Origin of the sequence: Candidatus Accumulibacter phosphatis (genome assembly GCF_012939955.1) — a bacterium.
Classification (GTDB): domain Bacteria; phylum Pseudomonadota; class Gammaproteobacteria; order Burkholderiales; family Rhodocyclaceae; genus Accumulibacter; species Accumulibacter delftensis.
Map to the genome: position 1 here is coordinate 1 of NZ_SPMY01000068.1, position 47,659 is coordinate 47,659.

Genomic DNA, 47,659 nt, shown 5'->3' on the forward strand with positions numbered 1-47,659 from the left:
CGTTGGTCCTCAGTCTGCTCGAACGCTCGGTCATTCTTCTCACCCCGGCCACGCACCATCGGTGCCACTTTTCCGCGCGTTGAAGGCGACGTCGTCGATGTTGGCGACTGTTTCGGGGAATGCGACGTGCAGGGTTCGGCTGTGGACCGCGGAGATCAGCGCCGAGCGCAGCGCGGCGTCTCCGCAGTGGCTGCGGGCGAGGAAGTTGCTGCCCGGCCAGGCCCGAAAGTGGGCGTCGTGCTCGCCGCTGCGAAGGTAGCGTTCGGTCGCCTGTTCAGGGGTTTCGGGCATCGGTCTTCATCCTTTTGGAAGGCCTATTGTCTTCGCAAATCGATATTCCAGCACGGGTATTGTCCGGGTCGCGTTGGGCGCGCCGGGACGAACGTCGACGACGTCAAGTACTCTCGGCCCGTCAACGAAAGATCCGCCTGTCGCTGGCCATGAATGGGCGCACGCTTGCCACGGTTCCTTCTGTTCGCCGTCGGTGAGCAAATTCTGCAGCGGCAAGCGAAGCGCGAAGATAAGTCTGCGGACGAGCAGGTCGGTGTGGGTGGATTTGCGAGGTGACCGGAAAGTCGAAGCGGGGTTGCGGTTCGAAGAAAGGGCGCTTTTTGCGTGGCAACGCTCGCGTGGCCGAACGCGTTTCGGACGTGCACCCGTTGCGAGCGGCGCGGCTCACAGGGGCTCGGCATCATCATTAACCGGCTACTCGCCAACGCCACTCTGCTCTCTCTGGTCCGACACAAGTAGGTGGCCGAGTGCGCGCCTGCATTTTATGGCGCAGGTTGGGTCGGGCTCCTTAGCTGACCGCGCGGCCTAGCGATGGGTAGATGAGCACTGTCTGGAGAGGCCTGAGGGAGGCCTCATTTGGTGGCTTTCAGCGATGAGCAGACGGTCGCGGTTTTTTCTAAAGTCGACGACGTTAGCCTGGAGCGCTCAGCCGTAAGCGGTCATTCGGCTGCGCCTGTGACTTTCCTCGCCTGACCGGCCGCTATGCGCCGGTAAGCAGCCGGTGGGCGCAGAATGGCGTCCGTCGGCAGTCGGCCATCAACGGACATAGCGACTTTCCAGTGCCACGGCAGCAATAGACTGATTGCAGCCACACAGCTTTCTTGAGCGCCGATCAGATGCATGCCCAATGCATCATGCGCCAGCGCTGAAGCATGACGACGCCGGCCCAGTAGTGGCAAGGCGTTGCGGTGGGCAGGCAAAAAAAAACCTTCGCACAAGAGGGCTAGACAGCCGGGCGGACTTCTGGCAGGATAGGTGGAGCGTAATCAATCTGCGCTTCAGTCGGAGGTTTTGCGATGCTTGCAACGAGTGCGGGGGAATGGGTGCACTGTGGTCGCGTGTTCAGCGCGACGGAGATTGCCGAGCTCTGCGCGACGGTCGCGTGGCTGCCGGGATTGGCACGCAAGGAGTTGGCGGCGACGGTCTGCGAGCACCTGGGGTGGACCACCCTGACGGGGACGGCGAAGATCAGCGCCTGCCTGGAGCTCCTGGAACGTTTGCAGGCGGCCGGATTGCTGGTCCTACCTGCGTTGAGGCCCTCGCCGCCGCGCCGTTGCGCGCCGCCCTCGGCATCCGCCACCCCCGTTGCCGAGCCGGCGGTGCACTGCGCCCTCTCGGCGCTCGCGCCGGTGTCCCTGGCAGTGGTTCGCGACGCGACCCGGGTGGCGCAGTGGGATGCGCTGGTGGCGCGTTGGCACCCGCTGGGTTTCCAGGGGGCCTTCGGTTACCGGCTGCGCTACTTCATAACGGCGGGCGAGCGGCGGCTGGGTTGCGTCCTGCTGTCCGGTGCTGCCCGCGCGGTGGCCGTGCGCGATCAGTGGATCGGCTGGACGCCCCAGGCCCGCCGCGAGAACCTGGCGCGGGTGGTGAACAACAGCCGCTTCCTGATCTTTCCGCACGTCCGGGTGCCGCATCTGGCCAGTCATGTGCTCGGACAACTCGCGCGCCGCGCACGCGCGGACTGGCTCGAACACTGGGGCTTCGAGCCCCTGCTGCTGGAGACCTTCGTCGATCCGCGTCACTATGCCGGCACCTGCTACCGTGCCGCCGGTTGGCAGTTGCTTGGGGCAAGCAGCGGGCGCGGGCTGGCCCGCCCTGGCCAGTCCTATCACAGCACGCCCCGCCAGGTGTGGGTCAAAGCGCTGACCTCGGATGCTTGCGCCTCGCTGTGCGCCGCGCCGGGGAGCCCGCGGTCATGAGCAAACCTTGCCGTCGCCCGACACGCGTGGCCATCAAGAAACTGCGCTCGGAAAAGAAACGGCAGGAGAAGGTACTGAACGCGAAGCTGCGCGCAACGGGACAAGTCCCCCACTCAGCCGCTCCATTGCCCAACAGAAGCTCGGCCTTCGCGACCGTCGACGAGGAACACCGCGAGGACGCCGTGAGCAAACAGATGCGTCTCCTGCGCAAAGAGCTGCCCGCCTTGCTCGCTCAACTGGAACAAATTCCCGACCCGAGAGACCCCAAAAAGCGCCGGCACAAGCTGACCGTGCTTCTGCTCTACGGCTTGCTGATGTTCGTCTTTCAGTTCTCCTCCCGGCGCGAGACCAACCGCGAAATATCCCGTCCCCAGTTCATGGCCAACCTCCACCTGCTGTTCCCGGAGATCGATACCCTGCCACACGCCGACACCCTGTTTCGGCTGTTGCGCGACATTGACCTTGAACAGCTCGAACAGGCCCACGTCGATCTGGTGAGGCGGCTGATTCGCGGCAAGAACTTTCGCCGCTATCTGATCGACCACTGCTATCCGATCGCCATCGACGGCTCACAGAAGCTCGCTGGCGACACCCTCTGGACGGAGGAACTCCTGCAACGTACCGTCGGCAAGGACGAAACCCGTCACACCCAGTACTTCGTCTACGTCCTCGAGGCCAGCTTTGCCTTCCACAACGGCCTGGTCATCCCACTGCTCAGCGAGTTCCTCGAACACGCGCTGGGCGATACCGAAGCGCAAAAGCAGGACTGCGAGCTGCGCGGCTTTGTGCGCTTGAGCGACCGGCTCAAGACGCTGTTCCCCCGCCTGCCGATCCTGCTCCTGCTCGACGGCCTCTACGCCAACGGGCCGGTGATGCGGCGCTGCTTGCGCGCCCACTGGCAGTTCATGATCGTGCTCAAGGACAAGGATTTGTCCACGGTCTGGCAGGAGTTCCGCGCGCTCCACGCCCTGAAGCCACAAGTTGTGCAGCGCGGTTGGGGAAGACGCCGACAACACTTCAGCTGGGTCAACGACATCGACTACGCCTTCGCTGCCAACGGGCGTCAGCGTCTCAAGCAGAATCTGGTGGTCTGTGAGGAAAGCTGGGAGAAGATCGATGAACAGGCCAGGACCGTCACCGAAACATCGCGCCACGCCTGGCTCTCCAGCCAACCGCTCAGCCAAGACAATGTCCATGAGCGCTGCAACCTCGGGGCCCGCCACCGCTGGGGCATCGAAGCGGGCTTCCTCGTCGAAAAACATCAGGGCTACCACTACGAGCATGCCTTTGCCCTCGACTGGAATGCCATGAAAGGCTATCACCTCCTCATGCGCCTGGCGCATGTGTTCAATACCCTGGCACGCTTCACCCGACAGCTACGCGATCTCTATCAGCAACTCGGCGTGCGCGGTGCCATCGCCTTCATCCGAAGCTCCTGCGCCGCCCCCTGGCTCGACCCAGCACGAATCCGCGCGCTCCTCGCCGCTCCATTCCTGCTTCAACTTGAGTGACCTCACACAGGCGTACCCGAAACATCCTCTCGAGCGCGGCGTACGCCGCGTTCGGAAAGGCTCGCCTGGCGATCGTACCGCCGTCCAAAAAACCTTTCGACACACTCCTGACTGACTCCATCCCCCCCCGTCCTTTGCCGCCAGCCAACCACAATCTGACCGCCTCGGCCGCAAAAGCGGGCGTTACCGGCAAACGGGCCCGATTCGGCTGGGTCATGCTTCAGGGCTGCTCGTGTCTCAAAATCATTGACACGTTCCGCCCGGCGATGCTACAATCCCCGCGTGCAGCCATCCGTGCGGTTGGACTTCTTAATCCCCGGCTCGGACGTTGGCGGGCGGCGTGATGTCTTTGTGGTAGCTACAGAGGTAAGTCATGCGGTTTGAAGACAAGATCCTGCTACAGCTCGGCGATCCGGCAGTCTGCAAGACTCTGTTCGACGGCACGCTGGCCGAGCGTCTGCTTGCGGCCAGCTTCGGCTCGCTCGACCTGCTCGCCGCCCCCTATACCGCCGACCCCGTTACCGTGATGCTCGGCCCCACGGCCCCACCGCAATATCGAGGCCGCACGCGACTCCCCGATGGCGGCCTGGCGGAGTTCGAAGTCGATCTGATCGGCCAGACGCACGGACCCTCGGCCCTCCCGGCGATCATCGAGGGCACGGTCTCGGCGATGCTCTCGCCGGTGACGGGCCGGATCGCCACGGTGGAGTCGAGCACGGCGACCATGCCCACCCTCGCGGCGCTCGACAGCGCGGCGAGCGCGGCGGAACTAGCCGACCCGGTCCTGCTGGAGCGCCGCCGCCGCATCGGCCTGGGCAAAGCCATTGCCGGCGCGGGCCTGAGCGATGGCGATGCCGCCCTGCTTGCCGGGGAGTGGCTGAGTGCCGCCGCGGAGGAGGATGTCGCCGCCCTGCTTGAGGCCGAGGCCGGGCCGGCGGGCTATGCGCGGCTCGCCATGCGCTTCGCGATGCGGGAGCCGGCCGCACCGAGCCAGCGCACCACCCGCTTCACTGCCGGCGCCATCGCCAGCACGCTTGCCGATGGATCGGCCTCCGTGCTCGATGTGCTGACCCAGGCCCGTGCGATCCAGCGCGTCATCCGCGCCTCGGGCCGTGGCACGGCGTCCCTGGGCGGCATGGAGCCGCTTGTGCCCGCGCCGGTCATCTGGTTCGTGCCGGCGGCCAGCTTCGACGATGACGACTGGCCGGTTGCGGTCAATGTCGCGGCAAACGACCGTCCTGCGGCGCGCCAAACCCGCGCGGCGGCCTGGTTCGCGACACAAGGCATTGCGCTGATCGGCGTTCCCTAAAGCGGATCGGACGCGCCGCCTCGGCGGCAGGACAAAGGCAAGGCAGGACAGGTCTAGCAGACAGAGCAAGTCACTCAGACGGAGAACAAGGCAATGGCGATCGCTTATCCATTCGTTCAAGTAAAAGTCGACACCAGCGGCCTCACGCCGATCGCGACCCGGGCGCCCGGCGTCGTCGCGATCGTCGGCGTCAGCCTGACCGGCGCGGTCGGGCTCGGCGTGCCGACGCCGGTCGACGATGTCGCGGCTGCCAAGACCGCCTTTGGCGACGGCACCGCACTCACCCGATCGCTGACTGCGGCGCTCTCGCAGAACCCCGCCCCATCCAAGATCTATGGCATCAAGGTGCCGACCGACGACACGGCGGGCTGGACGGCGGCGCTCGAGATCCTCTCGGGCGTGCAGGACGTCACCTTTGTGGTGCTCGCCGAGTCGCCGATCAAGACGCTCGCCGCGGGCGCCGTCGACAAGGTCGCGCTGCTCAAGACGCATTGCGAGGAGAATTCGGACAACGGCCAGCCACGCATCGGCGTTGCCGCGATCGATCCCACCATCGCCCGCTCAGCCAGCTATGGCGCCGATGTCGTCACGCTCATCAACGCCTATACCAGCGACAAGGGCCGCATGGTCGTCGTCGCGGCGCGCGGCGCTCAATATGATGGCGGGGCGCCGGCCGATGTTGCCGCCGCCGCCGCCGGGGCGATCGCCGCGCGCGCGCCTGAGACCTCGATCGTGCTCAAGCTTGTCAGCGGTTTCAAGATTCCGCTGCAAGCTAAATATACGCCCGGTGAGGTCAAGGCACTGTCCAACGCGCTGATCATCCCAATCATCGACCCGATTCTGATCTCGGGCGAGTCGCTCCACTTCGCCGAGGGCACCAGCCTCTCGACCAATGCGGCGCTCAAATATGTCGATATCGTCCGCCTACTCGACGACATGGACTTCACGCTCAAAGCCAGTCTCGTCGGCCTGGTCGGCGATGCCCGCATTACCCGATCGGGGCTTAACACCGTCCGCCGCCAGATCGAGGCAGTGCTGGACGGCTATGTCGGCCGGCAGGCGATCACCAGCTACCAGATCCTGATCGATATCCTGCCGATCCTTGACAAGGCGGAATCGAGCTGGACCCCGGCCGAGCAGCTCCAGGTCAAGAATGCGCGCGCCGAACGGCTGGTCAACGCCACCGTCGTGGTCGTGATCGGCCCGGCCATGCACTGCCTCGTCATCAACCTGCTGCCCACCTTCGCGGCGGCCGCCTGAGCTTCGGAGACCTACCATGGACCTTGTGAACTGGCAATCGCGTCTCGCGGTCAAGTACAAACCCAAGGGCGGCAAGGAAGAGCTGATCACGCCCATCGACAGCTTCCAGCCCTCGTTCGGTCTCTCGGCCGAGGCGCTGCACTCAGTGGAGAAGACGCATATCGGCGTCGTCTATTCGCCCCAGCAGATCACCTTCTCGATGACCGTCAAGGCGATCGGCACGGCGGCGGCGCAGCTCATGAAGATGGCGCTCGACGGCACGCCCTTCGATGTCGTGCTGGTCGAGGGCGAGGATGCAAACGGGCCGCAATGGTCGTTCAAGGAAGTGCTTTTGCAGGACTGCATCATCACCAGCGCGACCCCGACCTCGGCCGCGACATCGGGGGCGCCGTCGGCGACCTTCTCCGGCTTCTCACTCTCGGGCGGGGTCACGGTCGGATCCAAGCGGACCGCTGTCCCGGCCTAAGCGCAGGCAGGGCGCGCCCCGTCTGGGCCGCACCCTGCTCTCATTCTTGGATGTTCATGCGCATGTCCCGCACGTGGAGATGCGCCAGAAGGGGCTGCCAGATGGCAAGAAGTGACGACGCGACCGAGGCAGGCGAACAAAGCCCCAAGCGAGTCCTGGAAGCGGGCTTGGCCGTCGTCCATGAGGGCGAGCTTGTCTTTCCCGCCGCCGGATCGGCCGCGCAGGCCGAGCTGATGCTGGACGACCGCTCGTCCGAGATCGCCATCTATTTCCCGGTCGAGATCGAAATACGCACGGTCGAGCTGGACAGTGCGCGGATGCGCCATATCGCCGAAGATGTGCTGCACGACATGGCGCGTACCCTAGCGGCGAAGATCTGAGCCATGGGCGTCAACGTCGTCCTCCCCATTCGCGTGCGCATCGATCCGGACGCCTTCCGGACCGATCCCGCCGCGCTGGTGGACGCCGTGGAGGTCGCCACGGCGCGGGGCCTGGCCAAGGCGCAGACGGAGGTGTTCGCGACGCGCGGCGGCTATGCGCGGGCGCGGCTCACCCAGCCGGAGATCAGCCTGACCGGGCCGGGCATGGGGCTGTTCGACGCGGGCGAGCGCGACGCGCTGATCGCGTCTGTCGCCGAGGGTATCGGCCGGGCCGGCGCCGGACTGCTCGACGCGCTGGGCCGCACGCGCACCGACCCGCCCGAGCCGCTGCGCGAGGGCGAGAGCACCGCCTATGATCCGGCGCGCGACCTGCTAGGCGGGCTTGGCTATCTTGTCGACAGTTATGGTTCGGGCAGCCGCGAGCCGGGGGCGCAGGTCGCGGCCAAGAAAGGCGCAAAGACGACGCCAAAGCAGAGCCCGCCGCACCAACGCGTGCTTTCGGTTTGCGAGCCGACCGTCGCGGCGCTGCTGGCGGCGGGCAATCGCTATCTGGAGGATGCGCTCAAGGCCGCTTTCGCAGGCGACTATAGCGCCCCGGCCTATCTCGGCGTCTTCTTCCGCAACAAATGGGCCGGCGGCGCTTCCTGGATGGGGATCATCCGGGTGCAGCTCGCCAACGGCCGGCTCGTCGACGCCGGGGGCGACGCGCACTGGCAGAGCGGGATCTTCACCCATGCGACGGTCGAAAAGATGGCCAGCAGCCAACGCGGCTCGGCGGCCAGCGCCGGCCTGCTCCAGCGCTGGGTGCAGGTCGGCCCCAAGCTGCTCGCTCATGCCAAGGCGGTCGCCGAAGCGCTGGGCAGGGTGCAGGAAGAGCAGGGTCATTATGACCAACAGATCGAGGCGCTGCGTCTCAACCCCAAGCGATCAAAGGCCCAGAATGCCGCGATCGCGCGGTTCGAGAAGCTTGGCCGCAAGGATTGGTATCAGTGGGCGGCGGCGCAGCGGGTCAACCCCGCCGATCTGGGTGCGGCACCCTTTCGCCTGTTCCAGATCAACCAGGACAATTATTTCTTCGTGTTCGACGCGGGCCTGAAGCTCGTCTTCGACAGGCTCAATGTCGTGCCACTGATCGAGGATCAGCTCGCCGCCCGCCCGAAAAAGGCGAAGGGCGAGGGCGGCGCGGGTGACAGCAAGACGTCTGGCGACGAGGGCAGCCAAGGTGCGGGGCAGGACGGGCTGAAGGACGGACGCGACGGCAAGGGCGGCGGCGGGGGGCGCGAAGGCGGCAAGGACGATCATCCCGCGATCAGGAAGGGCGGCCTCTCGGTCGGCGACAAGAGCGGCGGCGAATGCCAGGCCTATTGCTTCGAGCGGCCGGAGACGGCGGACCTGAGCTTCGACGGCGCACAACCCTGCGAGATGATCCTCGGCCCGTTCGAGTGCGAGCCGGAGGTCGGCGTCTTCGGCGATCTGGGCAAGCGGATGGCCGAGCTGATCCGCGAGATCGCCATCCAGCTCAAGATGAACGATCACGCCTGGCCCTATGCCGGGGCGTTCGTCATCAACGCCACGCGCGTGGTCCACGCCCGCGCGCTGCTCGCCGCGATCCGCGATCCGGGCGAACTGGGCGACGCCCGTCCGGCGGTCTATGGCGTGGGCAATCTCGGCGCGCTCCATGCCACGATCTCGCGCAGCGCCGGCATCACCCTGCTGCGCGACCTCGGCAAAACGGTCCACCTGATCGAGCAGCTGAGCGAACTGGTGCAGGGCGCGCTCGGCCCCTCCTCCACCTTCCTGTCGGATTGCGGCCAGGCCCAGTTCGGCTCGAAATGGGATCTCCATTATCTCAAGGAGTATTCCTCCGCCGCCGACAGGGCGGGCTACCAGATCTTCGTCCAGGCCTGCCGGGTCTCGATGCTCCAGCTGCTGCGCGCCTCGCGCGGCGGCATCGACTGGATGAGCACCAATTTCGAGACCAATTATCCCACCATCGAGGGGCTGATTCTGGGGCCGACCAAGCGGCTGGTCGAGCTGCGGCGGATGCGCGAGCATATTCTCCAGGCCGAGGCGGGCAATTTCCTCTTCGGCCCCGATGGCGAGGTCACGGTGACGCCCGGCGCCGATCCCAAGGCACAGAAGCGCGGCCTGTGGGACGAGACCAAGGCGGGCGCGAGCGCGACGCTGCGGGTCGGCTATCAGGGCTGGCGCGATGCGCGCGAATGGTGGGCGGACGAGGGCAACAAGCTCGACACCATCGGCCGCGCGCGCCGCGAGATCGCCGCTCGTACGGCGATCGAGGGCACCATCGAACGGCAGGCCGACGGCACATTCGCGGTGCGCGAAACGCGCGACGGCAAGACCAATGTCTGGACGCAGGCTCAGCTCGAAGCCGCCATCGCGCTGACCCAGCAGGCGGCCGAGAGCGTCAATCCGATCGTTAAGCATATGAACAATCTCGAAGGCTCGGCGGCGGCTTTCGAGAGCGGACCGGAGGCGGCAAAGGCCTTCGTGCGCAAGGTCATCGGGCGGATGCGCGCCGCCAATGACGAAGCGACCGACAAGGCGCGCGGCGAGGCGCTGTTTGCCTTCCGCACCGCCAAGCTCACCGAGACCTGGACCGAGCCGACAGTGCCGGGGACCAACGCCAAGCTCACCAACATCCATGCCATGGCGCAGCAGGCGATCGGCGACGCCTTCACCGGCAGCCGCATCTATCGCGAGGGCCTGAAATTCCTGTTCAGCTCCGAGCTGGGCCGCGAGACCGGCCTGCCGCTGCTGGAGCTGGCGATCACCATCGGCGCCTTCGTGCTGTTTGCGCCGGCCGGCTTCCTGCTTTCGGCGGGTTTTGCCGCCGACCGCTATGGCGACGCGACCGGCCACCTGGCGCTCACCGAAGGGCTGATCGATCCCGACCAGGTGTTCAGCCGGGTCGAGGCCGAGCTTGAGCTTTTCATGTCGCATTTCGAGATATTGCTGCTGGTCGTGCCGGAGGGCGGCACGGTCGCCAAGAAGGGCATTCAGGGCCTGCGCACCCTGCGCGAACAGGGGCTCAAGGCCGGCGTCAGGACGATCACGCGACAGGCGACCGCCCATATCCTGCAGGAATTCGCCAATGCGCTGAAGGGCGAGCTGATCCCCGCCTTCATCCACCAGTTGGCGAGCGCCAAGCTGATCGAGCCGCTGCTCCAGCCCATCCTCGGCCCGGTGTTCGAAACGCTGATGCAGGAGGCCGCGATCGGCGGGCCGGGCGGTGTCGGGGGAGCCGGCGAAGCGGAAGGCGATGAGGAAGAGGATGCGACCCCGGACACGCCCGAGGAGCTTTCCGCCCGGCTGCAATTCCTCGCCGACTATGGCGAGATCGACATCGATCCCGACTTCAAGCCGAACCGGGACGACATCCCATGACCCGGCGGTTCTCCATGAAGGGGCTGTTCGGCGCGGCCGAAGCGACGATCGAAGTCGAAAGCAGCAGCCTGCTCGTGAAGATGCGCAACCGGTTGCAGAAGCCGCCGCGCAGCCTCAGCGAAGCCGAAGCGACGCGGATCGTCGAGGATGTCGCCATTGTCGGCCTCACCCGCCTCGGCCGCGCCTTTGAATCGCTCAAGGGCAAGCATATCGACAATGTGCTCAACCTGCGCAACGAGATCGACGGGCTGTTCCACGAGGTGTTCGTCGCCAAGGGATCGGGCACGGACGACGCGGTGCGCAAGGCGCTCGATGCGCGCCTGCCCCGGATCAAGCAGCTCTATGCCGAGCTCGACACCGCCATTCAGGATGCGACCCAGCCGCTCGCCAAGCTGAAGCTGGTGGAGGAAGATGCTGCGCTGCGCGCCAAGGTGGAGGACATCCCCGCCGGCAAGACCTCGGCCAAGGAACGCAAGATCGAGGCGGATCAGGCCCGCGAAATGGGCCGCCGCACCGACCGGCTGCGGCGCAAGGGCTTCCGCAAATATAACGACGGTTTCAAGGTCAAGTTCGCTGACGGCGCCGAGACGGTGCTCAAGGTCAAGAATGGCCGCTATGTCGCGGAAATCTGGGATCAGGGCGTGGGCAAGGGGTCGCCGCGCCGGTTCGAGGAGTTCACGGTCAGCATCGACCCCTACAAGACCGACTTTCGCACCACCTCGGTCCTCCAGCGCAACCATGTCGTGCAGGACAGCCTGATGAAGAAGCTGTTCGGGCCGTTCGGCTATGACAGCGATGCCGTGCCCACCATCTGGATGCGCGACAGCCGCACGGATTCGCCGCACTATAAGGTCACCGGCCAGCAGCGCGCCTACAAGACCGGCAGCGGCAGCGTGATCGACGATGCCGCCAAGCGCGCCTCCCAGCTCAAGAGCAAGAAGGTGAGCGCGATCCCGCCCAACAAGCTGACGCTTGCCGAGATGCAGCGCATGGGCGTGGAGCAGATGAAGTCGGTGGGCTGCCCGCCCGAGGCCATCGTCGCCTATCTCAAGCATTTCGACCGGGTGTTCGAGGCCGGAGTCTACCAGCGCCTGAAAGCCACGTTGTCGGAGTCCGACGTCGCTTCCCTGCTGGGCGACTGGAAGCCGGGCGGGATCGGGATCGGGACGCCATGAGCCCCGTTGACAGCCTCGACACGCTGCTCGATCGCGCCGTGAGCGAAGGCGCGAGCGTGGGCGAGGCCGTGCCTTCCGAGCTGGAGCTCGCCCGGGCGCGCCGGGACGTCCCCATGCCGCGCGAACTGGCGGCCATCTATACCCGCGCCGACGGCCTCGCCTTCCCGCACGTCGAGCTGTTCGATCTTGATGACTTTGCCGATGTGAACGGCGACGAGACGCTGTTCGCGCAGCTGCCCGGTGTCGTCTTCGTCGGCAGCGACGGCGCCGACGGCTTCTTCCTAATGGACCCGGAAGAGACATTGGGCTGCGGCCATGGCACCGTCTTCTGGGCGGATCGCGGTATCCTGGAGCCCGATGCCTGCCGGCTCGCCGCCCCCAGCCTCGCCGACTTTCTGGCCGGCGCGATGGATGACGACGCGATGAACGCGGGGCGTGAGGTCGGCGAAATCTCGCTGGATCAACTGGCGCAGGCCATCTCCGCCCGACCGGACGCCGTCGTCGCCTATCCCGGTTTCGGCGAGGTCGGCGCGATGCTGGCGGCGCGCAAGCTCGACCTGCCCATCTCCTTCGGCCTTTCCGATTTCTACGCCCGCTTCGACGGCCTCTATCTGCATGACATGGGCCTGCGCATCTTCGGCCTCAATGAGTTGGGCGCGATCGTCGGCGACGGCGAGACGGTCGCGCTGTGGTTCGGCAAGGACAAGACCGGGCGGCGCTATGGCCTCACCATCGGCGGCTGGCGCGGCTTTCCGGCCAACCGTCTGTTCGTGGTGCAGAACGAAAGCGAGATCGGCACCGCCGCAACGCTGGGCCGCTTCACCGACGTGTTGCGCGCCTGGATCGAGTCCAGCCCCAGGAGAGACGCCGCGCCATGAGCCAGAGCTTCGTGACGGAAGGAACCGCGCCATCGGCGCTGCTCACCGATGGGCTCATCACCGTGCCGCTCCACGCGGTGAGCGTCATCACTTTGAGCCAGACCTATCATCTCCCGCCCTTCGGCGCGGGCCTCGGGCGCGCGATGATCGACACCCATGACGACACTATGTCGCTCTCGGCCATGCTGATCGGCCCCAACCGGATGCTCGACCGGTTGGGGCTGGAGACTCTGGCGGAAAGCGCAATGCGCGGCAGCGTGCTCAGCCTCGCCAGCGCCGGCCTGATCGACGGGCTCATCCTCTCGACCGCCTTCGGCATCCGCATGAACATGTTCATCCAGTCACTGACCGTCTCCGCCTCGGCCAGCAAGCGCGGCGCGCTCGACGTCTCGCTCTCGCTCACCCAGGCGCCCAAGCTCGGCCTCATCAGCGCGATCCTCGACGTCGTCGGTGCGGTCGCGGCGATCGGCGACGGAACGGGGAGCTGAGATGACCCTCACCGATCACCTGATCCTCCCCCTGCCCGAACGGCCGGACATGCGCCCGGCGCCGAGCGGCATGAACCTCATCGACATCGAGCTGGCGCGCGGCCTACCTGCGCGCATCACGCTGGCCGCCGATCTCGCGCTCGTCGTCGCAGCGCCGACCGGGGCCTATGCCCGCTGGCTGGCGCTGGCGCCCGATACGGTGGTGCTGAGCGCGGCCGACGATACCGCGCCCTATACCTCCGCATCGCATCCGGCGAGCGGCGCGGAGAGCCTGCCGGTGCGGCTCTATCTGATGCGCGGCCCCGCGCTGGTGGCGAGCGTGCCCCTTCGCTCGGGCCGGCGCTGGCTGCTGCCGGAAGTGGGCGCGCCGCTGATCGAGCTGGTGCTGCTCGACGCGGTCATCACCGTCGGCGCGGTGCGTGGCGACCCGATGAGCGGCGCGCGCATCCGCTTCGCCTGGCGGCGCCCCGGCAGCGTCGCGGGCAATCCGCCGATTGGCGAAGTCCTGCCGCCGCCGCAGGCCCGCGCCAGCGTGCGCAACAGGATCGAAAGCTGATGTTCGGCCGCGATCCCCTGCGCAGCGCGGCGGGCTGGAAGCTCACCCTCTCGCCCAAGCAGCCGGGCGCGGCGGCGGGGCTGGGTGGCGTTGGGGCGGGGCTTGCCTCGAGCCTGCTGCCCCTGCCGCGCGGCGACGACATCCAGCTCAGCCACAGCCAGTTCCGCGCCGACATCTCGGTCTCAAAGGCGCTCGGACTCGACGGCGGGCGCGTGAAGATCATCATTGAGCGGCTGCCCTTCATGATGATGCAGGCCATATTGGGCGGCTATGAGAAGGCGGCCAAGCCGGGCGACGGCGGCGCGATCGGCGCTTTTTACGGCACGCTCAAGCTGCTCTGGCGCATCCCCGCGCCATATCCGGGCCTCGATGCGGCGGCGGACCTGCTCCAGGCCGGGCTGGGGCTGGAGGATGGCGACCTTGCCGCCAACTTCGTGGTGACGGGCCTCTCGACCGATGTCGACCGAGTCAATTACCGCCTGACCATCGATGGCGCGGACAGCGCCTGGTTCGCCCTCGCCACGCAAAAGGTTGCGGCGCCGACCTTGATCGCCACGGCCGACGATGTCCGCGCGCTGTGCAAGAAGCTCTCAGTGCCGACCCAGGAGGCTGGTGGTGCCGGCGGGCTCGCGGCGGCGGCGATGGGCGCCGCGGCCGGCGCGCTGGGGCTCGGCGGCGGGGGCGGCGCGGCGGGAGGTGGCGCGTCGAGCGGCACCGGCAAGGCGCAGATCACGCCGCGCGAGCGCGTGGTCGATCGGCTGGGTGAGGTCCAGACCAGCATCGCGCAGCAGGCCAAGGCCGAATGGCTTGGCGGCTTCCTCATCGACAATGGCCATTTGCTGATCGGCAAGGATTTGCTCGACGCCTTCAAGGACAAGCCGATCGATCTGGCCGGCGAGGTCATCACCGCCAAGATGCACGAGCGCGACATGACCGATGCGAGCGCGACGGAACAGGGCTATGCGCTCAGCGTGCGCGGCAATCCGGCGATCAAGCCCGGCCATGTCGTGCGCTTCACCTTCCAGAAGCAGTCGCTGCTCTCGGCCAGCACGGGGCTGGGCTATGCCGATGCCGCGATCGGCGCGGTGACCGATCCGCTCGGCCTGGGCGGCACGGGCGGCGACCCGGTGCTTCTCTATGTGCGCACCGTCCGCCATCGGCTGGCGTCGAGCGTCGGCTTCGTGACCGAGATCGAGGGCGTGCAGGTCGGCACCGAAAGCGCGACCCTACCGGAAAAGCCGCAGCGCGCTGCGCCGCTGCCGCTCTCCCGCTCTCCGGAGGCCAGCGCCAGCGTCATCCACGCAGCAATTACCGGGGGCCGCACCCGCGACGTGCTCGACGTGGCCGAGGTGCGAGCCTTCCGCGCCATCTCGGGCGGCGACGATTCGCCGGGCCAGACCGGCGACCTCATTGTGGGGCTCGCCGACGGCGCGGGGGAAGTGCAGCCCTATCGCACGCTCGACGTCCAGCGCGACAAGCCGCAGCGCGTGCCCAATGTGCCCTATGTCACGCCCTTCGCCTGGGGAGAATATGGCATGGTGCTGCCCCGCTATCCCGGCATGCGCCTGGCCGTCGCCAAACCGGCCGGCAAGCTTGATCAGGCGATCGACCTTGGCGCGCTCTGGTGGTCGGGCAAGGCGAAAAATGCCGAGGCCGGCCCGAAAAATGCCGAGCCGGGCGATTATTGGCTTATCCTGCCGGTCGATCCGAGCGTCGAGGACAGCCCCGACGCCGATCCTGCCAATGAGATCATCGCCCAGGGGAAATTTGCGAGCCACGATCTCATCGACCAGCAGGGACGCCGCTTCGTTCATCTGCGCGAGCTCACCATTCGCGTAGGCGACTGGGTGCTCAAGGCGCCGGGGGACCGCCCGCAGAAGCAGGGCGCCACCGCGACGGAAACCAGCGGCGGCATCCGCATCGAGGGCAACGGCGGCGCCTTCATCGAGATCGACAAAGATGGGAACATCACGATCGGGACGCCCAAGAAGCTCGCGATCAAGGCCGATGAAGGCGTCTCGATCGAGAGCAATGGCGGCATCACCCTCAAGGGCAATGGCGTCACCGCGACGATCAAAGACAGCAAGATGAACGTGGAGTAAGAGGACAGAGATGGCAGGATCGATCTCCGCACAGTCACGAGAGCTCATCGAGCAGCGCACGCTCGGCTGGGGGGTCGGCGTCACGCCGATTGCCTCCGGCGATTACACCCGCGTCGATCTCGCCTTCGCCAATGGCAGCCTGGCTCTCGTCCGCTCGCGCGCCGCGCTAATCCAGGATCTGGCGCTCACCTATTGCACGGGGCTGGGTACCGACCCACTCAACATGGGCACGGGGTTCGACGGCGCCCGCCTCGTCGCGGAAGAGGATGATCCGGGCCTGCTGCGCGAGCGGCTGCGCGCCGCCGCCGCCGTCGTTGCCAATGGCGATCCGCGTGTGGCCCGCGTCGTCGACGTCCAGCTTGCCAGCGCCGTGGCGGAGGGCGAGCAGGCTGGCCGCGCGCGCGCCACGCGGCTCGTCATCACGGTGATCTTCGACCTCATCACCGGCGAGCGCGCCAACGTCACTATTCAGGGAGTTACGATCAATGGCTAGCGGCGACGACATCATTATTGGCGCGGCCGAGCTCAAGCAGCTCGAGGACATGGTCCGCCGCTCGGGCGACAATGGCAATTATGGCCTGACCGACGCCGGCTTCGTGCCCAAGCCCTATATCCAGCTGCTGCGCGAGGGCTTCGCCACCGCATCGGCCGTTCTCGGCGCCGATGTCGATCTCGCGCCGGGCTCGGCGCTCCGCAAGATCATTGAGGTCAATGCCGTCGAACTGGCGCGCACCCACGCGCTGATCGCCGGCATTGTCGACGACATGACTGTTGCTGGCGCGCGCGGCCCGGCCCTCTCCCGGCTCGGCGAGGAGTTGGGCGTGCAGCGCCCCTTCATGCGCGCGACCGGCAGCGTGCGCCTGACCCTCAACGAGAATCTCGCGACGCTGCTCATCCCGCGCGGCGCGCGGATGACCTCCAGCGCCGCCAATCGCCATGTCTTCACGCTGAGCGACGTCGATCTCGGCGCCGCCAGCAAGGCGGTGACGGTGCAGGTTGCCGCCTTCTTCCCCGGCGTCACCGGCAATCTCGATCCCGCCAATGCCGCCGAGAAGATCGCGCTGTGGAATGACGGCTATGATCCGAGCGATCCGGGCGGGGACAAGCTCGCCGCGCTGCGGACGGCCGCACTGACCGTCGGTAAGACGATGGAAGAGGTCGTCACCATCGACCACACCGCCCCGCTCGCTGGCGGTGACCAGCGCTGGCCCGACGAGCGCTATCGCGAGTTGCTGCTGCGCATGCCGCGCTCGGTCTGGACGCCGGACGCGATCCAGGCCGCCGTCTCGCTCGTCCCCGGCGTCCGCCAGGCGATCGTGCGCGATCGCGACGGCGGCATCGACATCGAGCAGTCGATCTTCGGCGACTTCAATTTCCTCGAACGGCTGTTCGCGGCAGAGCGCGACATTTTCGGCAAGGCCAGCTTCAGCATCCTCGTCGCGCCGGAGGATGGCGCGATCTGGGGCGGACCGGGCAATCTGCTGGAGCAGGTGCTGGAGGCAGTGGAGGATCTGCGGCCGATCGGCGTGCTGCCCGAGATCCGGCCGGCCATCGCCACGCCCTTCCATGTGCGCGGCCAGATCTATGTGCGCGGCCTGCCCCTGCCCACCGGCAGCAGCGCGACCGTGAACCAGTCGACCGCCGCCCTCGCCTTCAAACAGCGGCTCGTCGCGCGCATGAACAGCTATGTGAGTGCGCTCGCCATCAATGACAGCGTCCGCCTCGCCAAGCTGGAATATCAGCTCATGTCCGATCCCAATGTGATCGACGTGCAGGACATCGAGATCCTCCAACATGGCTCGGCGACCCAGGGCGCGACGGCGGTCGGGCTCGGCCTTGGCAAGAATCTGCGCGTGCCGGCCGACAGCGTCGCAGTGCTCGCCGACTCGATTGACTCTCTGACCCTGGTGTCCGCGGCATGATCGCCGCCGCGCCTCGCCCGATCCGCGCCGGGAGCCCGACATGGCCGTGATGCTCGACATCGATCCACACCGCGCGGACAGCCGCCGCGCCCAGGCGGAGATGATCGGCGGGCCGCTCGCCGCCGGCTATGAGCTGACGGCGCTGGCCATGGTCAATGGCGCCGCGACGCTCACCGAACCGGCGAGCGAAGTCTCGATCCTCGCCCGGCTGCTGCGCGATCTTGGCAATCAGGAGCTGGTCGTGACGACCACACTGACCGACGACAGCACCGCCCAGACTGTCATCCTCACCTTTGAGCGCTACAGCACCACCGGCACCGGCCTGCTGCTGCGTCGCCGCGACCTGATCGACGGCGTGAGACTCGCCATCGCTATCACCGCCACGCTCGACGGCGCCGCTGTCGACCCGGCCGATCTCGACGACTGGCTCGCGCTCGACCTGATGCGCGGCCATATGGCCCATGTCTCGACCTTGCTCGCCTTCGAGCATCAGCGCCTGCGCCGCCACCTCGCCGCCGCGCTCGCCGCACGGACCATCCCCGGCGCGGAGGGTGGCCTGCTCGACCGGATCGGATCGGAACTGGGCGTGCCCCGCCTCGACTCGCGCTTCGTCTTCACCGCCGGCACGCTGAGCAGCATCGTCGCCGACACCGAAGCCGACGCCGCCTATCGCGCCCGTATGGCGCCCTATCGCGCCCATGTCTTTCCCACGCCCGGCGCCGTGCGCGCGGCGCTGCGCACCATCGATTCCGCCTTCGACATCGAGGAGCGGACCATGGGCTTCGAGGGCGCCTTCCGCCTCGTCGCCTTTGCCGACACCGCCGCCAATGCCACGGCCATGCGCACCGCGGCGTTCGCCCATCTGCGCGACTCGGTGCTGATCAATCCCGGCGACACCAGCGCTGCCCCGGCCAATGCGAGCGCAGCGGTGATCGCGCGGACCGCCCTACGCGACCGACTGCGCGCCGCCTTCGGGGTTGCGGCCAATGCCTCGGTCGCGATCGCGCCCGCGTTGGCTCGCGCGCTCGATCGCCTCGCGGAGCTCTTCGCCGGGATCGGCTATGGCGGGCCGGTCGTCCTCGTCCAGGGCCAGACCGATGCCGGCGGCGCCCGCTATGAACTCGGCCTGGGCGCCCGGCTGCAAGTGCCGGCGACCTTCCTCGCCGATCTGGATGCCGCGATCGTCGCCGCCGACGCCAGCCAGCTCGGCGCCTATGAGCGCGGTGTCGCGGCGCTGCACGCGCTGGCCCCGGCCGAGCGCGCCCAGCTCGACCAGTTGCTCGGCGTGGTCGGCTTCTCCACCACGCTCCAGCTCGACGACACCAATCTCTATGTCTCGCACCTGCGCACCGGATCGATGGAAATAGACGGCAATGCCGCCGTCGATCTCCCCGCCCAGGGCAACGCCAGCACCACGCTCACCGCCCGCGAACTGGTGCCCACCACGCAGATGGCGCTCGCCCAGGCACTATCGGAAGCCGCCTCCACCGCCGCCGTCACCGGCGCGGCGATGGCCGGCAATGCCATTCTGCCGCTGATGGCCGGCCTCGTCGCCCATGACGCCAGCTATCGCGACCGCATCCTGCCGCCGCGCTTCAGCCTGGCCGACCAGACCGCGCTCGGCGCCAGCCTCGCCATGGCCGACCCCGCCCTCATCGCCGGGCTTCAGATCGATGCTGCCGATGCCGCGCAACTGGTGGCGGGCGACGCGGGAAGCTGGGACGCGCTGCTCAATCTCTCCTTTGCTCTGGCCGATCTCGGCATCCCGGCGATGGCGGTGGTGGTGACGCCGGCGCAGGAAGTGATCATCATCGCCAGCTCCGCGCCGCTGCCCTCGCTCGGCGCGAACCTCACCCTGCGCCGCACCCTCGCCCGCCGCTGGGGCACGGCGGACCTCAGCACCGGCACCGGTGGCGCATTCGGGAGCGACAGCGCCGAGACCTATACCATATCCGCCAGCACACCGGGCCTGTGGTGCGTGGCGCTGATGAGCTATCGCCGTCTCGACCAGCCGGACCCGATGGAAATCCGCCCCGCGTTGCCGCTCGGTACCGAGATCGACTACACCGCTTACGAGCGGATGATGAACCTGCTCCTGCTGTTGCGCCCGCTCGGCGTGGCGGTGAACAGCTGGCGCATCCGCCAGCGCCATGTCCGGCTCGATCCAGCGGCGCCGCAGGCCGCCCTCAATCTCAGCGCGGCGCGCAGTTTCCGCCGCTATCGCCAGGACCGTTTCGCACGGCCGATCGCACCATCCACTCCGGGAGACTCCAATGGCTGACGGCACCATCAACTATGTGCAGTTCACGAATCTCATCAACTCGATGGACATCGCCCAGGAAGCCAAGGTCAAGATCAACGACAAGATCACCGGCATCTTCCACTATAGCCTGCGCACGTTCAGCTATTCGGCCGGCGCCACCGTCGCCTCGACCGCGCCGACCTGCACGGCCGCCTTCGCCCGCACCTTCGATCATCAGGACTGGCGCGACGGCGAGGATCTGGTCCAGGCCGGCGGGGTCGAGGGCTTCAACATCCGCTTCAACGCGCTCAAGGCCGATCTCGACAGGATCAACACTGACCTGGAACATGCCTTCCAGTGCCTGGCAGGCTTGCGCGGCTCGGTCTCGACCGCCTTGGTCGAGATCCGCGATCAGCTCAATACGATCAACAAGGATATTTACGAGTGCTGCAACGACAAGATCGACAGCACTGTCACGCCGGTCAATCCGGGCACCTATTATCCCTACTATCCCTATTTCCCCTATGAGGTGAATCCGGTCGTGCCCACCGGCCCCAATCCCGGTCCCGTCATCAATCCCTACGACAAATATAAGGACAAGATCCTCATCAACGCCGACAATCCCAATGAGGCGCTCATCAAGGGCGTGGAAGGAACGCGCATCGACACGATGACGCTGCACGGCAAGGCGATGGACGTGTGGCGCACCAATTTCGGCATGGTGCTGGTCGACTCGCCCAAGGGCGATGCGGTCAAGCCCACCTTCACGCCCTCGGACATGGCCGACGTCACCAACTTCACCCGCTATGTTGCCGAGAAAGGGCCTGATGTGGAACGTGCCTTCCCGCAGGGCTTTGCTGTGAAGGACCTGCTCGACCAGTTCGGCACGGACCCGTTGCTGGATGGGAGCACGCTGGCCGAAACGCTCAAGACGCTGGACGCCGACACCCGCTTCGCCGGCCTCGGCGCGCTGGAGGACAGCGTGATCAATACCCATGTCGACACGATCGTGACGAGTGGCCTCAACGATGCCACGTTGATCGGCACATTGGGCCTGCATACCAGCGTCGCGCCAGCCAATGTGGCAGTGAGCTCGCTCAAGACGCTCGATACCGGCGTCGCAGCCGCGCTCACCAAGGCGGGCATCAACACCGTCGGCAAGCTGGCGACCGCCGACCCGGCAGCGCTGACGCGGGCGCTGGGTGGCAATACCGGCGAGGCGGGCGCGCTGGGCGGCATCGCCAAGACGCTGATCAAACTGGGCGGCCGGCTGTGACCAAGCCGGTCGCGGTGAAGGCGGATATCTCGTCGACGCCGTCCTCAACCGGCGCCACCGATTTCGGCGCGCAGAGCGGCGCCTGGACGAAAGCTGGCGCACCCGACGTGACGACCGGCGCCAAGGTGACGGTGGGCGGCGCGCCAGTCGCGCTGAGCGCAAGCCAGCGCTTTGGCTGGACCGGCGCCAATGCATCCGGAACGGCCCTGCCGCCCGGCTCCTCCACGGTGACGCTCACCGCCGGCGACACCAAGCTGCAGGTCGGCGGCCAGTCCGTGCTGCTCGACGGGGACAGCAAGCAGGACTCCTATGGAAACAAGATCAGCGTCTCCGCCTCCGGCAAGCTCCAGACTGCCTGACCGGTCTCCCGCTGCGCCGGCCCTCTCCCGGCAAATATGGCGTCCCAAGGATAAGAAATCCAACGGCACCGACGAGAGTATATGAGCCTTCATCAAGCAGCGTCAATTTCGAATTGGGACCCGGAAGCCCCTGAAAAGTCCTCTGAATTCCGGCCGCTCAGTGCCTGCGGTCATCCGCCGGGGCGGACCGCCCCGGCGGATGACCGCAGGCACGAGTCCTCTCACGACGGGCAATGGCAGCCCGTCTGGCTTCGAGCTTTGCGCTTGTGCGCCTGCACGCTCCCCAACACCTCTACCAGGCGACGCGCTGGTCGAATTCGTACTCCGGCACCGACTGAGCCTGGGGGTCGTCCTCGCCCAGGGTGGCGCCCTGCATCTCCCAGAGCGGGGGCGCACGGGCTCTCATCAGTCGTGGCGGCGAGGTCGGTTCGCCCAGATGGGTCAGGATGTCGTACACGGCACCGGCGTCGGTGATGAAGGCGATGATTCGCATCCCGCCGCCGCAGCGTGGACAGACGAGCGGAAAGACCTCATGGATCCGCGCGAGCAGCAGCGCCCAAGCGTAACGGGCGGCGCTGATTCCTCCGCCGCGCCGGCATCGCCATCGTTACTACGGGGTGCTGGCACCCAACGCGTCGCTGCGGGGGCAGGTCACTGCGCTCGCCGGCGTGCCAGACGGTACGCCGGCGGCAGCCGCGACCGCTGCGCCAGGTCGGTCGTCCGAGGGGACAGAGGAAGTACCGGGGGAAGATGAAGCGGTCCACAGTCGCGTCGCCCGCCACGCCTGATGAGAGCCCGTGCGCCCCCGCTCTGGGAGATGCAGGGCGCCACCATGGGTGAGGACGAAGCGAGCCCCAACCGGTGCCGGACTATGAATTCGACCAGCGCATTGCCTGGTGGGTGCCAATGCGCAAGGTCCAGACTGAAGCAAGACGAGTTGTCATCGCCCGTCGTGGGACGACTCATGCCAGTGGTCATCCGCCCGGGCGGACCGGCCAGGCGGATGACCACGGGCGCTGAGCGAGGCGGGATTCAGTTGAATTTTAAGGAGCTTTCAAGAGCCACCGGGGCGAAACTCGAGATTGACGCCCCTTGATAGAGGCTCATATACTCTTGATGGTACAGTTGGATTTTCTATTCTTCTAGGGGCCTCGATTGTAAATCCGCCAAAAACCCAGTCGGCGACCAATGCTCCCAATCTTACACGACGTAGTCATACCCCAATTTTGTAAGCATGTGATCGATGGGGTTTTTGGGTGAACTTTCTGGGGCTGGGCGCGGGCAACCGCGTCTGGCTACCCTCCGTTAGGCTCGGCGAATATGAGGGTGTTTTATCCTGTCCTTTTTTAACTTGAGGTGATCTATGTCTACTTTGTTCGACCAGCTCGTTTCCACTTATAAGTCTATGGAGATTGCCTTTCCTGATTTGAAACCAATGACGCTTGCTCAATGGATTCTCGAATCCGGTCGGGGCGAATCCCAGCTGGCTATCCAGCATTTCAACTTTGCCGGCCTGAAATGGCGGGATGAAATGGTTGGATTCGCTACGCCCGTAAAATTCGAAGCGCACGACGGTGTTGATTTCTACTGCAAGTTCTCGAGCCTCAAGGACTTTATCGTGGGGTATTGGAAATTCCTCACCCGCAAGCCTTACAAAGGCTGGGAAGGAAAGGCTACGGAAGGACCTGATGCATTTATAGGTTTCATAGGCCCGATCTTCAATCCTGCCGGAGACGAGTACGTCAAGCAGGTGCGTGCCTTAGTGAAGGAGGCTACGGATAGACTCAATGCCGCTACGGCGGCCCCCACGACGCCCGCGCTGCCGCGCGTGCCGGGCGCTCCGGTCGTCGTCGTAATCGATCCAGGCCACGGCGGAACGTCTAAAGTGGGCGGCAGCAGTCCTAATAATGCGGTTTCCCCTTCTGGTGAGCTTGAGAAGAACTGGACTCTGGACATCGCCAAGCGCACTAAGACGGCGCTCCTTTCCAAGGCTCTGGCGACTGGAAAGAACGTCAAGGTCTTTCTGACACGGGAAACCGACATCAACCTAGGACTATCCGCTCGTGCCAATGTCGCCAAAGATAAAGGCGCCAAGCTATTCTTAGCGATTCATTTCAACGGCTTCACTGAGAAGCCCGGGGAGAAGGATGTGCGCGGCGTCGAAACCCTCATTGGCACCGTTAATGTCAATCCGGCGGAAGATCGGCAGCTGGCCGCCGCCATACAGGACAGGGTTCTCAAGGCCATGCAAGAGGTTGATCCGGCAACTAAGACGCTCAAAAACTATGATCGCACCTTCGGTAAGGGCTTTAAGGAACAGGCTCTAGGCGTTCTCAACGACGTAGCTTTGGGAAATTCCACATCCACCCACCCTTGTCGCGCCTGTCTTGTGGAAATCGAGTTCATGGATACAAAGGAAGTGGAGGATCTGTTTCGGATCGTACCTTCCAATTCCACGCGCGAAGCCAATCGACAGAAAATCGCCGAAGCTCTCGCGGATGGTCTACTTTCGCGGGTCTAAAGGGGAGATAGTCACGGTGCATGCGCTCTGTCGCTACATCCTGGCTTCGGTTCGAGTGGATTTGCTCGTCAACCTGCTATGAAACCGACACGCCTGCTTGTACCCATACTAATGGCAGTAATGGGTTGGGATCTTGCCGCCAATGCCACGGATGGCTTTCGCTATTGCGGCGAATTGCTTTGGCCGGCCCATCGGGTGAACTATCTACCCTTTCCCGAGGGTATGGCGGTGGATTCATCCTCGGATCCCCATGCGATTCGGCAAATCGGGAAAGTCGGCAAATTCGAAGTTCGCTTATCTTTTGAGGACGCTTACAGTTCAAACCGTTTCTTGCAACAAGCCATCGAATTACTGATTTCCCAAGGGGAAAATCGGATTTGCGTACTGGCTGACACAATTGAGGCATCGGCGGCAGGACTGCCCGTTGAAATTTCCCCTTATGCTGAAAATAACGGAAAGCTGCTGTCGGGCTACGGTTTGAAGAAATAGGACGCCCAGTGGCACAAGCTATTTCTAGGGTTACGCTAACCTTCGTTCAAGGGGTTGTCAGGTCGTTTTGCTCCACACCAGATCTCCTTGATGGTCCGGGTAGCGCGGGGTATTCTTCGCTTCCACGAAAACGAGTCACGAAGTTCAGTCACATACCCGCCTAACGAATAAGGATAGATCGTGGCTGCGCACGATCTATCCTTATTCGTTGGGAAACGCCGCGCCCCACTCGTCGAAGTGCAAATTGCTGGTCAACAAGGTGGTCGTGCGCTCATAACGGGCGTCAATCAGGTCATGGAAATCCTCATCCTGCGGCGAGCGCATGGGGCGTAGCCCGAAGTCATCGATCGCCAGCACATCGACCCGTGCCAGCTGGCGCAGCTTGCGCGCAAAAGAGTCGGTCGCCCGCGCCGCATGCAGCTGGGCCAGCAGCTTGGCGTGCGAGATGAACAGCACCTCATGGCCGGCGCGCAGTGCGCAATGGCAGAGCGACTGGACCAGGTGAGACTTGCCCGTACCGGTCGGGCCGGCGATCAGAACCGGTGCATGTTCGAAGACGAAACGACAGGTCGCCAACTCGGCAATCAGCGCGTGATTGACCGACGGACTGTGGCTGCAATCGAAACGTTCCAGCGTCTTGTCGCCGACCACCTGCGCCTTGCTCAGACGCTGGGCAAACTGGCGCTGATCACGACGGGCGACTTCGTCCTCGACCAGCAGCGCCAGGAAGTCGGTGTAAGCCAGCTTGGCCTCGATCGCCTGACGGTTTCTCGCTTCGAGCGAGTCGAGGATGCCGGACAGGCGCAGTTGCTTGAGCAGGGGTTCAAGTGGGAGCATGGGATTCATGAGAGGATTCCAGATAGATAATGGATGAGCAAGGAGCGGCACGCCGTGCGGCGGCTCAATGCAACAGATCGGAGGATTGGTGGCGGAAGTGATCGCCACTCAGATAGGGCGCTTCCAGCGTCGGCGCATCGATCAACTCGGGCTGCTGGTCGAGTCCGGTCTTGAGAATGGCTCATTATGGATTCCAGGTTGGTGCGCAACGAAAGCGAGGCTAGAGGCGCACTAGACAACGCCCAAGGAATTCCGTATGCTCTCCTGGGAAGGAACACCTAGGAGAAAGGGGCATGTACACGACGCACACTGCCAGCACTGGGCTGGTTAAAATCCAGGACCTTATCAACGATGCCAAGTGCTTCGAAGTCGTTCGGGACCTGCGCTGGCCAGAGGGTGTTCGCTGTCCGCATTGTGCGGACGAGCACGTTATCAAGTTTGGTCGCGATGAGACTCAGGAACATCGCCAGAGGTACCGCTGTAAGTCCTGTGAAAGGTACTTTGACGACTTAACCGACACGATCTTCGAAGGGCATCACCTACCCTTGCGCACTTGGATCTTGTGTTTGTATTTCATGGGGTTGAACCTGTCGAACACGCAAATCGGCAAGGAACTGGGCCTCAACAAGGACGACGTTCAGAAGATGGCGACCCAACTTCGAGAAGGGGTAGTCAGTCGCAAGCCCGCCCCAGAGCTCCAGGGAACCGTTGAGTGTGACGAGGTCTATGTGGTGGCGGGGCACAAGGGACATCCTTTGGCAGTAAAAAAAAACACCGTAAGGGCCGCAGAAACCGCCTGAAGGGGGCTCGCGGTCGCGGCACGCTTGCCAAGGAGAAGCCTCCGGTTTTCGGCATGATCCAGCGCGGCGGTCAAGTCGTCATCCGCATGCTCGAAAACGTCCGCCAAGTCATGATACAACCGCTGATCCAGGCCACCATCGCGCCGGGCACCCTAGTGCTGACCGACGAGTATGACATCTACGGCCGCCTGCCTGAGTGGGGCTACAATCACAAGACCGTCTGCCACAGCGCCCGCGAGTACGCCCGCGATGAAGACGGCGACGGCTTCCACGAGGTTCACGTCAACACCATCGAGGGCTTCTGGTCCTTGCTGCGCTCCTGGCTGCGGCCTCACCGCGGGATCTCCCAGGAAAGTCTTCCTCTCTACCTCGGCTTCTTCGAGTTCGTTCACAACGCCAAAAATCGCGGAAAGCGACTTCTCGAATCCCTCTTGGGGTTGCTCCTCAGCTAACAACCCGAAACCCATAATGAGCCTTGAGAATTTGCTTAATCGTGCGATAGCTCGGCGTCCCAAAGTTCAGCGCGCGGCTACACGCCGCGTCGAGTCGACCGCGACCGAACTGATCGGCCAGTCGCAGCAATCCCTGAACGGCGCGCAGCTGGTCGAGCACACGCTTGGTGAACAGGCTCTCGACGACCGCCCGGCAGGCCGGCCCGACTGCCGTGGCCTGGGTCAAGCACCACTGTGGATCGCGCATGAAGTACGCCTGGGCTTCGGGTGGCAGATGATCCTCAACGGTCGACCGCGTACCTGCTTTGAACAAGCGCGGATGGATCGCCACCAACTCGTGCTCATGGTAGATGCGCAAGGCATCCGGCGTGATCTCCAACCACAGTGTCTGGTGGATCAGGCGAAACGGCGCCGAGTAGTGGCAGTACGTATGCTGGACGTGGCAGTTGCCGTGCAGCTTGGCCTTGGCCCAGGTCGGGCACGTCGGCGCGACGGCGGGTAGCGGCTGCAGCAGCGCCTGCTCGGTTTCGTTGAAGCGCATGAGCGGCCGCTCGCGCGTACTGCCGTGCAGGCGATTGCCCGCTTCGCTCTGAACCCATTCCTGCAATTGCGCATTCGCGTGCGCCAGGCCATGGAACTCGCGTAGCGGCATGAAGTTGCCCTTGACATATTTCACGCCCGACTCCACGCGACCCTTTTTGGCCGGGTCGGCGACCGGACAGGGGTCAATTACAAAGGCATAGCCGAGGGCGAGTTCGGCGTAGGCACGCTGCACCGTCGGCTCGTAGTAGCAGGCGCGCGTGATCGCGCACTTCGGGTTGTCGATCCGGACCTTGCGCGGGACGCCGTTGAACCACTCGAAGGCGTGCCGGTGGCAGGCGAGCCAGGTTTCGACGCTCTGGTTGCGCACCACTTCAGCATACTGGTGCCGGCTCCACGACAAAGTCATGACAAAGAACCAGGTCTTGAATACCTCGCCGGAATGTCGGTCGGTGATCAGCGGTCCCGAACCGAAGTCGACCTGTGCCTGTTCGCCGACGGCAAAGTCGAGCATCACGGTGGCCACGGGGGTGGGGGCGGCTTCGCTGCGCAGGAAGCGATAGACGGCATGCACGCTGCCGCCGTAGCCGTACTGGCGGGCCAGTGCCTGGCGGATGCTGCTCACGGCAATGCCCTGACGATGCCACTCGATAACTTTCTCGCGAAAGGGCTCCACAGTGGACAGGTGGCTCGCGTTCTTGACCGCCCCGCCGCCCGCCGCCTGGTAGTAGCGCGCGATCGTCGCGTCATCCGGCAGCGGGCTCGTCGCCTCCAGCCAGTTCTGCGCGGCGGCGATCTCTCGCACGCGCGCGACCGTGTCGCGCCCGACCTGCTGCGCTCGGGCAACCGCCCGATTGCTCTCGCCAAGTCGCAGGCGTTGAATCATTTGTCGTATTTCGTACATTTCGAACTTCCTGTTAGCCATTGCGCCTGCCCCCGGCAAAATTGCCAGAGGTTACGCAATTGGAAGTCCGAAACCAGCTCTACTTGCCTTCTATGTGGCCTTATTGCGCCGCGATTGCTCTGGCCTCATTGCGCCGCGAGTCCGGTGGCCTCATTACGCCGCCACCGAAATGGCCTTATAAAGGCGCGAATTAACAGCAAGAGCGTTGCTTTGCGCCTCCTCGCGGAGCGTCTCGCGCGCTTGCCCGATATCACGGTGGGTGCGATCAATCACCCGCAGAGCAACCTCGCCGACTTCTATCGCGAGATGGGCGACATCTTTGCCGTTCCCTTGCGCCCGCATAACCGCTGGGGTGGCTTCAAGGCCTTGCGTGAGGTGTGGTTCGCGCATCTGGAGACAACGCGAAGACGCGCGGTGCTGTTGGTCGACGAGGCGCAGGAGATGAGTCCGCCGGTGCTCTGCGAGCTGCGGCTTCTGGCCAGTGCGCGTTTCGATTCGCAGCCGCTCTTGTGTGTCGTGCTGGCGGGCGATGCGCGCCTGATCGAGAAACTGCGACGCGAGGAGTTGATCCCACTGGGCTCGCGCATTCGCACCCGGCTCGCCACCGAACACGCCAGCCGAGAGGAGTTGCTCGCCTGCCTGACCCATCTGCTTGCCGGTGCCGGCAACGCCAGTTTGATGACTCCGATGCTGCAGCAGACGCTGTGCGATCACGCCGCCGGCAATTACCGCATTCTGACGACACTCGCCGCCGAACTGCTCGCCGCCGCGGCGCAGCGTGACCTTCCCCAACTCGACGAGAAGCTTTATCTGGAGGTCTTTGCCCAACCCGAGAGGCCGGCGCCACGGCGTGCGGTGGCGGGTCGCTGATTTCGAGACTGACGACGTCCTTCGGCACTTCGAATCCCTCGATGGCGCGCCGATCGCTCTATTCGTGGGTGTTGGTAAATCCCTCGAACTGCGGCCGGAAGGGGGTCACGGGGACCGTGGAATAAATGCGGCACGTTTCATCGCCGCGTTTATGCCGCGAAAGCCCCTTGACGCCCTGGAGGGCGCCAACGCTCAAGGCAGTTGTCGGGGATGGGGGTTACATCCCCGACGGCTGCCTCACGGCGAGTGCGCGGTCTGGGGCAGAGCCCCAGGATCTGGTCGTCTGCGCCGCTCTTGCCCGACCCTCGTCAATGATCGAGCAGCAATTGATGCGTGGCGCATATCCGCCGCAACCATCACCGTACGTGAACATCGGAACATCAGATCGGCTGACCGCACTCACCGGTCCCGCTGCACGACGAAATCCGCATCGGGACGCTTCAATCCATCATCCGCCAATCAGGCCTGCCCAAGTCTCTGTTCGAGCAAGGTTCAGCATTCAGGCTTGAAGCGAAAGCGATTTGTCTTCGTTTCTCCAGCGCCGAAAGGACACGGGGCAAGCCATCGAACTATTACGGGGGTGGCGGGCACCGTGGATCGGTCAAGAAGACGTGGTCTGTCCCCGATTGACTCGCCGACTTGTTCTTCGACCAAGATGAATGGCAGGCCGCCTATCTCCTCAACAAGAAGAAGCCTCCGGCTGACCCACCAACTCTCAGCCAGATCCTACGATTGGTGGCCATGCTCGGCGGCTTCCTGGCGCGCAAAGGTGACGGCGAGCCGGGCGTCAAAACCATCTGGATCGGGTTGCAGCGCGTCATGGACTGCGTCGTCGGCCTTTAGTTCATCCGTGAGGCGGCTTCGGGGTGAGTTGTGTATAAGGATACCTGATTAGCAATGAACCTCAGCCATGCGTGCTCCCAGAGCCTGAAGGCAGGATATACTGTACGCACGTACAGTTACTGCCCAGAGGAGAGCACCATGCCGATGAATCGAATTCAGTTCCAGCCAGGCCTGTCGATGCCAGAATTTTTTGTACAGTATGGTTCCGAGTCCCGGTGCGAAGCGGCTCTTGAGAGGGCTCGCTGGCCAGAGGGCTTTCGCTGTCCTTGCTGCGGTACGTCGGCGCATTGTGTTCTGCGCGGTGCGAACCGCAAGATGTTCCAGTGCAACGCCTGCCGTCATCAAACCTGGCTGATTGCCGGTACCATTTTCCAGGGTACAAAGCTTGGGCTGACGATCTGGTTCCTTGCCATCTACCTGATTAGCCAGGCCAAGACCGGATTGTCGGCGCTCGCGCTCAAACGACACCTGGGCGTGAGTTATCCAACGGCGTGGCTCATTCATCACAAACTGATGCACGCCATGGCTGCACGCGAAGAGCGCTATGTTCTCAGCGGCCAGGTCCAGGTCGATGATGCCTACCTCGGCGGCGAGCGTAGCGGCGGGAAAGCCGGGCGCGGCTGCGAGAACAAAGTCCCTTTCGTGGCCGCCGTCTCGCTCAGCGATGAGGGCCATCCTTTGCGCGTCAAGCTCTCGCCAGTGCCCGGTTTCACCCTCAAGGCGATTGCCGTGTGGGCCAGCACGAACTTGGCCGTGGGCAGCACCGTATGTTCCGATGGCCTGGCCTGTTTCAGCGCGGTCACCGAGGCCGGGTGTGTGCATCAGCCCACCGTCGTCGCGGGACGAAAGCCAAAAGAATTGCCCGAGTTCCAGTGGGTCAACACCGTCCTCGGCAATCTCAAGACCAGTTTGACCGGCAGCTACCATGCATTCGCCTTCCGAAAGTATGCCGCCCGCTACTTGGCCGCATTTGCCTACCGCTTCAACCGCCGATTCGACCTCAGGACGCTGCACGAGCGCTTGCTTGTCGCCGCAGCTCGCTGTGGCGCGCAGCCCGAGGGTACGATTCGGATGGCTGAGGTTCATTGCTAATCAGGTAAGGATATGCATTAGCACTTGCTAATAGTGCACCAACGCCATCGACCTATCTCGTTATAAATACTTTCCTCTGGGCTTCCGGAACGCTATCAATCGTGAGCTTTCGCGTCCCGAGTGTTGCCTCCATAATAATCAAATCTGTTCTTGCCGGCAGGCTAGGAGAGCAAAGTGGATCGCGACCCGCCACATAGCCTGTCAAGTCAGCGGACACGGAAAGTCCAGCCGGGATTGCTATTACGCGATTGCTCGAAAACCGAAGTCTGGGTGGGTCACAGGTGTAAACCTGTCGTAGAACAGTAACCGTAACATCTTGAGAAGCCGTTATCGGAGAAAGCGCTGCTGCATCAACTAGTTCCACGTAAAACGGGCCACCGGCTACATTATGTGACCCATACGGTTTGAAATGGACAGTTGGCAGGACCCCAAAGTTGGCTTTGCACAACGTTAGGCTAGAGAACGTTACTCGAACTGGATTCGTTGTTCCTTGCGCGGCGCAGTCCTCGCTCCACCCAAGAAACTCGAAACCTGGATCCGCCTTCGCTTCCAAAGTAATAAGCGTTCCGCTTCTTACAACCAACGAGCAATCGACCCCGCAACTCTTGTTTATATCCATCGCGGGAGGATCCGAGACAACTATCGTTCCGCTTCCAATAGCGCCCTTCTGAAGAAAAAGAATGTAGCACGACTGCCCCATTAGTTTGCATTTTCTAACCGTTGCATCCATATCAGTGCCAACGTCCGAGAGGATGTGCTCGACGTATTCGGCGGACGACTCACGAGCAAGGAGAAGTGCCTCAACAAAATGCGCTCTTTCATCCGTATCTTTGTTGATTCCGCCTGCATCTGTTAGCAAGTGACCGTCCTTGTCAAAATCGCCTGGGCATTTAGTCGGATCATTGCATTTATCTCCATTGCCGTGACCGCACTTGTGCACCCCAGTCCCAAGAGCAATAACCAAATCATAATCTTTCCAACCCAGCAAATTACTGGAAGTCCAGTAGTCACTAGTCAATGCTCGTCCGCTGAGTACTCCGAAACGGTCGCAAACATGGGTAAAGAGATCGGCGTGTGGGATGCTAATACCACGCTGCCCCAACGGGGCCGTCCCCGTGTGCCCGACTTCTACCCATGTCGAGTGAGCATAAAAATCCTGCAAAGTATGGAGGGCCCTCCCAAGCAAATGCCGCGCCTCATCGCCATCGTCTTTAGCAAGTATAAGCTTGCGAACGATTTCATCGCGCTCGCTGACCAATAGGCTCTGTCCACCGCCAAACGACTCTTCGTCGAAATGGCGACTTGGGAAAACCGCATAGACCGAATCTGTGGAAACGTTCGCGTCAGCAATTTGTGTTATCGCCGCGGGTGTGAACATCACCACTTGTCCACTGGAGAGATGCAGAGGCATCACCCCGGTAAGGCCCGCCCTTGTAATTAGCTCGTGATTTGGGGTGCCCGGCAAGCCAAACAATTTTTTCACCCCGAAGGCTGATGCTTCACCGGGTGCCAAGCACACGTGTATGAGAAAAGCACACGCAACAATTCTCAAGGGAGACAGCACATTGACGAGATTCATCAGTCTACTCCACTTCAATGTCTAATGCAGATGACACGCTCGGCGTGGCTTCCGTCGTTGCTGTGGCTTCGGCCACCAGGGTGTAACGGGAAAATGCATCACCTGTTGGGGGGGCGGTAATAGAGGTCGGGATGCCTACCGTCGCTCCGGATGCCAGGTTAACGGTCCATGGCCCAGTGGCGCCGCGAAAACCGGGCGGCAGCTGCAGCCGCACGGTGTACCCACTAGGCGTGGCGCCGAAGGATGCCAGCCGCAAGATCACTGGTATTGTTTGGCTCTTGGACAAAATTGCTGTGGACGGCTCAATCCGCAGCGTGGTTGGAGTCGGTGTATATAGTGTCGACAACCAAGCGAAGATGCTGGCGCTCTGCCCAACCGCAGAAACCTCAATCTTGAATGGCTGGTTCGGCACTTCCACTTTCGCAAAATAGCGCGGAGATGTTGAAGGAGCATCAGAGTTCTGGCTCAACGGACCGCTGGCGAGCGGCAGACCATGCGAGTCCAGAAGGCGATAAGTAGCGCCTGAAACAGCCGGTCCGTAGATGTCCACAGCCACTGGCATCGCCTGTCCAGCCTGTGGGTCCGCACCTTGAATTGGCAACAGGACTTCATGCCCCGGACGCCCCCCTTGCTCCAGAAACGCGACTTTGCCGACACTCAGGCCGGACGCGCCCGAATCCTTGCTGACCATCGTTCCAGAGAAGGAAAAGTCCAAAGCTGCGCGATCGAACGGAACGAGGCGATCCTGGCGAATTGTGAAGGTGTCGGGCGCGAGCACTACTTTGCCGGCATCGAGATCGCCCAGGTTGATCGAGCCTTTTACTACCTGAGTTGCTGGGTTCCTGCTTGTGGCAACAAATGTTGCGCTGCGGTACGAATTGCTATCCACTCTTACTAGGGGGCGATAGGTATAATCAAAAGTGGTTCGTCCAGACCGAACACTCGATACCAGCGTGTAGCTTTCGACAAATGGCGCGGCCGAGGCCGTCGGGCTCGCAGCACTTAGTCCAAGCAGTATCCAAGGGAAGCTGAGAAACGCCTTGATCGTGGAGGAAAGCTTTTTCATGATGGTTTTCTCATAGCAGCAAGTCAAGGGTTAGATAACCCGCGATTCCGCGATAACTGCAACAGGACCGCAAAGCCAAGCACGGCAAGAGGTATCGTCCCGGGTTCCGACACACTGAGCGACGGCAAAAAAAACTGTCGTGGTACCTGAGTCCATGGCGGTGAAGGTGACAGGATCGACGACCTCAAAGAATTGCGACCCCGGCGCCCCACTACCGAGCCACGTAAACTGAACGGAGAATGGCGCGAGGGTCTGCCCAGGCAGGATGGCAGCCGAAAGCGTCAGGGAATCAAGGAATCCATCCGCAGGTACGCTTGGATCAGGCTGCACTACAACATTGCCCCAGTTCAACGGCTGACCAACAGACAACAGGTCGGAGTAGAGGTCTAAGGAGAAATAAATGGTGACTTCCTCGATGGGGGAAAGCAGCGTGTTATTGGTCACTGAGTAATCATATTGCCATGCCCCTGCTCCAAGACTAGTAGTCTCATAGGTAACAACTGTCGCATTAACGTCCCAAGCAAGTACTGCTGCAAGACTGCAACCGAGAAGTTTCTTGGCAATCATTTTGATTTCTCCGGACTTTGCTAGAATATGCTTCAATACGTACTACAATGACATTTCTTCACGTGTGCTTTGACGTTTCTGCCATTTAGGAGCTGAGGACTAACTGAAAAAGTTGGCTTGATTAGTCTAGTCTCAGGGAAGAAGACAGGAGATGCTCGTCCTACGTGGACACTAAACCAGAGTTTTCCGCCGCCGTGCTACAGGAAGCCCGACCATGCCAAGCAAGGTCAGCAGGAGAGTTGCCGGCTCCGGAAGCTCCGCGCCGTTCAACGCGACCCGCAGGATCCGCCCGCTACCGCCAAATTGGTCGACCACGTACAGCGCCCCCGTCGTCAAACGTGACGCCGCGCAGATCATGAAAGGCGGAATCCGTTAGTGTGTCGAGAAGACCACCTGAGTGCGGTCAGCCGATTTGATGTTCCGATGTTCACGTACGGTGATGGCTGCGACAGATATGCATCACGCATCAAGTGCTGCCCGATCATTGACGCGAGTCGGGCAAGAGCGGCGCAGACGGCGAAACCCTGGGGCTCTGCCCCAGACCCCGCACTCGCCGTGAGGCAGCCGTCGGGGATGTAAAACCCCCATCCCCGACAACTGCCTTGAGCGTCGGCGCCCTCCAGGGCGTCAAGGGGCTTTCGCGGCATAAACGCGGCGATGAAACATGCCGCATTTATTCCACGGTCCCCGTGACCCCCTTCCGAGCGCGGTTCGAGGGATTTGCCAACATCTCAAGAAGCCATCGATTGGCGCACCAGCGCGGGATTCGAAGCAGCGAAGGACATCGTCAGCCTCGAAATCAGCGACCCGCCACCGCACGCCGTGGCGCCGGCCTCTCGGGTTGGGCAAAGACCTCCAGATAAAGCTTCTCGTCGAGTTGGGGAAGGTCACGCTGCGCCGCGGCGGCGAGCAGTTCGGCGGCGAGCGTCGTCAGGATGCGGTAATTTCCTGCGGCGTGATCGCACAGCGTGTGTTGCAGCGCCGGTGTCATCAGACTGGCGTTACCGGCGCCGGCGAGCAGATGGCTCAGGCAGGCGAGCAACTCCTCGCGGCTGGCGTGTTCGGTGGCGAGCCGGGTGCGAATACGCGAGCCCAGCGGGATCAGTTCCTCGCGCCGCAGCTTCTCGATCAGGCGCGCATCGCCCGCCAGTACCACACACAAAAGCGGCTGTGAATCGAACCGCGCACTGGCCAGAAGACGTAGTTCGCAGAGCACCGGCGGACTCATCTCCTGCGCCTCGTCGACCAACAGCACCGCGCGTCTTCGCGTCGTCTCCAGATGCGCGAACCAGACCTCGCGCAAGGCCTTGAAGCCACCCCAGCGGTTATGCGGGCGCAGGGGCACAGCAAAGATATCGCCCATCTCGCGATAGAAGTCGGCGAGGTTGCTCTGCGGGTGATTGATCGCGCCCACCGTGATATCGGGCAAGCGCGCGAGACGCTCCGCCAGGAGGCGCAAAGCAACGCTCTTGCCGGTACCCGGGTCGCCATGGATCATCGCAAAGCCCCCCTCGCGGATCTGGGCCTGCTCGATCCGCCAACAGAAATTCTCGATCCGGGGCGGCACGTAGATCGCCTCGGTCGGCAAATCCGGGGAGAAGGGATTCCACTTCAGCCCATACAGGGCAAGGAGTTTCTGGTTCATGCGGGGTCCTGGTCGAGGGGTGGCAAGTACGCAGGCGGCAGGCCGGTGGCGGCGTAATCGGCGAGCAACTGGCGGAGCAAGGGCGCCAGGCCCGACGACGGTAGCGGCGACAGATCGGGGGTCACCGGCGTCAGGCGCCGGCGCTGGCCATCGGCGTTGGCCGACTTGTCGAGTGGCTTGACCGGGCAAAGAAGCCCACCGCTACGCGGATCGACCAGATCGACCCGTGTCAGATCCCAGCGGGCGTAACGCAGGTGAAGCACGGTGAGATGGCGATAACGGGCGGGAATCTCGAAGCGTGCTCCGGCCAGACTCACCGTGCCATCGGAGCGTCGTTGCCGGCGCGCCACTTCGATACGGAATGCGGCAGATAGCACTTCCGTCGTCGGGCAATCGCGACGGACATTCGGGCCGGCAAGATAACGCGTCAGCGGCGTTGTCTCGATCTCGGCATGGCGCGTGCGGTGATATTCCTGTTCGACCCAGGCTTGGGTCGCCTGATTGAGGAGATCGAGCGTCAGCGAGTCCTCGCCTTCCAGCATGGCCATCAGGCGCCCTTCGACACGGCCCCAGAAGGACTCTTGCTTGGCGTTTTGGTAATTACGTGGCCGGCCACGTAATTACCAGTATGTGGCGCTCAGAAATATGTGGCGACGAATCCGGCACCCCGCTTGGTTGCGGGCGGTCGGTCAAATTTACGCCACATAAGTTTGCGCGGATCAGGATCACGATGATCGTCCATCTTGTTGAAGACGGAGATCGATCATGATTGAAGAGCTATTCAAGCGCCCCACGGCGCTGGCGCGCTACCGGGAAGGCCCGCTTGCGGAAGCGCGAGAACAATTTCTCGACCGATGTGCCAACGATGGTTACTCACGCTCGATGCTGCAGAAGATCGCTTGGGTACTCCTGGCCGTCGCAGAGGGCCTTGACCTTGAGCATGGGAAGGTCAGTACGCAGGACATTGAGCGCGCTGCGGACTGCCGACGACGGTTGAGGCATCAGCCCATCCGTACCGAGGACTCGGTGTGGACACGCCAGATGTTTATCCACTTCGCGACGGAATGGCTGCGATACCTGGACTGCCTTCAGCAGACCGAAGAGGCACCGAACGCCTTCATGGCTCAGATTGACGCCTTTGCCTGCTATATGCGCGACGAACGAGGCCTGTCGCCAGTGACGATCAGCACGCGTTGTGAGCGCCTGACCTGGTTCTTTGCCGGACTGTGCCCGCCCCGGGATACGTTGAGCGCGATTACCGTTGCCGATGTCGACGCCTTCATTGAGTCGAAGAGTAAGAAAGGTTGGACACGTGCCTCTTTGGCCGCGTTGGCCAGTTCGTTGCGCAGCTTCTTCGCCTTCGCCGAAGCCCGCGGGTGGTGCCCTTCGGGAATCACTGCGGTCATCGAATCGCCGCGGCTCTATACCCGTGAAGGTATCCCGGAAGGCCCAGGCTGGGACGACGTCCAGCGCCTCCTTGTCGCCACAAGCGGTGATCGACCGGCAGATATTCGCGACCACGCCATCCTGATGTTGCTCGCGGTCTACGGCCTGCGGCGAGGCGAGGTCGCGGCGTTGCGGCTGGACGATCTGGATTGGGAAGGCGAGTCGATCCACATCACGCGACCCAAGCAACGTCGTGCTCAGCGTTATCCTTTGCTGCACGCCGTGGGCGAGGCGATCTTGCGCTACCTGCGCGAAGTGCGACCGCGCTGCGGGCATCGGGCATTGTTCTTGACGCTCGGCGCACCCATTCGCCCGCTGTCGGCGCCGAGCATTACGCCGGTTGCGCACGCCCATCTGAGTCGCCTGGGCCTCACCCTGTCGCCACGTGGGGCGCACTGTTTGCGGCACGCCTGTGCCAGCCACCTTCTCGCGTCGGGCTTCTCCCTGAAGCAGATTGGCGACCATCTCGGACATCGCAGCGCCAATTCGACCCTGAGCTATACCAAGGTCGACCTGACGGGGCTGCGGCAGGTGGCCGAACTCGATCTGGGGGCACTGCTATGACGCTCTCCGCGCAGGTTTCCATGTACATCGCTCATAAGCGCGCCTTGGGATACAAGTTCGAGACCGAGGAGGCGATCTTCAAATCCTTCTGCCGGACCGTCGGTGAAGGCCCACTGGCCAGCGTTGAAGGCAAGTCCGTGCTCGCTTTCCTGAACGGCAACGGACCGGTGAGCGCGTACTGGGTCAAGAAGTACCACGTGCTTTCGGGGTTCTACCGCTTCGCCCTGGCACGTGGTTTGGTCAGCAGCGTGCCGTTGCCGTACAGCCTGCCGAGGCTGGACGCTCCCGTCTTCGTGCCCTACATCTACTCCCACGACGAACTCAAGCGCCTGCTCGACGCGGTCCCCATCGCCTGTACCGGCCGAGCGCCAATCGACGCGTATGTCTTCAGAGCCTTGCTCTTGCTGCTCTACGGGGCGGGGCTCCGCATCAGCGAAGCCGTCTCGCTGAACATTGCCGATGTCGACCTCGAGCAAGCCCGCCTGATCGTCCGGGGGACGAAGTTCTACAAGAGCCGGCTTGTGCCACTGGGCAAGGATCTGACGCATGTCATGAGCGAGTATGTGGGCAAACGCAACGACCGCCACTCAGGCGGCGCGGACACGCCGTTCTTCTGCTTCCGGAACAGCGCGCCGCTGAGCAAGTCTGCCGCGCGCGCCACCTTTCGACGCCTGCGAACTGCCGCCGGCGTTGCCCGCGACGGTGGCTCAAGAGAGCAGCCACGACTCCACGACTTGCGTCATTCGGCCGCCGTTCATCGGCTCGTCGCCTGGTATCGCAGCGGCGCAGACCTGCACGATCTCCTGCCCAAGCTGGCGACCTACCTCGGCCACGTGAACCTGTCGGCCACACAACACTATCTGACGATGACGCCTGACTTGCTTCAAGAGGCAAGCCGGCGATTCGAACGTTACGCCATGGAGAATGATCATGACTGACCACGCTTTGCTCGGACCTTGGGTCCGGCGTTTCCTGATCGACTATCTGGTTCAGGAGCGCAACCTTTCTATCAACACCCAGAGAAGCTATCGCGACATGCTGGCGCTGCTCCTCCCCTACGTTGGCGATCATCTCAAGAAATCGGTGGACCGACTGACCGTCGAAGATCTGTCGGTAGATCTGGTCCGCCAGTTCCTCGCTGATCTGGAAACGAGGCGTCGCTGTATCGCCGCCACTCGCAATCAACGCCTCGGCGGCCTTCACGCCTTGGCTCGATTCATCGGCCAGAACAGCCCCGAGCACATCGCGTGGTGCACACAGATCCGGCTGATCCCCTTCAAGAAGACGGCTCACCCTGGCATCACCTATCTCGAGAAACCGGAAATGGATGCGATCCTGGCGTCTCCGGATCGCCATACCGCTCTGGGTCGGCGCGACTACGTGCTGTTGCTCTTCCTCTACAACTCGGGGGCGCGCGCGAGCGAAGCGGCGGAGGTCCGGGTCAGCGCCATTGACTGGTATGCTCAATGCGTTCGAATCACCGGCAAGGGTAACAAACGGCGTGCCTGTCCATTGTGGCCAAATACCTTGGATGAGTTGCAGTTCCTGGTGGCAAACCGCGCGCCGGAGCAGCGTCTGTTTCTGAACCGCAACGGTCAGCCTCTTACTCGCTTCGGCATCCATACGCTGGTCGAACGCTATGCATCCAGAGCTTGTGCGCAATCACCGTCGCTGGCCAGCAAGCGAGTCAGCCCGCACGTGATTCGCCACACCGCGGCAACCCATCTGCTACGGTCTGGCGCCGACATCAACACTGTCCGTGCCTGGCTGGGTCACGTTTCGCTCGCCACGACAAATCTCTATGCAGAGACCGATCTTGCGACCAAGGCCCGTGCACTGGCCATGTGCGCGCCGGCGGCAGAGGGCGCGATCAATAAGCCCTGGCGCCAACAGCCAGACCTGCTGGCTTTCTTGCGCGGTTTGTAGAAAAAGTTTATGTGGCATTTGCCCGGCTCCCGGCCTCGTGTCTTCAAGAGAATGAGGCCCGGGGCCACATATTTCTGAGCGCCACATACTGGTAAGGGGAATATGGCAGCGTCGTCTGATGGACAATGCCCAGACAAGCCAGGCCGGAGACGGTTTCATCGGCCAGCATGGCGGCGCCATTGTCGGTCATCAGGGCACGGGGCAGCCCTCGCTTCATGAACGCTTGCGACAGTCCGTGTATCAGGCTCTCGGCCGTTTCGTCGAGATACCACTGCAAGTGGCAGACGAGCCGCGAGCGGTCGTCGATCACCCCGAGCAGCAGCGGCTTGACCCAGTTCCCCGCACGTGTCAGCACCTTGCGTTTGGCGTGATGGAAATCGAGGTGCCAGAGGGCCGACACTTGATCGACTTCGAAGCTCCGGACCTCCAGCCGTTCGAGGCGGTCACGGGCCAGTAACGCCCCTTCGGTGGCGCGCTTGGGATGGGCTTGTCGGAACATGCCCTGCGCCTTGAGGTAGCGTCGAACGGTGGGGTAGGACGGCAAGGGTGAGTCGCTGCCCGCCAGTGCGACGCGCAGGTTGTCGAAGTGCAGTTGTGCGGTCCAGCCGGGATGTTCGCGGTACTGGGCGGTCAGCACCTCGACGGTTCGTGGACTCATGCTGGGGAAACGGCCGATGTTGCCGCGCAGTTGGTTTCTGAGCGTGGCGACCGGGTCGGCAGCGCGCCGTGCTCGGTAGTACCAGCGCTCCAGCGTCGACTTACCGAAACACACTTCGAGTCCCGAGAGGGGGTGTCGCCAGCGCTTGACGGCGAGCAGGGTCAAGGCGGCCTGCAATTCGCCGGCGGCCGGCGGTGCGGCCAGCAAGGGGCCGATGATCGAGAAGCGCAAACGCGCCCAGCGATCGCGTTTCAGCGGATCGATAGTGGAACTCAAGAAGGTCTCCCAATGTGGCGGCGCCGACGGCGCTCAAACCAGGAGCGAAGGCTACAAAGCCTCGATCAGGATGACTATCAACATCTTCTGCGGGCGATCAGCGACCCTCAGGCAAGTCGATCGGCCTGACCGTGAGGGGCGACAGGAAAACCAGGAGTCGCATCAGGGCTTCTTCGGCGTTTCCCGAAAACCGTTCGAGCAGGCTGGCGGGGAAGAGATCGCTGACCACAGGGGGCATGAAGCGGGCGCAGGTGGCTTGCCAGAGCGAGGTCTGCGGAAACTCACCCTGCCACCAGTGGCGCCAGCGTCGCAGGGTCAGCAACGGGACGTTGAGGGTTCCGGACAGTCGCGTCGCCGCTGGGTTCTGCCCGGCATGCCGGGCAGAACCCAGCACCACCGCCAGCGCGAGATATACGCGCCGACCGAGGAAACGCACCGACATCGAGGTCGTGCGCCGCCGGCAGCGATGGCAGCAGAAGCTGAAGCGCGACTCGAAATCGCCGCGAACCTCGCTCAGGCAGGCGCGCGGCTTGCGTGGATAATTCGCGCGGTGCAGAACACCGCCGCACCGGCAACCGGCGGCGTGTGTCTCGCTGGCCAGTTCTTCATCGATGCGCAGCAGCAAGCGGAAAAAGTTGGGCGATTGCAGGAGGGCGTGGCACACTTGAATGGTCTCTTGGCTTGGTAACCAGAGACTCCCCCAAAGGGTTCGTTTGTTCAAGTTCCCCGAGGGGGGTCACCTGCTCTCCATCACGCTGCGTGACCAGAAAACCACCAAACACCATCACGAGCGGTGACCGTACTCAACCACCGGCAGGGTCGATCAGATAGATCGTGTCGCCTTGCGTCGCGAATACCGTACCGTCACCGTAGGCAATGCCACGCACGCCGTCACCTGAAAAAGTCGGCCCGGCAACCAATGTCGAGAATGAACCGGTCAGAGTGCTCGCCGAGTGGGAGTACACGCCCGGATTGCAGAGCCCGGAGCAGCCCGAGGCCGTCGGTACTCCACTTTCACCGATGAAGACCATGCCATCACCCACTGCGATGGAATTCTGATGGGCACCGGCAAAGAACCCGCCATACCTGTATGGCCCGATCTGCGTGAGGCCAGAACCATCCGGGTTCAGAGAATGAACCCCACCCATCACCGCATCGGCCGAATAGAGCTTTGTCCCGTCAGTTTCCAATCCCATGATGTCGACGATCGGTTCCCCGACGAACGCACCTGTGTAAATCGCGGTAGCTGGACCTCCTCCTGTCTTCGGAGCCCTGAAGATCTGACTGTCAGTTACCGGGCCAGATTGAGCATCGCCCCAAAACACGTTGGCACCGATCACGGCTACGCCGAAGATGTACGATCCCGAGTACAGAGATGTCGCGGTTCCGCCCGAGGAGGGAAGCGAGTAAACCGTGCTGGCATCCTGGACATAAACCGAGGAGCCATCGGACGCGATATCGTGGAACACCTTGCCGGGGTTGTCCGAAATCTGGGTAATGGTGACCGCGCTCGCGGGTGCGACGGCCACCGCACTCGTCATCCCGACGAAGGCCAGTATGATTAAGGACTTGAACGAAATCCCCTGGGTAAACATATACCAATCCCTCCCCAATTTGAACGATCTCAGCCCAGCAGCGTCGCAGGACCGCAGCGGGACGCCCTGATCTGGATTTTTCACGACAGGTCCAGGGCAGGTAATTCGTTTTACGCGATCTGCGACCTTCTCGATCTCGACCCCGATCAGGCGCGCCAGCGTCTTCGCCGAGTACCTGCGATTCGTCGCGGCTTACAGCGAACCGGCCTGGATACGGGCCAAGGGGAGGGCTGACCGATGCTCGGCTTTTTCAGGAAAGCGATGCAGCCGGATAAACAAGGCCCACAACCGGGCGCAGGCCTTCCCTCGACCCGTCCAACGGAGCTGGCCAGGGAAGACGACGAGATTCCCCGCTACCCGCCGTTCATGAAGGGTCTGCCGGCAACCCACCCGGACAAACTCATCGAGACGCAACGGGAGTTGATCGGCCAAATCCGTGAAGCCGGACTCGCGCCGCCAGAGATCTTCGAGCAGTTCTATCGACAGTCGCTTTGCCGCTTCGCCTCCTATGCGCATCTCCTGCCGGCCAGCCAGACCCATCATCACCGAGGTGCCGGCGGACTCCTGCGTCACGCGGCCGAAGTCGCCCTGTGGTCGCTCCAGTCCGGTGATCGCGTGCTGCTGCCCGGCGAGCAGGCGCCGCGACGTCGACGCGAGCTCCAGCCGCGGTGGCATCTGGCCGTATTCCTCGCCGCCCTCTGTCACGACGTCGGCAAGCCGGTCACCGACCTGGTGGTCACCAGTCGCGATGGCGCGCAGGTCTGGAACCCCTTCGTCGAAGACCTCTACAGCTGGGCCGGCCGTCATCAGGTCGATCGCTACTTCCTGCACTGGCGCGAGAATCGTGGCAAGAAGCACCAGGCCATTTCCGCCTTGATTGCCGAGCGCATCATCAGTCCGCAGGGGCTGGCCTGGATCGCCGCGGGCGATACCGAGCTGGTGCTCTGGATGATGGAAACGATCAACGGCTCGCCCAGCGCCGAGAACCCGATTCACGATCTCGTCATTCGCGCGGATCAGGTCAGTGTCGAGCGCGACCTGCGCAGTCTTGGCGTCGCGTTCACCGGCTACGAGATCGGCCTGCCGGTCGAACGCTTTCTGGTGGACATCATGCGTCGGCTGGTCCGGGAGGGAACCTGGGGAGTCAATCAACCGGGCGCACGCCTTTGGCACATCGACGGGCATCTCTACCTGATCTGGCCGGCGGCCGGTGAGGAAATCGCCGCCCTCATTCATCAGGAAAAGGTCCCGGGCTTGCCGAGAACGCCGAACAGCCTTCTCGATATGCTTGTGGAACGGCAGTTGGCGAGTGTCCGCGAGGATAGTCTCGACGGCCATCGTTACTGGGTGATCGCCCCCGCGGTGCTGGCCGAGAAGATCCCGAACATCCGACTGACGGCGATCAGGCTTCGTGAGGTGGCACTGCTCATCGAGCCCGCACCACCCTCCGTGCCGGGCAGGCTTCTCGACCAGGACGAACCCGTAACCGAGCCGGCCGACCTACCGGCGCTGAAGTTGTCTCCCGCGCTGAAACCACGCGCTTCACCTGAACAGGGTCGGTTGCCAGAGACGCCTGCCCAGCGCGAGCCCCCGCCTAACCCGCCAGCGGCACCCACCGATCAGCTCAATGGTGCTGTTGGTGAAGCGCTGCAGGCGCTTGCCCGGGACATTCAGGCGGGCAAGAAAGCTGCCGAGACCCTGGTCCACATCGACCCCTCCGGCCTGTTGTGTCTGAAGTGGCCCGATGCGCTCACTGGCTGCGGTCTGGACAGCAAGGCGATCCTCGACGAGCTGTCGCACCGCAACTGGCTGGCGCTTGATCCTTTGGCACCGTTTCGCAAGGTAACCGAGATCGCGGTCGAGCACGGCCAGCCGTGGAAAGTGATTCGCCTCCAGCCAGCGGTCAAGCAGCTCATGGCCGTCGGAAACCTACAGCCCAAACCCGCAACCGGAGCGCCTCCAGCTACCCAACCCGTTCAGGAAGCAAGGCCGAGCCAGGGCAAGACCGAGAGCCCCGGTGAAGACGAGCGGCTGAACCTGATCCGATGCGTCGTCACCACCTTGCGCGAAGGTGTGAGCGCAGGCGCCCTGACATCAGAGCGCGAGGGGAACTTCACGTGGATTCCCTCCCGCCAAGCCGAACCCCTGCTGGTCGAGCGACTCCAGTTGGCCAGGATGCAGATTCTTCGCCTGGGGAGCGTCGTCCCGGACGTGTTTCTGTGCCAGACGCGAAATCGGGCGCATTGCTACCGAATCCCGGTCCCGCCCGCTGTCGACGGTAGCCAGAAGCGGAGCGCGTAGCGCCGCTGACACGCCGGCAACGGTCGCTGGATGCACCGAGGCGAAATGCGCCCGGGAAAGCCGCATTTCGAAATCCACAGCCGCAGGCGCCAGACCAGAATCGACCCCATGTCGACTCGCGCCCCACTGCCGTTCTTCGCCCTGCTGATCGCGGCCTCACTGCCCATCGTACACGCGGAGGATCTCGGCGTCGTCGGGCCGACCTACGACATTGCCGAGCCGGATCTTCTGGAAGCCATCGAATCACGCCTCAAACACATGGAGAAGACCGGCGAACTCGCCAGGAAGCAGAATGAGCACCGCGATCGCGTCGTCGCGGCCGTCGAGAAACCAGCACCCGTCGCCGGGCTCACGGCCACCGTTACCCGGCGCAGCTTTTTCATCGACCCGACGTGGATTCTCGACCGCGACATCCGCAACGCCGAAGGCGTGATCCTGTTCGCGCGCGGACTGAGAGTGAATCCGCTCGACCACGTTTCCCTTCGCGAACGGCTCGTATTTTTTGACGGGCGCGACCGCCGACAAGTCGCCTTTGCACGACAGGTGTTGGCGAGCCCCGAAGGTGGCGCCAAACCCATCCTGGTTGCCGGTAAGCCTCTGGGGTTGATGCGCTCGTGGAAACGCCGCGTCTTCTACGACCAGGGCGGCAGCCTGAGCCGCCGCCTCGGCATTCGTCAGGTGCCGGCGGTGGTCAGTCAGGATGGCAAGAGGCTAAGGGTCGATGAAGTTCGTCCGTAAGTGCGTCCTACTGTTGTTCTTGGCGGTGGCGATCGGGCGCATCGGACCAGCCTTGGCGACGCCAACCTGTACCGGCCGCTTCGCCAATCCGATCACCGATATCTGTTGGCGCTGCATGCTGCCGATTCGCTTCGGCGGCCTCGATCTGCTGTCGATGGGGCAGGAAGACACGCCGAATCCCGGCGGTTCACCGCTTTGTGCATGCCCCTCCCAATTGCGCGTGGGTTTCAAGGTGAGCTTTTGGGAGCCAGTGAGGCGAGTCGATGTGGTGCGTCGCCCGTTTTGTCTGACCAGTCTCGGCGGACTCGAACTTGATCCCGGGTTCGATGCGCCGCGTGGTTCGCGCTACAGCCAGGACAGTACCTCGACCTCGTCTTTCTATCAGGTGCATTGGTACGTCGATCCCGTCATCTTCTGGCTGGAAGCGATCTTCGACAACGCATGTCTGGAGCAGGGCGGCTTCGATGTCGCCTATCTCACCGAACTGGACCCGATGTGGCACGACGACGAGCTGACCTTCATTCTCAATCCCGAGGTCGCGCTGTTCGGCAATCTCGCCGCGCGCGCCGCCTGCGCCGCCGCCTGCGCAGCGGCCACCGCCGGCTTTCCGCTCAACACCCTGTTCTGGTGTGCCGGCTGCCAGGGCAGTCTCTATCCACTCAATGGCAACGTGCAGGCCCATATCGGTGGCGTCCAGGCGTCCAGCCTGGAAATGACCCGCCTGATCGCCAAGATGCACCGGGAAGGGCTGATGTGGGCGGCCTCCGGCGAGGACGGACTGTGTGGCTACTACCCGCAGCCGATCATGGACAAGACCGGCTACAAGTATCACATGCTCTATCCGATTCCCCAGACAGCACAGATTGCCGGGAAATGCTGCCAGCCGCTGGGGCGATCGACGATCCTGTGGGGCGCCGGGCGCGAGTTTCCCTTCGAGGGCGAGGACTTTGCGTACATGGTCTTCCGCAAACGCAACTGTTGCCAGGGCGCGTTTTGAGGCCATGAGCAAGCGGTCGTGGGTTTTGCTGTTGGCGCATTGCCTTGGTGTCAGCGCCTGGGGCGGGCCGGTGACGCTCGCCCAAGCCCAGGTGGTAGTACCGACTGACACTGAGCTGCGTTCACACCGCGAGCGCATGGGTTCTGCCCTGGACGCCGTTGAGGCGCCGAAGGGCACGGGCCGCCCGGTGGTTCCCGATCCGACCAAGCTGCCGCAGCCGGCGACCACAGGCCCCGACATTGCCCGGATCGCAGAGACCTACCGCCAGACCACGCCAGGCTCGGTACCGGGCAAGGACGTCCCGGAGTTGATGGTCTTCATCTCTTTTTCGTTGCCGAAGGAAACCCTGCAGCGAATCATCACCCAGGCGGAGAAATCCGGCGCCGTGCTGGTCCTGCGCGGACTCAAGGGGAACTCTCTCACCCGCATGGGTGAGGAAATCGCTGAGCTGGTGGGCGCTCGAAACGTGACGGCGATCATTCATCCACCGGCCTTCAAACAGTTCAAGGTGCGGCAGGCGCCCGCACTGGTGCTGGCACGGTCGGGCCAGGCTTCGCAGATTGGCGAAGACGGCTGCGCGCCGGCGTCGAGCTTCATCCGCGTCGACGGTGATGTCACACAGGACTATGCGCTCGATCTCATCGAGCGACAGGCGCCGGGGTGGGCCGATGTGGCGCGCCGCTATGCCTCACGACTCGCGGGATCACAGCGATGAGCAAGCGGCACTGGCTGCTCATCGCGCTGCTCCTGGCAAGCCGTGCCTGGGCGCAGGGAGATGCTGCGAGCAGCGCGTTTGCCGAGGGCAAAGCGCTGGGCGCCGGCACGATCGACAGCGCTTTCCAGGGAATCGGCAACGGCACCGGCGCCGCGACCGTGCCGGGGTTCGGACAGCGCACCCCCCAATCGCAAGTGTTCCAGGCCGGGCAGGGTCAGTTGTCGGGGTCGGGTACGGCCAAGATCATCGACTGCGCCAGCCAGGCGCCTGACGTGGATTCCTATCGTCGGCAGGAGTGTGACGCCGTCAATTTCGTGGCCCGCAATCCGGCGGTACGGCCGGCATTCTCGATAGATCGCGCCAACGATCCGCTGATCAGTCGTGCCAGGGCGATTGCCCGTAATCCCACGATGGGCGCCACCGGCATCGCCGCCGGGAACCCTGCCGAACAGTGCCGGGTGGTGACCGAGACCCAGCCCGCGTCGTTCAGCCGGGAAACGTGCAACGACTACCGGCCGGTGAGCAGCAGTTTCTGTTCGACCGCGCGGCAGATCCGTGTCGATCAGCATCAGCGCTACCAATGCGTCGAGCAGATGCAGTCGGTGAGCAATGCCTCTTGCTTCATCGGCCAACAGATCGCGGTCGATACACGCTACCGCTACCAGTGCAATCAGACCGTGCAGGGCTACGAGTCGC

At 63.5% G+C, this 47,659-nt stretch carries 37 protein-coding genes and 8 pseudogenes; 32 read left to right on the forward strand and 13 right to left on the reverse strand.

What is annotated here, in order from left to right; all coding sequences use genetic code 11:
• Nucleotides 1-39: 39 nt before the first annotated feature.
• On the reverse strand, nt 40-291 hold the full coding sequence (locus E4Q23_RS19575) for a hypothetical protein (protein WP_169068195.1): 252 nt from the start codon (nt 289-291) through the stop codon (nt 40-42).
• Between the two features lie 1,016 nt (nt 292-1,307).
• Between E4Q23_RS19575 and E4Q23_RS19580 the strand changes: the two genes are divergently transcribed.
• The 17 genes from E4Q23_RS19580 to E4Q23_RS19660 all read left to right on the forward strand — a co-directional run bounded on the left by E4Q23_RS19580 (nt 1,308) and on the right by E4Q23_RS19660 (nt 21,542).
• Nucleotides 1,308-2,210, forward strand: a complete 903-nt coding sequence (locus E4Q23_RS19580) for a DUF4338 domain-containing protein (protein WP_169068196.1) — start codon at nt 1,308-1,310, stop codon at nt 2,208-2,210.
• Entirely contained in the window at nt 2,207-3,721 is a 1,515-nt protein-coding gene (locus E4Q23_RS19585) for a transposase family protein (RefSeq protein WP_169068197.1), read from the forward strand. Before E4Q23_RS19580 ends, E4Q23_RS19585 begins: the two co-directional genes overlap by 4 nt.
• Before the next feature lie 373 nt (nt 3,722-4,094).
• Nucleotides 4,095-5,030, forward strand: a complete 936-nt coding sequence (locus E4Q23_RS19590; protein ID WP_169068198.1) for a hypothetical protein — start codon at nt 4,095-4,097, stop codon at nt 5,028-5,030.
• A 93-nt stretch (nt 5,031-5,123) separates the two neighbouring features.
• On the forward strand, nt 5,124-6,290 hold the full coding sequence (locus E4Q23_RS19595) for a hypothetical protein (protein ID WP_169068199.1): 1,167 nt from the start codon (nt 5,124-5,126) through the stop codon (nt 6,288-6,290).
• A gap of 16 nt (nt 6,291-6,306) precedes the next feature.
• Nucleotides 6,307-6,756 carry a hypothetical protein gene (locus E4Q23_RS19600; RefSeq protein WP_211203848.1) on the forward strand — a complete coding sequence of 150 codons (450 nt, stop codon included), beginning with the start codon at nt 6,307-6,309 and terminating at the stop codon, nt 6,754-6,756.
• A 167-nt stretch (nt 6,757-6,923) separates the two neighbouring features.
• Entirely contained in the window at nt 6,924-7,136 is a 213-nt protein-coding gene (locus tag E4Q23_RS19605; protein WP_169068200.1) for a hypothetical protein, read from the forward strand.
• A gap of 3 nt (nt 7,137-7,139) precedes the next feature.
• Complete coding sequence (locus tag E4Q23_RS19610) at nt 7,140-10,544, forward strand: hypothetical protein (protein ID WP_169068201.1); 3,405 nt, start codon at nt 7,140-7,142, stop codon at nt 10,542-10,544.
• Nucleotides 10,545-10,558: 14 nt separating this feature from the next.
• Nucleotides 10,559-11,719, forward strand: coding sequence for a hypothetical protein (locus E4Q23_RS19615; protein ID WP_169068202.1), 1,161 nt, complete (start codon nt 10,559-10,561; stop codon nt 11,717-11,719).
• Nucleotides 11,716-12,597, forward strand: a complete 882-nt coding sequence (locus E4Q23_RS19620) for an SMI1/KNR4 family protein (protein ID WP_169068203.1) — start codon at nt 11,716-11,718, stop codon at nt 12,595-12,597. The genes E4Q23_RS19615 and E4Q23_RS19620 overlap by 4 nt, the downstream gene beginning before the upstream one ends.
• Nucleotides 12,594-13,085 (forward strand): hypothetical protein, encoded by a 492-nt coding sequence (locus E4Q23_RS19625; protein WP_169068204.1) that lies wholly within the window; start codon nt 12,594-12,596, stop codon nt 13,083-13,085. The genes E4Q23_RS19620 and E4Q23_RS19625 overlap by 4 nt, the downstream gene beginning before the upstream one ends.
• A 1-nt stretch (nt 13,086) precedes the next feature.
• Nucleotides 13,087-13,641 carry a hypothetical protein gene (locus E4Q23_RS19630; RefSeq protein ID WP_169068205.1) on the forward strand — a complete coding sequence of 185 codons (555 nt, stop codon included), beginning with the start codon at nt 13,087-13,089 and terminating at the stop codon, nt 13,639-13,641.
• The gene (locus tag E4Q23_RS19635) at nt 13,641-15,743 is read left to right on the forward strand and encodes a hypothetical protein (protein WP_169068206.1); all 2,103 of its coding nucleotides are present in this window, start codon (nt 13,641-13,643) and stop codon (nt 15,741-15,743) included. Before E4Q23_RS19630 ends, E4Q23_RS19635 begins: the two co-directional genes overlap by 1 nt.
• 10 nt (nt 15,744-15,753) lie before the next feature.
• Nucleotides 15,754-16,236 (forward strand): hypothetical protein, encoded by a 483-nt coding sequence (locus E4Q23_RS19640; RefSeq protein ID WP_169068207.1) that lies wholly within the window; start codon nt 15,754-15,756, stop codon nt 16,234-16,236.
• On the forward strand, nt 16,229-17,665 hold the full coding sequence (locus tag E4Q23_RS19645; protein WP_169068208.1) for a baseplate J/gp47 family protein: 1,437 nt from the start codon (nt 16,229-16,231) through the stop codon (nt 17,663-17,665). The genes E4Q23_RS19640 and E4Q23_RS19645 overlap by 8 nt, the downstream gene beginning before the upstream one ends.
• Nucleotides 17,666-17,705: 40 nt before the next feature.
• The gene (locus tag E4Q23_RS19650; RefSeq protein ID WP_169068209.1) at nt 17,706-19,946 is read left to right on the forward strand and encodes a hypothetical protein; all 2,241 of its coding nucleotides are present in this window, start codon (nt 17,706-17,708) and stop codon (nt 19,944-19,946) included.
• Nucleotides 19,939-21,183 carry a hypothetical protein gene (locus E4Q23_RS19655; RefSeq protein WP_169068210.1) on the forward strand — a complete coding sequence of 415 codons (1,245 nt, stop codon included), beginning with the start codon at nt 19,939-19,941 and terminating at the stop codon, nt 21,181-21,183. The genes E4Q23_RS19650 and E4Q23_RS19655 overlap by 8 nt, the downstream gene beginning before the upstream one ends.
• Nucleotides 21,180-21,542 (forward strand): hypothetical protein, encoded by a 363-nt coding sequence (locus E4Q23_RS19660; RefSeq protein WP_169068211.1) that lies wholly within the window; start codon nt 21,180-21,182, stop codon nt 21,540-21,542. The genes E4Q23_RS19655 and E4Q23_RS19660 overlap by 4 nt, the downstream gene beginning before the upstream one ends.
• 292 nt (nt 21,543-21,834) lie before the next feature.
• Here E4Q23_RS19660 and E4Q23_RS19665 read toward each other — a convergent pair whose 3' ends face one another.
• Nucleotides 21,835-22,035, reverse strand: coding sequence for a hypothetical protein (locus E4Q23_RS19665; protein ID WP_169068212.1), 201 nt, complete (start codon nt 22,033-22,035; stop codon nt 21,835-21,837).
• 870 nt (nt 22,036-22,905) lie between these two features.
• On the opposite strand from E4Q23_RS19665, the gene E4Q23_RS19670 reads away from it, so the two are divergent.
• Nucleotides 22,906-24,063 (forward strand): N-acetylmuramoyl-L-alanine amidase, encoded by a 1,158-nt coding sequence (locus tag E4Q23_RS19670; RefSeq protein ID WP_169068213.1) that lies wholly within the window; start codon nt 22,906-22,908, stop codon nt 24,061-24,063.
• Nucleotides 24,064-24,141: 78 nt separating this feature from the next.
• Nucleotides 24,142-24,552: a hypothetical protein gene (locus tag E4Q23_RS19675; RefSeq protein WP_169068214.1), complete on the forward strand. Its 411-nt coding sequence runs from the start codon at nt 24,142-24,144 to the stop codon at nt 24,550-24,552.
• A gap of 204 nt (nt 24,553-24,756) precedes the next feature.
• On the opposite strand, the pseudogene istB reads toward E4Q23_RS19675, so the two are convergent.
• Nucleotides 24,757-25,398 (reverse strand): annotated as a pseudogene (gene istB, locus E4Q23_RS19680) (IS21-like element helper ATPase IstB); the annotation flags it as partial.
• 284 nt (nt 25,399-25,682) lie between these two features.
• Between istB and E4Q23_RS19685 the strand changes: the two are divergent.
• Nucleotides 25,683-26,641: pseudogene (locus E4Q23_RS19685) on the forward strand (IS1595 family transposase).
• Here E4Q23_RS19685 and istA read toward each other — a convergent pair.
• On the reverse strand, nt 26,634-28,085 hold the full coding sequence (istA, locus tag E4Q23_RS19690; protein WP_248595602.1) for an IS21 family transposase: 1,452 nt from the start codon (nt 28,083-28,085) through the stop codon (nt 26,634-26,636). The pseudogene E4Q23_RS19685 and the gene istA overlap by 8 nt on opposite strands.
• Nucleotides 28,086-28,283: 198 nt before the next feature.
• Between istA and E4Q23_RS19695 the strand changes: the two are divergent.
• From E4Q23_RS19695 to E4Q23_RS19710, 4 genes and pseudogenes are all read left to right on the forward strand, one after another.
• Nucleotides 28,284-28,955 (forward strand): annotated as a pseudogene (locus E4Q23_RS19695) (ExeA family protein); the annotation flags it as partial.
• Between the two features lie 402 nt (nt 28,956-29,357).
• Nucleotides 29,358-29,441 (forward strand): annotated as a pseudogene (locus tag E4Q23_RS24220) (type II toxin-antitoxin system HicA family toxin); the annotation flags it as partial.
• A gap of 131 nt (nt 29,442-29,572) precedes the next feature.
• Nucleotides 29,573-29,798, forward strand: a pseudogene (locus tag E4Q23_RS19705) (IS4 family transposase); the annotation flags it as partial.
• Nucleotides 29,799-29,936: 138 nt separating this feature from the next.
• Nucleotides 29,937-30,890, forward strand: a complete 954-nt coding sequence (locus tag E4Q23_RS19710) for an IS1595 family transposase (protein ID WP_169068215.1) — start codon at nt 29,937-29,939, stop codon at nt 30,888-30,890.
• A 52-nt stretch (nt 30,891-30,942) separates the two neighbouring features.
• Here E4Q23_RS19710 and E4Q23_RS19715 read toward each other — a convergent pair whose 3' ends face one another.
• The 6 genes and pseudogenes from E4Q23_RS19715 to E4Q23_RS19740 form a co-directional block, all read right to left on the reverse strand.
• Complete coding sequence (locus E4Q23_RS19715; protein WP_169068216.1) at nt 30,943-32,469, reverse strand: InlB B-repeat-containing protein; 1,527 nt, start codon at nt 32,467-32,469, stop codon at nt 30,943-30,945.
• A 4-nt stretch (nt 32,470-32,473) separates the two neighbouring features.
• Entirely contained in the window at nt 32,474-33,535 is a 1,062-nt protein-coding gene (locus tag E4Q23_RS19720) for a hypothetical protein (protein ID WP_169068217.1), read from the reverse strand.
• A gap of 30 nt (nt 33,536-33,565) precedes the next feature.
• Entirely contained in the window at nt 33,566-34,102 is a 537-nt protein-coding gene (locus E4Q23_RS19725; protein ID WP_169068218.1) for a hypothetical protein, read from the reverse strand.
• Between the two features lie 171 nt (nt 34,103-34,273).
• Nucleotides 34,274-34,459 (reverse strand): PEP-CTERM sorting domain-containing protein, encoded by a 186-nt coding sequence (locus E4Q23_RS25345; RefSeq protein ID WP_169068219.1) that lies wholly within the window; start codon nt 34,457-34,459, stop codon nt 34,274-34,276.
• Nucleotides 34,460-34,901: 442 nt separating this feature from the next.
• Nucleotides 34,902-35,747, reverse strand: a complete 846-nt coding sequence (locus E4Q23_RS19735; protein ID WP_169068220.1) for an ExeA family protein — start codon at nt 35,745-35,747, stop codon at nt 34,902-34,904.
• A pseudogene (locus tag E4Q23_RS19740) lies at nt 35,744-36,346 on the reverse strand (IS481 family transposase); the annotation flags it as partial. The pseudogene E4Q23_RS19740 and the gene E4Q23_RS19735, both read right to left, overlap by 4 nt.
• A gap of 166 nt (nt 36,347-36,512) precedes the next feature.
• Here E4Q23_RS19740 and E4Q23_RS19745 point away from each other — a divergent pair.
• Genes E4Q23_RS19745 through E4Q23_RS19755 form a run of 3 tightly spaced genes read left to right on the forward strand, consistent with a single transcriptional unit; the run spans nt 36,513 to nt 39,683 of the window.
• On the forward strand, nt 36,513-37,757 hold the full coding sequence (locus tag E4Q23_RS19745; RefSeq protein WP_169068221.1) for a tyrosine-type recombinase/integrase: 1,245 nt from the start codon (nt 36,513-36,515) through the stop codon (nt 37,755-37,757).
• Between the two features lie 20 nt (nt 37,758-37,777).
• Nucleotides 37,778-38,695, forward strand: coding sequence for a tyrosine-type recombinase/integrase (locus tag E4Q23_RS19750; RefSeq protein ID WP_248595603.1), 918 nt, complete (start codon nt 37,778-37,780; stop codon nt 38,693-38,695).
• Nucleotides 38,688-39,683, forward strand: coding sequence for a tyrosine-type recombinase/integrase (locus E4Q23_RS19755; RefSeq protein WP_169068223.1), 996 nt, complete (start codon nt 38,688-38,690; stop codon nt 39,681-39,683). The genes E4Q23_RS19750 and E4Q23_RS19755 overlap by 8 nt, the downstream gene beginning before the upstream one ends.
• Before the next feature lie 58 nt (nt 39,684-39,741).
• Here E4Q23_RS19755 and E4Q23_RS19760 read toward each other — a convergent pair.
• The 3 genes and pseudogenes from E4Q23_RS19760 to E4Q23_RS19770 all read right to left on the reverse strand — a co-directional run.
• Nucleotides 39,742-40,617, reverse strand: a pseudogene (locus E4Q23_RS19760) (IS481 family transposase); the annotation flags it as partial.
• A gap of 97 nt (nt 40,618-40,714) precedes the next feature.
• Entirely contained in the window at nt 40,715-41,281 is a 567-nt protein-coding gene (locus E4Q23_RS19765) for a hypothetical protein (RefSeq protein WP_169068224.1), read from the reverse strand.
• Between the two features lie 139 nt (nt 41,282-41,420).
• Nucleotides 41,421-42,212: a hypothetical protein gene (locus tag E4Q23_RS19770; protein WP_169068225.1), complete on the reverse strand. Its 792-nt coding sequence runs from the start codon at nt 42,210-42,212 to the stop codon at nt 41,421-41,423.
• Nucleotides 42,213-42,473: 261 nt separating this feature from the next.
• Here E4Q23_RS19770 and mobH point away from each other — a divergent pair, with 261 nt between their 5' ends.
• The 5 genes and pseudogenes from mobH to E4Q23_RS19795 all read left to right on the forward strand — a co-directional run.
• Nucleotides 42,474-44,513: a MobH family relaxase gene (gene mobH, locus E4Q23_RS19775; RefSeq protein ID WP_169068226.1), complete on the forward strand. Its 2,040-nt coding sequence runs from the start codon at nt 42,474-42,476 to the stop codon at nt 44,511-44,513.
• 108 nt (nt 44,514-44,621) lie between these two features.
• Nucleotides 44,622-45,251 carry a type-F conjugative transfer system protein TraW gene (traW, locus tag E4Q23_RS19780; RefSeq protein ID WP_169068227.1) on the forward strand — a complete coding sequence of 210 codons (630 nt, stop codon included), beginning with the start codon at nt 44,622-44,624 and terminating at the stop codon, nt 45,249-45,251.
• A complete protein-coding gene (gene traU / locus E4Q23_RS19785) occupies nt 45,235-46,248 on the forward strand; it encodes a conjugal transfer pilus assembly protein TraU (RefSeq protein WP_169068228.1) in 1,014 nt (337 codons plus the stop codon). Before traW ends, traU begins: the two co-directional genes overlap by 17 nt.
• Before the next feature lie 136 nt (nt 46,249-46,384).
• Nucleotides 46,385-46,963, forward strand: a complete 579-nt coding sequence (gene trbC, locus E4Q23_RS19790; protein ID WP_169068229.1) for a type-F conjugative transfer system pilin assembly protein TrbC — start codon at nt 46,385-46,387, stop codon at nt 46,961-46,963.
• Nucleotides 46,960-47,659 (forward strand): annotated as a pseudogene (locus tag E4Q23_RS19795) (hypothetical protein); the annotation flags it as partial. The gene trbC and the pseudogene E4Q23_RS19795, both read left to right, overlap by 4 nt.

What these genes read in the sequence shown, in the direction of transcription:
- E4Q23_RS19645 (WP_169068208.1), top strand. Translation starts at nt 16,229, where the DNA reads ATGGCTAGCGGCGACGACATCATTATTGGCGCGGCCGAGCTCAAGCAG.
- E4Q23_RS19675 (WP_169068214.1), top strand. Translation starts at nt 24,142, where the DNA reads ATGAAACCGACACGCCTGCTTGTACCCATACTAATGGCAGTAATGGGT.
- E4Q23_RS19575 (WP_169068195.1), bottom strand. Translation starts at nt 291, where the DNA reads ATGCCCGAAACCCCTGAACAGGCGACCGAACGCTACCTTCGCAGCGGC.
- trbC (WP_169068229.1), top strand. Translation starts at nt 46,385, where the DNA reads ATGGGTTCTGCCCTGGACGCCGTTGAGGCGCCGAAGGGCACGGGCCGC.
- traW (WP_169068227.1), top strand. Translation starts at nt 44,622, where the DNA reads ATGTCGACTCGCGCCCCACTGCCGTTCTTCGCCCTGCTGATCGCGGCC.
- E4Q23_RS19610 (WP_169068201.1), top strand. Translation starts at nt 7,140, where the DNA reads ATGGGCGTCAACGTCGTCCTCCCCATTCGCGTGCGCATCGATCCGGAC.
- E4Q23_RS19615 (WP_169068202.1), top strand. Translation starts at nt 10,559, where the DNA reads ATGAAGGGGCTGTTCGGCGCGGCCGAAGCGACGATCGAAGTCGAAAGC.
- E4Q23_RS19585 (WP_169068197.1), top strand. Translation starts at nt 2,207, where the DNA reads ATGAGCAAACCTTGCCGTCGCCCGACACGCGTGGCCATCAAGAAACTG.
- E4Q23_RS19770 (WP_169068225.1), bottom strand. Translation starts at nt 42,212, where the DNA reads ATGTTTACCCAGGGGATTTCGTTCAAGTCCTTAATCATACTGGCCTTC.
- E4Q23_RS19720 (WP_169068217.1), bottom strand. Translation starts at nt 33,535, where the DNA reads ATGAAAAAGCTTTCCTCCACGATCAAGGCGTTTCTCAGCTTCCCTTGG.
- E4Q23_RS19625 (WP_169068204.1), top strand. Translation starts at nt 12,594, where the DNA reads ATGAGCCAGAGCTTCGTGACGGAAGGAACCGCGCCATCGGCGCTGCTC.
- E4Q23_RS25345 (WP_169068219.1), bottom strand. Translation starts at nt 34,459, where the DNA reads ATGATCTGCGCGGCGTCACGTTTGACGACGGGGGCGCTGTACGTGGTC.
- istA (WP_248595602.1), bottom strand. Translation starts at nt 28,085, where the DNA reads ATGTACGAAATACGACAAATGATTCAACGCCTGCGACTTGGCGAGAGC.
- E4Q23_RS19595 (WP_169068199.1), top strand. Translation starts at nt 5,124, where the DNA reads ATGGCGATCGCTTATCCATTCGTTCAAGTAAAAGTCGACACCAGCGGC.
- traU (WP_169068228.1), top strand. Translation starts at nt 45,235, where the DNA reads ATGAAGTTCGTCCGTAAGTGCGTCCTACTGTTGTTCTTGGCGGTGGCG.
- mobH (WP_169068226.1), top strand. Translation starts at nt 42,474, where the DNA reads ATGCAGCCGGATAAACAAGGCCCACAACCGGGCGCAGGCCTTCCCTCG.
- E4Q23_RS19710 (WP_169068215.1), top strand. Translation starts at nt 29,937, where the DNA reads ATGCCGATGAATCGAATTCAGTTCCAGCCAGGCCTGTCGATGCCAGAA.
- E4Q23_RS19650 (WP_169068209.1), top strand. Translation starts at nt 17,706, where the DNA reads ATGGCCGTGATGCTCGACATCGATCCACACCGCGCGGACAGCCGCCGC.
- E4Q23_RS19670 (WP_169068213.1), top strand. Translation starts at nt 22,906, where the DNA reads ATGTCTACTTTGTTCGACCAGCTCGTTTCCACTTATAAGTCTATGGAG.
- E4Q23_RS19600 (WP_211203848.1), top strand. Translation starts at nt 6,307, where the DNA reads ATGGACCTTGTGAACTGGCAATCGCGTCTCGCGGTCAAGTACAAACCC.
- E4Q23_RS19725 (WP_169068218.1), bottom strand. Translation starts at nt 34,102, where the DNA reads ATGATTGCCAAGAAACTTCTCGGTTGCAGTCTTGCAGCAGTACTTGCT.
- E4Q23_RS19590 (WP_169068198.1), top strand. Translation starts at nt 4,095, where the DNA reads ATGCGGTTTGAAGACAAGATCCTGCTACAGCTCGGCGATCCGGCAGTC.
- E4Q23_RS19745 (WP_169068221.1), top strand. Translation starts at nt 36,513, where the DNA reads ATGATTGAAGAGCTATTCAAGCGCCCCACGGCGCTGGCGCGCTACCGG.
- E4Q23_RS19755 (WP_169068223.1), top strand. Translation starts at nt 38,688, where the DNA reads ATGACTGACCACGCTTTGCTCGGACCTTGGGTCCGGCGTTTCCTGATC.
- E4Q23_RS19580 (WP_169068196.1), top strand. Translation starts at nt 1,308, where the DNA reads ATGCTTGCAACGAGTGCGGGGGAATGGGTGCACTGTGGTCGCGTGTTC.
- E4Q23_RS19750 (WP_248595603.1), top strand. Translation starts at nt 37,778, where the DNA reads ATGTACATCGCTCATAAGCGCGCCTTGGGATACAAGTTCGAGACCGAG.
- E4Q23_RS19635 (WP_169068206.1), top strand. Translation starts at nt 13,641, where the DNA reads ATGTTCGGCCGCGATCCCCTGCGCAGCGCGGCGGGCTGGAAGCTCACC.
- E4Q23_RS19735 (WP_169068220.1), bottom strand. Translation starts at nt 35,747, where the DNA reads ATGAACCAGAAACTCCTTGCCCTGTATGGGCTGAAGTGGAATCCCTTC.
- E4Q23_RS19640 (WP_169068207.1), top strand. Translation starts at nt 15,754, where the DNA reads ATGGCAGGATCGATCTCCGCACAGTCACGAGAGCTCATCGAGCAGCGC.
- E4Q23_RS19715 (WP_169068216.1), bottom strand. Translation starts at nt 32,469, where the DNA reads ATGAATCTCGTCAATGTGCTGTCTCCCTTGAGAATTGTTGCGTGTGCT.
- E4Q23_RS19665 (WP_169068212.1), bottom strand. Translation starts at nt 22,035, where the DNA reads ATGCGAATCATCGCCTTCATCACCGACGCCGGTGCCGTGTACGACATC.
- E4Q23_RS19655 (WP_169068210.1), top strand. Translation starts at nt 19,939, where the DNA reads ATGGCTGACGGCACCATCAACTATGTGCAGTTCACGAATCTCATCAAC.
- E4Q23_RS19620 (WP_169068203.1), top strand. Translation starts at nt 11,716, where the DNA reads ATGAGCCCCGTTGACAGCCTCGACACGCTGCTCGATCGCGCCGTGAGC.
- E4Q23_RS19630 (WP_169068205.1), top strand. Translation starts at nt 13,087, where the DNA reads ATGACCCTCACCGATCACCTGATCCTCCCCCTGCCCGAACGGCCGGAC.